Source organism: Amycolatopsis stemonae, from assembly GCF_054781455.1.
In genome coordinates this window covers 1-55,445 of sequence record NZ_BAAGUJ010000024.1, presented here as the reverse complement: position 1 = coordinate 55,445, position 55,445 = coordinate 1, and the positions used below count along the sequence as shown (strand labels likewise).

Below are 55,445 nucleotides of genomic sequence, written 5' to 3'. Positions count from 1 at the left end.
GGCCGCGGCTCGCGAACCGCCCTTTTCGTCGGTGACCGGACCGTGAGCTACGCGGATTTGGCGGCCCTGGCGAACCGCGTCGGCAACGTGCTGCTGGACGCGGGTGTCCGAAAAGGACAGCGGGTGCTGCTGGCCCTGAGCGACGGCGACGAGTTCGTCGCGACCTGGTACGGCGCGCAGAAGATCGGCGCCGTCACCGCCGAGGTCTACCCGTTCCTGCAGCCCAAGGACTACGCGTACTACCTCGGCTACACCGAGGCCGTGGCGGTGATCGCGGACGCCGTCACACTGCCTGCGCTCCGGGAGGCGGGCGCGACCGGGTTGTTCGTCACCGGCGTGCCCGAGGGTGAACTGTTCCCGGGTGAGCGTCCATTCCGGACATTGCTCGACGCGGCGCCGGACACCCTCGAAGCCGCACCGACCACTGTGGACGAAATCGGGATCTGGAAGTTCACCACCGGCAGCACCGGCGCGCCCAAGGCGTGCGTACATCCGTTGCGGAGCGCCAAAGAGAGCTTCGAACGGTACGCCGCGCAGGTGCTCCGACTGCGCGAAGACGACCGTGTGCTCGCCGTGCCCAAGCTGTTCTTCGGGTACGCGCGCGACCTTGTGGCGCTGTTCCCGTTCGGCGTCGGCGCCGCCGGGATCGCGTTCCCCGAGCGCAGCACCGCGGACCTGATGTTCGAGCTGATCGCGAAGCACCGGCCGACCGTCCTGGTCAACGTGCCGACCATGATGAGCGCGATGGTCGCGCACCCGGCCGCGGCGTCACAGGACCTGAGCTGCCTGCGCATGACGACGTCCGCGGGCGAGGCGCTGCCTTCGGAGCTGCACCGGAAGTGGGACGCGACGTTCGGCGTGCCGGTGGTGGACGGCATCGGCTCGTCGGAGGCGTACCACATCTACCTGTCGAACCGGCCCGGCGCCGCGCGGATCGGCACGCTCGGCACCGAGGTGCCCGGCTACCACGCGCAGGTCGTCGACGAGCTCGGAAACCCGTTGCCGGACGGGGAAATCGGGCCGCTGCGGGTGACCGGGCCGACGATCGCGCTGGAGTACCACGGCGACCCGGAGAAGTCCGCGAAGACGTTCGACGGCGACACGCTGACATCCGGCGACCTCTTCAGCCGTGACGAGGGCTTCTTCCGCCACCACGGGCGGGCCGACGCGCTGCTCAAGGTCGGCGGCGTGTTCGTCGCGCCCGGCGAGATCGAGGACTGCCTGCTCGGGCACCCCGCCGTGACGGACTGCGCGGTGCTCGGCCAGGAGGTCGACGGGCTGGTCGTGCCGCGCGCGTACGTCGTGACGCGCGCCCCGGTGACCGCCGAGGAGCTCAAAGAGCATGCGAAAGCCCACCTGGCCAAGCACAAGTACCCCCGCGAAGTGGTGTTCATGACGGAACTTCCCCGGACCGCCAACGGAAAGCTCGACCGGCGCGCACTGGCGGGCCGGTCGTGAGCCGCCTGGTCGTGGTCACCGGCGGGACCCGCGGGATCGGCGCGGCGATCGCGGCGCGGTTCCGCGCCGCCGGCGACACGGTGCTCGCGCCGGGCCGCGCCGAATGCGACGTCACCGACGAAGACGCCGTCACGGCCTATTTCGCCTCGGCCGGGCCGGTCGACGTGCTGGTGAACAACGCCGGGATCTCGTCGAGCGCGCCGACGGCCAAGACCTCGCTCGACGACTGGCGCGGCCAGTTCGAGGTCAACGCGACCGGGGCGTTCCTGTGCACCCGCGCGGTGCTGCCGGGGATGCGCTCGCGGGACCGTGGCCGGATCGTCACGGTGGCGTCGACGGCGTCGCACGCCGGCTACCGCTACACGGCCGGGTACACGGCGTCCAAGCACGCGGCGGTCGGGCTCATGCGGGCGGTCGCGGCGGAGCTGGCGGGCACCGGCGTCACGGCGAACGCGGTCTGCCCGGCGTTCGTCCGCACCGACATGACGGCGACTTCGGTGGCGCGGATCCGGGAGCGCACCGGACGGGCGTCTTCCGAGGCGGAAGCGGCGCTGGCCGCGGCGTCCCCGCTCGGCAGGCTCCTGGAACCTTCCGAGGTGGCGTTCGCCGTCGCCTTCCTGGCGGCGCCCGAAGCCGCCGCGATCAACGGCCAGACCCTCGTACTCGACGGCGGAGGAATCCAGTCATGAGCCCGTTCCGCGCGACCGTACCGCTGACGAAGGAGTGGGAGCACTTCGGCTTCACCGTGGACGACGGCGTCGCGACGGTGACGTTCACCCGGCCCGAGAAGCTGAACGCGCTGACGTTCGACGTCTACGCCGACCTGCGTGACCTGATCACCGAGCTGCCGCAGCACGAGGACGTCCGCGTGCTGGTGATCACCGGGGAGGGCCGCGGGTTCTGTTCGGGCGGCGACGTCGAAGAGATCATCGGCGAGCTGCAGAAGTTCGAGACGGCGGAGCTGCTGGAGTTCACGCGCATGACGGGCGCGGTGGTGAAGGCGCTGCGCGAGTGCCCGCTGCCGGTGATCGCGGCGGTCAACGGCGTCGCGGCGGGCGCGGGCTCGGTGATCGCGCTGGCGAGCGACTTCCGGTTGCTGGCGGAGTCGGCGAAGTTCGCGTTCCTGTTCACGAAGGTGGGCTTGGCGGGCGCGGACATGGGCTCGGCTTATCTCCTGCCGCGCCTGGTGGGCCTGGGCCGCGCGACCGAACTGCTGCTGCTGGGCGACAAGGTCTCCGCGGCGCGCGCGTCGGAAATCGGCTTGGCTTCGCAGGTGGTGCCCGATTCCGCGCTGACCTCGACGGCGTCGGCGTTGGCCCGCCGCCTCGCGGACGGCCCGGCCCTGGCCTACGCGACGACGAAGGTGCTCCTGACCCGCGAGCTGGACATGGACCTGGGCAGCGCGATCGAGCTGGAGGCGATCACCCAGGCCCTCCTGATGACGGCCAAGGACCACAAGGAGTTCTACGCGGCCTGGTCCGCCGGCCGCGAACCCCGCTGGACCGGCCGTTAACGGACCACTTCCCCGAGCCCGATGAGGTTGCCTTCGCTGTCGCGGAACCAGGCCGCCCGTTCACCGGTGCCCTTGCTCGGGTAGTTGCCGCGGATCTCGACGATCCCGCCGTCCTCGAAGACCACGCCACGCTCCTCGAGCGCGGCCACGGTCGCGTCGAGGTCGTCGACGTAGAAGGCCACCTGGGTGAACGTGCCGTTCGACGCACCCGCCGAGGTGTAGAGGCAGAAGACGCCCGAAGCGCCTTCGTACCGCAGGCCCCCTTCACGTTCCTCGGCCGGCTCGAGGCCCAGCTTCTCGCTGTACCACCGACGGGCGCGGTCGAGGTCCTGCGTGGGAAGACGCGATTCGAACCGGAGGTTGGTCAGCATCACCCCATCGTAAGCGCCGCGGCATATCCTGGTCCGATGGTCGACTGGGGCAGCGTTCCGGCCTATTTCGGCGGGCTCGCACTCGTCCTGACGCTCACCGTGATCCAACGCGACCGGCGGGAGAAGGTTCGCGATCAGGCGAACAAGGTCGCGGCCTGGGTCCAGCGATCCCGCGACTACCAAGACCCGCACCGCATCGTGATCAAGAACGCGAGCGACCTGCCGTGCACGAGTCTGCGAATCTGGTGGACGGTCGGGTATCGCAACCCATCCGCTCTTCGATTGTCCAAGACGTTCGGCGCGGACACCGACGGCGGAGGAAAGAAACCGCACTACGAGCACGCCGTGGGCCCCGGCGAAACCATCGTCCTGCTCGAGACGCGCGAGGACTGCGCGGTCCGCAGGTTCGAATTCGTGGACGCCGCCGGGCGCCGATGGCTGCGGGAGGGTGCTCGGCTCGACCGGCTCGGAACGGTCGTCGAACGTGTCTTGCGTCTTGCCCGCCGGATTTTCCGGCGCATGGCGACGCGGCTCCGGCGCGTCAAGGCCTGATGCCTCAGGGAGAGGTCACGGCGACCGCGTTCTCCTCCAGCGAACCGAAGTACAGCTTGCCCTGCCACTCGCGGACGCCCACCAGCATGTGGAAGCCGTCGATCTCCCCGCGCAGCGCATGCTTCACCGTGCCGTCCGGGGCCACGCCCAGCACGCCCACCTCGCGCCCGGGGCTCGGCTGCAGCGACGTCGGCAGTGCGCGGACCCCGGCGCGCACGAAGCCGGGCAGGCGGCGGACCACGTCCAACGCCGCCACGCGCGGGGAGGCCTGGGTGATCCAGATCAGGCCGTCCGTGCCCGTCGAGATGTTGTCCGGGAAGCCCCACAGCCCGTCGACCAGAACGTCGGAACGGCCGTCCGGCCACACCCTCGACACGCTGAACGCACCCGTCTCCGCCACCGCCACGAACGACTCGTCCGGGGCCAGTGCGACGCCGTTCGCGAACTGCAGGCCGTCGAGCAGCAGGTCGATCGAGCCGTCCGGGGAACGCCGCAGCAGGCGGCCGCCCGCGGTCTGCTCGATCAGGTCGTCGCGCCAGTTGTCGATGCCGAAGCGGCGCGACGAGTCCGTGAAGTACACCGTGCCGTCCGAAGCCACCGCCGCGTTGTTGCAGAACACGAAGTCGAGCCCCAGCGCCGAGGTCGCCAGCACCGCGGGCGTGCCGCCGGCCAGCGGCACCACCAGCAGGCCCGCCCGCGCGTCGCAGATCAGCAGCTCGTCCTCGCCGTAGAGCTCCAACCCCAACGGGCGGCCACCGGTGTCGGCGATGACGTCGATGCGGGTGCCGTCCGGCGACAGGCGCAGGATCCGCCCGTCGTCGACGCCGGTGTAGATCCGGCCCTCGCCGTCGACCACGACGTCCTCGGGGCCGTGCCCGTTCACCGGGATGACCGTGACCTCGCCGAACCGCATCGAACGTCTCCTACCGGTAGGTGAGCAACGGGGCCGCGTCCGCTTCGAAGTGCGGGTGTTCGTTGAACGACAGCATCGTGACCCCGCCGCGCCCGGACACCAGCTTCGTGATGCCGCCGTTGACCGTGACGCGGTTGAGCTTGAGCAGCCCGGCTTCGGGCGTCCCCATCAGGAGCCCGCAGAGCGTCGCGATCACGCCGCCGGAGGTGAACACGACCGCGTGCTCCCCCTTTCCCAGCGACGCCACGAGGTCTTCCAGCGCGCCGCGGCAGCGCGCGAGGAACGCGGGCCACGTCTCGGCGCACGGCCCGCCCTCGCCCGCCGTGGTCCACGCCGTCAGGGCCGCGTCCAGAACACCCTGGTACGCGCGGGAATCCTCCTGCGGCGCGCCGCCGGCGTGGTGCCGGGCGATGTCGACGTGGTCGTACTCGTTCCAGCGCGGGTCCTCGACCACCGGGACGTCCGAGCCGAGCACCTTCAGCGCCGTCGCGGCGGTGTCCCGCTGCCGCGCCAGCGTTCCCGAACGGATCTGACTGAAGGACACGTTGCGCCGCAACAGTTCCGCACCGACCACAGTGGACTGTTCGAAACCGCGCGGCGAAAGCGCGTCGTAGTCCTCCGCGCCGAACGACGCCTGCCCGTGCCGGACGAGGTAGATCGCGCCCACTCAGCCCCTCCCCTTCGCGATGATCTCCCGGCAGCGCCAGTCCAGGTACCCGACGAACTGCCAGAAGTCCTTGAACGCCGGGTTGCGCGTGGCGCCGTCCGCGTAGCGCCGGTACAGCTGCTGCAGCACCGCGGCGAGCCGGAACAGGCCGTAGACCTCGTAGAACCGCCAGTCCCCCACGGACAGCCCGGTCTTCTCGGCGTACCGCGCGACGAACTCCTCGCGCGTGAACATGCCGGGCAGGTGCGTCGGCTGGCGGCGGCTCGCCTTCATGACGTCGTCGTCATCGGCCTGCACCCAGTAGGCGAGCATGCTGCCCAGCTCCATCAGCGGGTCGCCGAGCGTGGCCATCTCCCAGTCGAGGACGCCGGTGATGGTCAACGTCGAGGGCCCGTCGAGCACCAGGTTGTCGAGCCGGTAGTCGTTGTGGATCAGGCAGATCTTCACCTCGGGCGGCTGGTTCGAAGCCAGCCACGAGCGGACCTCGGCGAAGTCGCCGACGTTGTCCGTGCGCGCCGCGGTGTACCGGTCCGACCAGCCGCGGATCTGCCGTTCGACGTAGCCGGCGCCCTTGCCCAGGTCGGCCAGCCCGGCCGCCTCGACGTCGACGGCGTGCAGGTCCACCAGCCGGTCGACGACCTTGCCGGACAGCTCGCGGGCCTGCTCCGGGGTCAGCTCGAGCCCGGCGGGCAGGTCGCCGCGCAGGATCAGGCCGTCGAGCTTCTCCATGACGTAGAAGTCGCCGCCGAGCAGGGCCGGGTCGTCGCCGAACGCCAGCATCCGCGGCACGTACGGGAACACCGGCTTGAGCGCGTGCTGCACGCGGTACTCGCGCCGCATGTCGTGCGCGGACGCCGCCTTGTGCCCGGCGGGCGGCCGGCGCAGGATCAGCTCGCGGTCGGGGTAGGTCAGCAGGTACGTCAGGTTCGACGCGCCGCCGGGGAACTGCCGGACGCGCGGCGGCTCGGCGCCGAGGCCCTCGACCCGCGGGGCCAGCCAGGCGTGCACCGCGGCGACGTCGAAGGCGTCTTCCTCCCGCACTTCGATGGTGCTCACGCGAACCTCCTCAGCACCGCGGACGGCACCACGCGCATCACGGCCGACAGCGGCACCCACGGCCACGCCGGGACGTAGGCGCGGCGCGGCTCGGCCTCGATCGCCTTGACCAGCGCCCGCGCCCCGGTCTCGGCTCCGGCGAGCAACGGGTTGCGGCCGATCCGGTCGTTCATCTCGGACTCGATGTAGCCCGGCCGGACGTCGGTGACGGTGATGCCCTTGCGCTTCAGCTCGAGGCGGGCGCCCTCGACGAACGCCGAGATCCCGGCCTTCGAGGCGGCGTACGCGGTGAGGTTGCCCGGCATGGCCCGCAGCGCGCTGAACGACGAGACGACGGCGAGGTGCCCGCTGCCCTGCGCGCGGAAGATTTCGGCGGCGGCTTCGACCTGGGCGGCGGCCGCGACGAAGTTGACTTCGAGGGTCTGGCAGTTGGCGTCGAACCGGCCCTTGCCGACCGGCTGCCCCTTCCCGAGCCCGGCGTTCACGATCACCCGGTCGAGGGACCCCAGCTCGCCCCGGAACTCCGCGAAGACAGCGAACACGCGGTCGTGGTCGGTGACGTCGAGGGTGCGGGTGACCACCCTGATCCCGGGGTGCGCTCCTTCGAGCTCCTTGGCGAGCGCCTCGAGGCGTTCGGTGCGCCGCGCGCACAGTGCCAGGTTGCGCCCCTTCGCCGCGAACTGCCGGGCCATGCCCTCGCCCAGCCCGCTGCTGGCGCCGGTGATCAGGATGTTCTTCCGGAGGGTCATAGCCCGGGATGCTACCCGGAAGTAATAAGACCGGTGGCCCGGCGCTGGGGGCGTCGCCGGGCCACCGGTCATCGCGCGGCCACCCCGGCCGGTCGCACAACGCGGCCGGGTGAGCCGGAGCCGTTGTCCACGGCTTCTCGGCCTGCGCCCGGGTGGGCCGTGAGGGGGAGGCGGGGCCACCGGCGCAGGCAAGTCATAAAAGCGCGTCCGCCCAGGCCGGGGCAATGGTTCACAGTTGCCAGTACTAGCCCGTTCGCCCGAGTGGACGCGTGTCGCGACCGTCGCGAAGACGGCCGCGGACGACCGCGCGAATCCTGCTAACGTGCACCGTGTCGGGGATCGTCGGGGGACGCACGGGGGCGGGTCGGATCGGCAATGGCGGGCAGCACGGCGGGCGGCCGGGACGGTGAGCGCACGGCGTTCGCGGCCCAGCTGCGCGCGGCCATCGCCACCAGCGGGCTCTCCCTCGACCGGATCCAGGCGCGGCTGCGCGCCCGCGGCGTCGTCGTCAGCGTCACCGCCCTGAGTTACTGGCAGTCCGGCAAGCGCCAGCCGGAGCGGCAGAGCTCGCTGTCGGCCGTACGCACGCTCGAAGAGATCCTCGACGTCCCCGCCGGGTCGCTGCTCGGCCTGCTGCCGCCGCCCCGGCCGCGCGGCGGCGCCGGGAAGCGCCACGCCGGCGGCGAGCCCATGACGTTCCCCCGCGAGGTCCTGCAGCCGCTGCTGGACAAGGTCGGCGCGCCGGACGCGCTCGAGCGCCAGCACCCGCTGAAGCTGGTCGGCCTGCACGACCTGTGCGAAATCGCCGCGGACGGCGGCCAGCGCTCGGTCACCGCGCGCGCGGTGTTCCAGTCGGGCGCGGACGGCCAGGACCGCTGGCTGCTCGTCTACACCCAGGACGACCCGGCGGCCGGGCCCCCGCAGCTGCACGCGGTGCGCAACTGCCGCGTCGGCCGCGCCGAAGCCGACGAGGCGCACGGGCTGCTCGTCGCCGAGCTGGTGTTCGACCGGCCGATCGACCGCGGCGAGACGCACCTGATCGAGTACACGCTGACCAACGGCGGGCCGCCGTACCCGGAGTGCCGCAACACCTACTACCGCGAGTTCCGCCGCCCGGTCCGGGAGTACCTGCTGGAGGTCCGGTTCGCCCCGGGCACGGCGCCGGGCCGCTGCTGGCAGTATTCGCGCAACGGCGCGACCGGCAGCCGCGGCCGCCGCCCCCTCAAGCTGGACGGCGGCGACGGCGTGCACGCGGTGGCGCTCGACTTCGGGCCGGGCGTCTTCGGCATCGACTGGGACTGAGCCGACCGGGTTCCCTTCGTTCGCCCTGCTCACGCGGCGCCGCGCAACGGCGTCAGGAAAGTTTGGTGCGCAACACCTTCCCGGTCGCGTTGCGGGGCAGCTCGGCCAGGAACTCGACGTCGCGGGGCACCTTGTAGCGCGCCAGGTTCGCCTTGACGTAGTCGCGGACGCCGTCGGCGTCCAGCTTCGAATCCTCCGTGCGCACGACGAACGCCTTGAGGCGCTGGCCGAACTCCGGGTCCTCGACGCCGATCACCGCCGCCTCGAGCACGTCTTCGCGTTCCACCAGGAGGTTTTCCACCTCGATCGGGAACACGTTCTCACCACCCGAGACGATCATTTCGTCGTCGCGGCCGTCGATGAACAGCAGGCCGTCTTCGTCGAAGTGGCCGACGTCGCCGCTGGACAGCAGGCCGTCGATGATCTCCTTGTGGCGGCCGTCGGTGTAGCCGCCGAAGCTCAGCCCGCTGCCGACGAACACCCGGCCGGTGACGTGCGGCTCGGTGATGCGGCCGCCGTCCGGGTCGTAGAGCGCGACCTTGCAGCCCACCGGCGCGCGACCGACGGTGCCCGGCGCCTTCGCCCAGTCCTCCGGCGTCGCGACCGTCGCCACGGCGACCTCGGTCGAGCCGTAGAGGTTGTGCACGACCGGGCCGAACGCCTCGTTCGCGCGGTTGCCGAGGTCCGGCGACAGCGCCGAGCCCGCGACGAAGATGATCCGCAGCGACGACGTGTCGTACTTCGCCAGGACGTCCTTCGGCAGGTCGACGATGCGCTGCAGCATGGTCGGCACCAGCACGAGCGCGGTGCACTTGTGCTCGGCGACGCCGCGCAGCGCCTCCTCCGGGTTGAACTTGCGGCACAGCACCACCTTCGAGCCGAGCGCGAAGGACAGGATGAACTGCGACAGGCCGGTGCCGTGGAAGATCGGCGCGCCCATGTAGGTGGCTTCGTTGGCGCGCATCGGGATCCGGTCGAGGAACTGGGCGGACGCCAGCGCCGAGGTGTGCGGCCGCGGCGCGCCCTTCGGCGTGCCGGTGGTGCCGCTGGTCAGCAGCACGAAACCGCCCGGCTTGGCCGGCGCGGGCCAGGGCCGGTCGTCGGTGCTGGCGATGATCTCGCTCAGCACCGGCACGTCCCGGCCGGCCAGGTCGCTGTCCGCGTCGACCCACGCGAGGTAGCGGTCGATGCCGGCGGGGATCGCGTCGAGCAGGCCGGTGAACTCCTGGTCGTAGACGATCGCGGTGACGCCTTCGCGCTTGGCGACGTCGGCCAGCTGCGGCTTCGCGAAGCCGGTGTTCATCAGCAGCAGCCGGACGCCGAGCTTGCCCGCGGCGGCCATGGTGACGACCAGGCCGCGGTGGTCGCGGCACAGCGCGGCGACGACCTGGCCGGGCCGGATCCCGCGCTCCGACCAGGCGCGGGCGAGCGCGTTCGACTGGTCGTCGAGCTGCTTGTAGGTGAGCGGGCCGAGCTCGTCGACGAGGCCGACGGCCGTCGGGTCGCGGCGCGCCGAGATGTGGTTGGCGCCGGCGAAAGGCCCGAACTTCCGGATCGCCACCAGGGACCGGAGGCCCTCGTCGACGCGGGGGAACGGGACGAGCCCCGCCCGCCGCATCACGTCCACGCTGCGCGCCGTCTCCGCCACCTTGTCCGCCACTTGCGTGGCGAGCGCGACCAGGCTCATCCAGGCACCTCCGTTGCTGCGGGAAGAGTGCCCACGCCGACGGCACGGACGTACCGGCGGTATGGGGGCTACTGGAGAGTAAACCAACCACGCCGCGAGCGCACCAGACGTGCGCGTGGTCCGGTTTTTGTCGGTGGTGGCCGTCATGATGTCTTCGTGCAGGTGATCGCCGGGCGGGAGGAGGACGGGAGCTTCACCGTGCATTCGCCGTCCTCGACGGCGAAGGGCCTGGACGAAGCGGGTTTCCTGGCGGCGGCGCGGGAGCTGGAGGCGGCGCTCGGGCCGCGGTGGGTGTTCCCGTCGGTGGAGCTGGTGTACCCGGTGCTCGTGGCGGGCGGGCTGCGGGTGCGGCGCTGCTACGACCTCGCGCTGGCCGAGGGGCTGCTGCTGGCGTACGAGGGGCTGGAGGAGCAGTCGCGGAGCCTGCGCGCGGCCTGGGCCAGGGCGAACGGCGAAGAGCCGCCGGAAGACGCGATGGCCGTCGAGTCCGCGCAGCCGACACTGTTCGAGACGCGGACGCCGACGCTGCCCGAGGGCGTGACGGTCGTCACGGCGGTCCGGCGCGTGCTCGCCGAGCAGGAGCGGCGGGTGGCGGCGGCCGAGCACCCGGACCGGCTGCGGCTGCTGCTGGCCGCGGAGTCGGCGAGTGCGCTGGCCGCGGCCGAGATGTCGGCCGACGGCCTGCCGTGGCGGGCCGACCTCCACGAGGAGCTGCTGGTGTCGAAGCTCGGCCCACGGGTGCGCGCCGGAGAGCGGCCGAAGGTGCTGGTGGAGCTGGCGGCGAAGATCAGCGAGGCGTTCGGCGGCCGGCCGGTCAACCCGGACTCGCCGCCGAGCGTGGTCAAGGCCCTCGCGCGGGCGGGGATCGAGGTGCCGGCAGCGCGGAAGTACCTGCTGAAGGGGATCGACCACCCCGCGGTGGGGCCGCTGCTGGAGTACAAGGAGCTGTCCCGGCTGTACGCGGCGAACGGCTGGGCGTGGCTCGACGAGTGGGTCACCGACGGCCGGTTCCGCCCGCACTACGTCGTCGGCGGCGTGGTCTCCGGGCGCTGGGCCAGCCGCGGCGGCGGCGCCCTGCAGATCCCGAAGGTGCTGCGCACGTGCGTCCGCGCGGACCCGGGCTGGAAGCTCGTGGTGGCGGACGCGGCCCAGCTGGAGCCGCGGGTGCTGACGGCGTTGTCGGGCGATCGCCGCCTGGCCGACGTCGCGGCGGCGACGGACCTGTATGCGCGGCTCGGCGAAGCGTTGTTCTCGGGCGCGCGCTGGGTCCCGGCCGCCGACGACGACCGGGACGACCGGGCCCGGGCGAAGATCGCGATGCTGTCGGCGATGTACGGCGGCACGTCCGGCGAGGCGGGACCGCTGCTGGCGTTGCTGCGCCAGCGGTTCCCGGACGCGGTGTCCTATGTGGAGCGGGCCGCGCAGGCCGGCGAACGCGGCGAGCGGGTCCGGTCCCGGCTGGGCCGGACGTCCCCGGCGCCGTCGGCGGCCTGGCGGGCGTTGACCGGTGGCCTGGCCGCCGACGACGCGGCGGAGCTGAAGGCACGCCGGGCGTCCCGCGGCTGGGGCCGGTTCACGCGCAACTTCGTGGTCCAGGCCAGCGCGGCCGACATGACGGCGGTCATGCTGGCCACGCTGCGCACCCGGCTCCCCGCGCCGGCCCACCTGGTGTTCTTCCAGCACGACGAGGTCATCGTGCACACCCCGGCCGAGCTGGCGGCCGAAGTGTCCACGGCGATCACGGACTCGGTCACGGAGGCGGCGCGCATGCTGTTCGGCCCGGCCTGCCCGGTCCGGTTCCCGCTGCACATCGCCCCGGTCGAAACCTACGCCGACGCGAAGTGACGCCGTGCCGGCGCGAACCGGCCGGCACGGCGCCACCGCTACTGGACCAGCGAGAGGCCCTGCGTCACCACGTCCTGGTTCGGCAGGGTCCTGCCCGGGTTGCCGCGGAAGTCGGTCCAGCACGGGTGCAGGCGGAAGTCGGCGCCCACCGCGGCCGCCGTGTAGTCGCCGATGAACACCCCCTGGAGCTCCTTGCCCGTCACCGCGCCCGCCGCCACGAACTGGACCTGCGGGTTCGACGTCTGCGTCGTGATGCGCCGGATCGGCCCGGCGTTGTCGCCCCAGCCGGTCGTGTACGCGTAGTCGAGGCCGATGCCGTTCGGGTCGTAGCCGCGGGTGTAGAACGTGACCGCGACGCGCCCGGCCCGGGCCGCGACGGCCGGGAACACCTCGTCGGCGCCCGTGCCGATCTTCGCCGGCTTCGACCAGCCGTGCCGGCCGTCGGAGCCGCTGAGGAACGCGTCGCCGTTCGTCCTGACCGACTTGCCGCCGGTGTAGGTGCCGTTGCGGTCGTCGGCCCAGGTCACCCACAGGTGGTCGGTGACGCGGTCGTAGGTCAGCTGCGGGAAGCTGTTGACCCGGAAGTTCTCGCCGGTCAGCGCGTTGTTGGCGACGTCTTCGTTCACCGGGAAGTCGAAGTCGAGGCCGACCTCGGCGTGCCGGAACGTCCGGCCGCCGTCGCGCGAAGTCGCCACGACGACGGCGTCGTGGTCGGCGGGCTGGTCGCACGCGGCCGTCGCGCACACCGACGTCTCGTAGGCGATCTGCAGGGTCCCGTCGCGGGTGACGACCGGGTTCGAGCCGCTGCCGAACGGCGTGATCCCGCCGGAGAACCCGGTCAGCGACGGCGAAACCCGGCGCAGCGGCGACCACGTCCGCCCGAAGTCGCCCGACTTCGACAGCACGATCGGCGACTCGACGAAGTTCCCGGCGGCGTCGTAGGTGAACTGCGTCCAGCTGACGTAGACCGTCCCCGTCACCGGGTCGGCGGCGATCCACTCCTTGTCGTTGAAGATGTTCGTGGGCGTCGCCGTACCGGCCGGCGTGACGCCGTCGAGGTGCAGGATCGCCGGGTCGCCGAAGCTGCGGCCGCCGTCGTGGGACACCGACACGGCGATGCCGCTGGCGGGCTGCTGGTCGTCCGGGACCGCCGCCCGGCTGAACACGAGCGTCGCGTAGTAGACGGTGTTGTGCGGCCCGAACGCGAGGGCCGGGTCACCCGCGGCGTCCATGTAGGACAGTGGGGCGCTCGCCCCGGTCGGGAAGTCCAGGTGCGGCAGCTGGACGTTCGCCCAGGTCCGGCCGCCGTCGAACGAGGTGTAGGCGAAGCCGCCGGAGTCGTTGCGGGATTCGCGGGTGTTGTAGAGCCGGTAGTCGTTCGAGCCTGCGACGATGTTGCGCGGGTTCTCCGGGTTGACGGCGATGGTCGTCTCGTTCTGGGCGGTGCTGCAGCCGGTCTGGCTGCCGGTCGGCACGATGGTGTCGCCGTCGATGACGTCGTCGTTCGGGGCGAGCGGCCGGTACGGGTTCGGCTTGCCGATGTAGGTCTGGCAGAGCGCGGACAACGAGGGGTCGTCGCCGTCCTCTTCTTCCCCGTCGGCGAACTGCTCCTTGAGCAGCGGGTTCGGCACGTCGTGGTGCGCTTCGGCGATCTTGTGCTTGCTGTGCGCGGATGCGCCGGGCAGCGGCGGCCCGCCGCCCGCGGCGTGCGCGGCCGGCGCGAGCACGACGGCGAGCGGCAGCACGAGCGCGGTGAGCGTGGCGAAGATTCTTCGCTTGGCGGACGTATCACCCAAGGACATCGGAAGGTCCTTTCCCAGGAGGTCTTCAGCCGTCCCAGGCTTGACGCCCGTGCGGGCAGGGTCAACCGACGGAAGTCCGGATCCGGACATACCGGTTTTCGGTAGCCTGGCACGGTGATCGACTACGGGCTCGACTCGTGACCGAAGGGGACGAACTCGACACCCTCGTTGCGGCGGCGGACGATCGCGCACCTCGCCCGCCCACTGGCCGAAACCGGCCTCACCGCGCTCGGTGTAGGTCGCGCGGGTCTTCCTCTAAGCCAGCGCGTCGTCGATGGCCTTGGTGATCCGCTTCAGCGACACCGGGTGCGCCGTCCCCAGCGTCTGGGCGAAGAACGAGACCCGCAGTTCCTCGATCATCCAGCGGACTTCGTCCAGCGCGGGCGACGACGTGCCCGGTGGCAGGGAACCCAGCGCGTCCTGGTACTCCCCGGTGATCCACGCGATGTCCGCCGTCCGCTGGAGGTCGCGGGTCGGCTCGGTCGGGAGCTTGTCCAGCCGGCGGGAAATCCCCTGCAGGTAGCGCACGACGTTGCGCAGCCGCGGAGCACCGGTCGCCGTCACGAAACCCGGGTACACCAGGGCCGAAAGCTGGGCACGGACGTCGGCCAGCGACTCCGCCGGGCCGCGCGTGGCCGGCAGCTGCACCTCGACGTCGTTCGCCGCGCGGAGGATCTTCTCGACCTCGGTCAGCACGTCCAGCACCGCCGGGTGCAGGCCGGCCCGGACCTTCTCCAGCAGCACCTTGAAGCCGGTCTCGTCCCACACCGGGCCGCCGCCGGCCGCCATCAGGGCGTCCACCGCGCAGTCGACGCAGTCCTCGAGCAGGGCCGCGACGCTGCCGTGCGGGTTGCGGTTGAGCACGAGCTTGGACGAGTTCGACAGCGACCTCGTGATGAACTTCATCGGCGAGTTCAGGTTGAGCCGCAGCATCCGCCGCGTGCCCGCCCACATCGCGTGTTCCTGCTGGCCCGGCGTGTCCAGCAGGCGCACCGCGACCGACGCGCCTTCGTCGACCAGTGCCGGGTACGCCTTGACGTCGTGGCCGCGCTGCGTCGACTCGAACACCTTCGGCAGCGAGCCGAACGCGGGCTTCGTCAGCCCGGCCTTTTCGAGGGTGTTGGCCGCTTGGGAGATCGTCGCGCGGACCTTCGGGGCCAGCCGCCGCTGCAGCCCCTCGACGTCCTTGCCTTCGGCCACCTTCTTGCCGCGCTCGTCGACCACCCGGAACGTCATCTTCAAGTGGTCCGGCACCGAAGCGAGGTCCCAATCCGCGTAGGGCACCGTGATGCCGCGAATCGCCCGCAGCTCGCGCCCGAGCACCTCCAGCAGCGGACCGTCCGAAGGGGACACTCGCGCGAGGACGTCGCGAGCCGTGTCCGGCGCCGGGACGAAGTTCCGCCGCAGCGCCTTCGGCAGCGACTTGATCAGCTGGGTGACCAGCTCCTGGCGCAGCCCCGGCACCTGCCAGTCGAAGCCGTCGGGCGTCACCTGGTTCAGGACCGGCAGCGGGACGTGCACGGTGACGCCGTCCGCGTCCGCGCCCGGCTCGAACTGGTAGGTCAGCTTGAAGACCTGCGTACCCTGCGTCCACGAGTCCGGGTAGTCCGACTCGCGCACGCCGCCCGCGGTCTCGTTGATGAGCATGGACTTCTCGAACGAGAGCAGGTCCGGCTGCTCGTGGCGCGCCTTCTTCCACCAGGTGTCGAAGTGGCGCACCGAGACGACGTCCGCCGGGACGCGGGCGTCGTAGAACTCGTACAGCGTCTGGTCGTCGACCAGGATGTCGCGCCGCCGCGCGCGGTTCTCGAGGTCCTCCACCTCCTCCAGCAGCGCCCGGTTCTCGGCGAAGAAGTGGTGGCGGGTCTGCCAGTCGCCCTCGACCAGCGCGTGCCGGATGAACAGCGCGCGCGACATCTCCGGGTCGATCCGCCCGTAGTTGACGCGGCGGTCGGCGACCAGCGGGACGCCGTACAGAGTCACGCGCTCGGTCGCCATCACCGCGCCCTGCTTGCGTTCCCAGTGCGGTTCGGAGTAGTTCCGCTTGACGACGTGCTGCGCCAGCGGCTCGACCCATTCCGGCTCGATGCGGGCGTTGACGCGCGCCCACAGCCGCGAGGTCTCGACCAGTTCGGCCGACATCACCCACCGCGGCTGCTTCTTGAACAGCGCCGAGCCGGGAAAAACGCCGAACCGGGCGCCGCGCGCGCCGAGGTAGTCGCCCTTCGCCGGGTCCTTGAGCCCGATGTGCGAGAGCAGCCCGGCGATCAGCGACGTGTGCACGCGCTGCGGGTCGACCGGGGTCGTGTTGGTGTTCAAGGAGATGCCGAGCGGCTTGGCCAGCTGACGCAGCTGGCTGAAGATGTCCTGCCACTCGCGCAGGCGCAGGTAGTTCAGGTACTCGGTGCGGCACATCCGCCGGAACTGGTTGCCGGACAACGCCTTCTGCTGCTCGGCGACGTACTCCCAGAGGTTCAGGTACGCGAGGAAGTCCGACGTCGGGTCGGCGAACCGCGCGTGCTGGGCGTCGGCGGCCTGCTGCTTCTCCGCCGGCCGCTCGCGCGGGTCCTGGATGGACAGTGCGGCGGCGATGATCATGACTTCGCGGACACAGCCGTTCTTCGCCGCCTCCAGGACCATCCGGCCCATCCGCGGGTCGACGGGCAGCTGCGCGAGCTTGCGGCCGATGTCGGTGAGACTGCGGTCGGAACCGGTGCTCGAAAAGGCGCCGAGTTCCTGCAGCAGGCCGATGCCGTCGGTGACCTGGCGGCGGTCCGGCGGCTCGACGAACGGGAACGCCGCGATGTCGCCCAGCCCCAGCGACGTCATCTGCAGGATGACCGACGCGAGGTTGGTCCGCAGGATCTCCGGGTCGGTGAACTCGGGACGGCTCTCGAAGTCCTCTTCGGAATAGAGCCGGATGCAGATGCCGTCGGACGTCCGGCCGCAGCGGCCCTTGCGCTGGTTCGCCGACGCCTGCGACACCGGCTCGATCGGCAGCCGCTGGACCTTGGTGCGGTGGCTGTAGCGCGAGATCCGCGCGGTGCCCGGGTCGACGACGTACTTGATGCCCGGCACGGTCAGCGACGTCTCGGCGACGTTCGTCGCGAGCACCACGCGCCGCCCGGTGTGGGACTGGAAGATGCGCTGCTGCTCGGCCGACGACAGCCGCGCGTACAGCGGCAGCACTTCGGTGTTCCGCAGGTTCGCCCGGGTGAGGACGTCCGCGGTGTCGCGGATCTCGCGCTCGCCGGAGAGGAACACCAGGATGTCGCCGGGGCCCTCGGCGCACAGCTCCTCGACGGCGTCGAGGATGCCCTGCGTCTGGTCGCGCTCGTCGTCCTCGGGCCGTTCGGGGTCGACGAGGGGCCGGTAGCGCGTCTCGACCGGGTAGGTCCGGCCGGAGACCTCGACGATCGGCGCGTCGTCGAAGTGCTTCGAGAACCGCTCGGGGTCGATGGTGGCCGAGGTGATGATGACCTTGAGGTCGGGGCGGCGCGGCAGCAGCTGCTTGAGGTAGCCGAGGATGAAGTCGATGTTGAGGCTGCGCTCGTGGGCCTCGTCGATGATCAGGGTGTCGTACTGGCGCAGCGAGCGGTCGGTCTGGATCTCGGCGAGCAGGATGCCGTCGGTCATCAGCTTGACCAGCGTGTCCTGCCCCGACTGGTCGGTGAACCGCACCTTGTAGCCGACGGTGTCGCCGAGCTCGGTCTTCAGCTCGCTCGCGATCCGGTCGGCGACCGTGCGGGCGGCCAGCCGCCGCGGCTGGGTGTGCCCGATCTGGCCGCGGATGCCGCGGCCGAGCTCGAGGCAGATCTTCGGCAGCTGGGTGGTCTTGCCCGAGCCGGTCTCCCCCGCGACGATCACGACCTGGTGCTCGCCGATGGCCGCGGCGATCTCGTCCTTGAGCCTGCTGACCGGCAGCTCTTCGGGGTATTCGATCTTGGGCACGCTTTCGCGGCGCGCCTGGACGCGCAGCTCGGCCGCGTCGACGTCGGCGGCGATCCGCGCCAGGACGGCGTCGCGGTCGCGGGCCTTGCGGGCACCGTCGAGCCGCCGGCGCAACCGCTGCTCGTCGCGCGGCATCAGCTCGGGCAGGCGCGCACGCAGCGCTGCGAAGGGGGATGGCGTGGACATACTTACACCGAGGATAGCCGTGCGTGACCGACCGGGCCTCCGAATATCCCCGCCGCGTGACCGGGCGCACGCGAACGGCCCCGCACCGGGTGGGTGCGGGGCCGTCCGGAACGGGACTCAGCCGGGCTGGCCGGGCTGCTGCGGGTACTGCTGCTGCGCCTGCGGCTGGCCGGCGTAGGGCTGCGGCTGGCCGGGGAACTGGCCACCGGGCGCGGGCTGGGCGAACTGCTGCTGCGGCTTGGGCGCCTTCGCGCGGCTGATCGCCACCGAACCGCCGACCAGCGCGAGGCCGACCAGGCCGAGCACGATGCCGAAGCCGGGCTGCATGTCCGATGCCCAGGCGATGAGCCGGAACTCGTAGTCGAACTGCTCGAGGATCAGCGATCCGAAGCCGAGCACGGCGAACAGGATGCCGATGCGCATCATGATCGAAGACATGGAAAACCCCCAACGGGAAAGGAAAACCGGGAAGCAGGCCGCCCCCGACGACCCGCGATGGGACTCGAACAGTAGCCGCCGGGTTCCCGGTTGTCCCCCGCTTTCCCGTTTCGTTACCTCACGTCCGCCGGAGCGAGTCCGGGCCCAGGTCGGCGAGGGTGCGGTGGCCGGAAAGCCCCATGGTCAGGTCGAAGTCCGCCAGCAGGCTCCGCAGGACGTGCCGGACGCCGTCCTCGCCCGCGTGCGCCAGGCCGTACACCCACGGCCGGCCGACCAGGACCGCCCGCGCGCCCAGCGCGATCGCCTTCAGCACGTCCGCGCCGGTGCGGACGCCCGAGTCGAACAGCACCTCCATGCGGTCGCCGACCGCCGCGACGATCCCGGGCAGCGCCTCCAGGGCCCCGATCGCGCCGTCGACCTGGCGGCCGCCGTGGTTCGACACGACGATGCCGTCCATGCCGGCCTCGGCCGCGCGGCGCGCGTCGGCGACGTGCTGGATGCCCTTGAGGACGATCGGGCCGTCCCAGTGCTCGCGCAGGAACGGCAACTGGTCCCACGTCCGGTCGGTGCCGGTGATCATGCCCAGCCAGGTGAGGATCGCCGTGCCGCGGTCCTCCTCGGGCGTCTTCTCCAGGCGGGAGCGGAACACCGGGTCCGTGAACGGGACGGCGAGCCCTTCGCCCTGCAGGAACGGCAGGTACGACTGGTCCAGATCGGACGGTCGCCAGGCCAGCGTCCACGTGTCGAGCGTGACGACCAGCGCCGTGTAGCCGGCCGCCTTCGCGCGGGCCAGCAGGCTCGCGCAGACGTCCGGGTCGCCGGGCCAGTACAGCTGGAACCAGCGCGGGCCGTCGCCGTTGGCCGCGGCGGCGTCCTCGATGCCGGTCGACGACGCCGAGGAGAGGATGAACGGCAGGCCCACCGAGGCGGCGGCGCGGGCGGTCGCGGACTCGGCGTCCGGGTGGACGATCGACTGGACGCCGACGGGCGCGACGGCGACCGGCGCGGGCAGCCGGGTGCCGAGCACCGTGGTGGCCAGGTCGCGGTCGGTGGCGCCGGTCAGCATCCGCGGCACGACGCGCCAGCGGTCGAACGCCTCGCGGTTGGCGCGGGCCGTCGCGCCGGAGCCGGCCGCGCCCGCGACGTAGGAGAACGGACCGGGCGCCATGACCTCACGGGCCGACGCCTCGAGCTTGGTCGCGTCGGTCGAGCACGGCGGCAGCTGACCCCCGAGTCCCTGCAGGTAGAGCTCGTTTTGGTAGCTGCCGAAGCGTTCGGTCACGTCTGCCTCCTCGCGTTCGAAGGCGCACTGTACTCGCCGGTAACGGCTCAGGACGTGGGGCGGCTCATCGGCTGCATCGGCGGCCCGCCGGGCGGGCGGAACGCGGGCCCGTGGTCGGCGAACCCGAGCCGCCGGTAGAGGCGCGTGCTGGCCGGCGAGCTGGCCTCCAGGTAGGTGGGGACGCCCTCGGCGTCGGCCCGGTCGAGGCCGTGGCGCAGCAGCCGGCCGCCGATGCCCCGGCCCTGCAGGCCCGGCCGGACGCCGATGAACTGCGCGTGCCAGAGCGGGCCGGGCGGCTCGCGCTCGGCCATCAGGCCGAGGAGCACGCCGAGCCGGTCGAGCTCGGCCGCGTCGAGCCCGGCGATCGGGCCGTCGTCGTCCTCGCCGGGAGGCAGCCAGATCACCGCCGCGGTGTGGTCGGCGGTCACGTCGACGTGCCCGGCCGCGAAGCCGGCGTCGAGGAGCGCGCCGAAGAACGCGGGGTGCGAAACGTCGCGGCGCCGCTCGGCGTCCGGGAACACCCAGCCGCTCATCGGGTCGTCCTGGAACGCGGCGACGAGGATCTCCAGCACGGTGTCGCGTTCGGCCGGATCGGCCGCGCGGACGTCGCTCACGGGGACTCGACCAGTTCGTCCTCGCGCAGCGGGCCGCCGATCCCCGCGTAGACGTCGGGCCGGCGCGTGCGCAGCGACTCGGCCCGCAGGAACCCGGCCAGGCCGGCGAGCACCAGCAGGCCCGGCAAACCCCAGCGCAGCACCGGGATCGAGCCCGCCGGGCCGAGCAGGACGTCGAAGTTGACGATGATCAGCACCAGCACCGCGGTCAGCGTCACCGCCGCGAGCGCGGGCGCGCCCAGGCGCCGCCACCACGTCTCCCGGCCCGGGCGGCCGCGGAAGAACCCGATGACCGACAGGGAAACCGCGATCATGATGATCGTGACGCCGGTCGAGGCGGTGACGCCGGTCCACGTGAACAGGTCGGTGAACGGGTCGCGGCCGGCGAGCGCGAACACCGAGACGACGACGAACGCGATCGTGGTCTGGACCAGTGAGCCGCCGATCGGCGCGCCGGTGCGCTTGCTCGTCCGGCTGAAGCCCTCCGGCAGCAGCCCTTCCCGGCCCAGCGCGAAGAAGTACCGCGCGACGGCGTTGTGGAAGCTCAGCAGGGCGGCGCACTGACTGGTCAGGAAGAGCACGTACGCGACGTCGGCGAACGTCGTGCCGACGAACTGCCCGCCGAGGCCGAACAGCAGGCCGGGTCCTTCCGCCGTCGCGCGCTCGACGATGTGGTCCGGACCGGTCGCGACGGCCATCCCGAGCGAAGAAGCGATGTACAGCACCGCGGTCAGGCCGATCGCGATGAACGTCGCGCGGCCCACCGTCCGGCGCGGGTCACGGCATTCTTCGCCGTAGGTGGCGGCGCCCTCGAACCCGGTGAAAACCGCGATGGAAAACGCGAAAACGGCGCCGACGCCCGCGGTGAACAGACTCGACGGCGAAAGCGGCACCAGTGAAACCGAGCCTCCGGCCGGATGGCCGAACATGCCGACGTTCAAGACGACCAGCACCGCGACCTCGAGGCCGAGCGCGACGCCGAGCACCTTCGCGTTGAGGTCGATCCGCAGCACGCCGCCGGCGCCGACGACGAGCACCATCAGCAGGGCGGGCAGCCACCACGGGACGGTCAGCCCGAACATCGTGTCCAGCCACGTGGAGACGGACAACCCGAAGAGGCCGAACACGCCGACCTGGATCGAGCTGTATGCCAGCACTGTCACGTAGGAGACGGCGGTGCCCGCGGACCGCCCGATCCCGTGCGCCACATAGGGGTAGAACGCGCCGGCGTTCGTGATGTACCGGCCCATCGCCGCGTACCCGACGGCGAACAGCGCGAGCACCGGGGCCAGCAACACGAAGGACAACGGGACGCCGATGCTGCCGGTCACCGCGTACGTCGCCGAGACCCCGCCGGCGATCGCGTACAGCGGACCGGCGGCCGCGACGACGAAGAAGACGATCTGCGCGGCACCGAGCCGCTTGCTGCCGAGGCCGCGCCCCGGTGAGTGGGTACCCATGAACCTTCCCCCGCGCCGTGGGTGATCTTGGCGGCGGCGCCCCAGAGTAGGGGGTCGGCCTGCGCGGCGGTACGTCCGTTCGGGGTAAAACGTGATCTCTCCGAGAGCCGGGTGAAGCCGTACCGCTATCTTCGACAGCCTCACCGCGACCGCCCAGGGGGCCTTTTTCCGTCATGCGCCGGCTCACCATGGTCGATTCGTTCTTCTTCCTCGGGCACGACGAGTTCAGCGGCCGTCCCGTCTTGAGCCGGACTTCGCTGGGTATCGGCTTGGCGGGCGCGGTTTTGTGCGATCTGCTCTTCACCGAAAGGATCACCGTCGAGAACCGCAAGATCCGCCCGATCGCGCAGCGGCCGCCCGGAATCGCGGCGGCCGACAGCGTGTTTTCCGAAATTGTTTCGGAAAAGCGGGCGCACAGTGTCCGCGAGTGGGTCGACCACCTCCGCGACGACCTGCCCGAGGTGGTCGCCGAGCACCTCGTCGCCGCGGGCCTCGTCCGGCGGACGCCCGACCGGGTGCTCCTGCGCCGCCGGTTCCGCTACCCGCCGGCGGACCTGCTCGTGTCGACGGCGGCCCGGCACAAGGCGCGGTCCGCGGTGTTCGGCGTCGAGCGGCCCGACCCGCGCGCGACCTGCCTGGCGCTGCTGGCCTGGACCGCGGGCGTCGACGACCTATGCGAGCCGGAGCTCGGCCGGGCGCAGGTGCGGACCTGGATGGAGGACACCCACCACGGGCTGCCGCGGCGGATCGCCGACGTGATCAGCGGTGTCGCGGCCGTGGCGGCGGCTGTTGTGTACACGGGTGACCGCAAGTGATCTCTTCCGGGGGCTCCGGGTGGCGGAGCCCCCGGCCCGGGGCGGAGCCCCGGATGTCACAGTGACTGGCGGGTAACCTGGCCGCGTCCGCCGTCGACGCCCCCTGGAGGAGACATGCGCGCGCACGACGTGGTCCTGTTCGGCGCCACCGGCTTCACCGGCGGCCTCACCGCCGAGTACCTGGCCCGCCACGCGCCCGCGGACCTGCGCTGGGCGCTCGCCGGGCGCAACCGCGGCAAGCTCGAAGCCGTCCGGGCGCGGCTCGCGGAGATCGACGACCGGTTCGCGTCGCTCGACCTGCTGGTCGCCGACTCCGCCGACCCGGCCTCCCTGCGCGCCGTGGCCGAATCGGCGAAAGTGGTGATCACGACCGTCGGCCCGTACCTGACGCAGGGCGAGCCGCTGGTGGCGGCGTGCGCCGAGGCGGGCACCGACTACGTCGACCTGACCGGCGAACCCGAGTTCGTCGACCTCATGTACCTGAAGCACGACCGCCGCGCGCAGGAGACCGGCGCGCGGCTGGTGCATTCGTGCGGGTTCGACTCGATCCCGCACGACCTCGGCGCGTGGTTCACCGTGCGGCAGCTGCCCGAAGGCGTGCCGCTGAAGGTCGACGGCTACGTCCGGGCGAGCGGGATGCCTTCGGGTGGCACGTTCCTCAGCGCGCTGACCATCATGTCCCGGCTCCCGGCCGGCGCCCGCGTCGCCCGCGAACGCGCGGCCGCCGAACCGCGGCCGGACGGCCGGTTCGCCCGCGCGCCGCGCGGCCGGGCGCACCGGGTGCGCGACGCCGGCTGGTGGGCGGTGCCGCTGCCGACGATCGACCCCGAGGTCGTCCGCCGGTCGGCGACGGCGTCCGAGCGGTACGGGCCGGAGTTCACCTACCGGCACTTCGCGGCGGTCAGGCACCTCCCGGTGCTCGCGGGCGGCGTGCTCGGCGCGGGCGCGCTGCTGACGGCGGCGCAGGTCCCGCCCGCGCGGCGCGGGCTGTCCCGGGTGCTGGCTCCCGGGAACGGCCCGAGCCCCGAACGCCGGGCGCGGTCGTGGTTTTCGGTGCGGTTCATCGGCGAAGGCGGCGGCTCCCGGGTCGTGACGGAGGTGTCCGGCGGCGACCCGGGCTACGACGAGACGGCGAAGATGCTCGCGGAGTCGGCCTTGTGCCTGGCCACGGACACGCTCCCGGAGACGGCCGGCCAGGTGACCACCGCGACCGCGATGGGCGACGCGCTGATCGACCGGCTCGTCAAGGCCGGTCTGCGGTTCGAGACGCTGTGACCTGCGCCGAGACCCGCCGGACGTAGGCCGCGCGGCCCGCCGGGTCGAGTTCCTTCAGCGCGCGGTCGTCGCCGATCAAGCCGCGCGCGAAGGTCATGAGCGGCTCCGGGGTGAGCGCGGCGACCAGGTCCCAGCCGGCGAGCCACCGCGGCACGGCCGTCTCCGCGCGGCGGCTGCGCAGCGTGCCGGCGATCGCCTTCGCGACGTCCTCGGGGTCCACTGTGGGCAGTGCCCCGCCGAGCCGGACGCCCGACGCCAGTTCGGTGCGGACCGCACCGGGCAGCACCGCGCTGACGCTGACACCGGTCGCCGCGTACTCGCGCCGGACCGCGGCGGTGAGGCCGACGGCCGCGAACTTGCTGGCGTTGTACACGGCCATGCCGGGCAACGGGATCTTCCCCGCCATCGACGCGACGTTGACGACGTGCCCGCCCCCGCGGGCGACCATCCCCGGCAGCACCGACCGCAGGCCGTGCACCAGTCCCTGGACGTTGACGTCCAGCGTGGTGCGGCCGACCTCGTCCGGTTCCTCGAGGAAGTCGCCCAGCGGCATGACCCCGGCGTTGTTGACCAGCACGTCGATCCGGCCGAAGCGCTCGGTCACCGCGGCGGTGAAGGCGTCGAAGGACGCGCGGACGGTGACGTCCAGCGGAAAGCCGTGAGCGTCGGGGACCCGCTCGGCGAGCGCGGTGTCGAGGTCGCCGACGCAGACGGTCGCCCCGCGGGCGGCGAACTCGGCGGCGGTGGCGCGGCCGATGCCCCGTGCGCCGCCGGTGATCGCGACCACCGCACCCCGCGGACTGATTTCAGCGAACCGCATCGATCCTCCCGAATTCGTAGTCCTGCTCGTCGAACGAGCCGACCTGCGACCGCAGGCGGCCCGTCGAGAACGGCCAGCTGAAACTGTTGCGCCCGTTGACATCCGTGTAGTAGCTGGAGCAGCCGCCCGACTGGTAGACCGTGCCCGGCAGGGCCGCCTGCACGTCCGCGTTGAACGCCGCCTGCGCCTCCGGCCGGACTTCGATCGGCCCGCGGTCCGGCCGGAGGGCGCGCCTCACCGCCGCGACCGTGTGCCGCAGCTGGGCTTCGAGGATCATGAACGCCGACGAGTGCCCCGTGCCGAGACTCGGGCCCAGCAGCAGGAACAGGTTGGGGAACCCGGCCACCGTCGTGCCCTGGTACGCCTGCGGGCTGCCCTTCCAGTGGTCGTCGAGGCTGCGGCCGTCGCCGTCGAACACGCGGGAGGAGACCGGCATGTCGAGGATGTGGAAGCCGGTGCCGAAGATGATGGCGTCGACCTCCGCCGCCGAGCCGTCGGCGCCGAGGACCGTGCGGCCTTCGACGGCGCGGACGGCGGTCGCGTGCACGTCCACATGGGACTCGGTCAGCGACCGGTAGTACGTGTTGGACATCAGCAGGCGCTTGCAGCCGAGGGTGTAGTCCGGGGTCAACGCCCTTCGCAGCACCGGATCCCGCACGCTCAGCCGCAGGTGGGCCAGGCCGATCTTCTGCACCTGCCGCAGCAGCCACGGGTGCCGGAACCCGAAGCCGAGCGCCTCCATCGCGCCGTACTCCGCGCTGCGCAACGCGCGCTGCAGCGCCGGGAACCGCCGCAGGAGGAACCGTTCCAGGCCCGGCACGGGGTGGTCCGGCTTCGGCAGCACCCACTGCGCGGTGCGCTGGAACAGGTGCAGCCGCGCCACCTGCGGCACGATCCGCGGGACGAACTGGACCGCCGACGCGCCGGTGCCGACCACCGCGACCCGCTTGCCCGCCAGGTCGTAGCCGTGGTTCCAGCGCGCGGAGTGGAAGACCTCGCCGGGGAAGCCCGCGAGCCCGGGCAGGCCGGGGATGTTCGGTTCGTGCCACGGCCCGGTGCCGGCGACCAGGATCCGCGCGGTGTACGGGCCCCGGGACGTCTCCAGCTCCCAGCGGGACCCGGCGGGGTTCCACTGCGCGCGCGTCACCTCGACGCCGTAGCGGATCTTCGGCGTGACGCCGTACCGCTCGGCGGTGGCCCGCAGGTAGTCGCGGATTTCGGCCTGGCCGGCGAACGCGCGCGTCCAGCCGGGGTTCGGCGCGAACGAGTACGAGTACAGCGCGGACGGGACGTCGCAGGCGCAGCCCGGGTACGTGTTGTCGCGCCAGGTGCCGCCGAGCGCGTCGGCTTTCTCGAGCACGGCGAGGTCGTCGACCCCGGCCTGGCCCAGGCGGATGGCCGCGCCCAGCCCGGAGGCCCCGGCACCGACGACGAGGACCGCGAAGTGGCGTTGTTCCATTTTCGGAGACTAGCAGTATCTCAATACCAGCGGTACCCCGATTCCGGACCTCGCTAGAGTGGGCCCCATGGCCCGACTCACCCGCGCGGAAAGCCAGGCGCGCACGCGCGAGCAGCTGATCGAGACCGCCCGGCAGCTCTTCCTGCGCGACGGCTACTCCGTGACGTCGCTGGAGAAGGTCGCCGACGAGGCCGGGTACTCGAAGGGCGCGGTCTACTCGAACTTCCGCAACAAGGACGAGCTCTGCCTCGCGGTGCTCGACCGGATCCACGACGAGCAGGTCGCGCTGGTCGCCGGGGCGCTGGTCGGCGCCGAAGGGATGGAAGGGCTGCTGACCGCGCTGCAGGCGTGGGCCGAGCGCAGCATCGGCGACGAGGCGTGGACCGCGCTGGAGGTCGAGTTCGCCACGAACGCCCGGCGCAACCCGCACGTGCGCGCGGAGCTGGCCGCGCGGGACAAGGCCATCCGCGAGTCGATCGCCGGCCTGCTCACCGGCTACGCCGAGCGGTTCGGCATCACGCTCCCGATGTCGGCCGCCGACGCCGCGACGGCCCTGCTGTCCCTCGGCATCGGCCTCGGCGTCCAGCGCGCGATCGACCCGACGATCCCGGTGAACGTGCTGCCGGACGTGATCCGCCTGTTCGCCGGCGCTCGCTGAAATCGTCTGTTTTCCGTTCTCCTTTTACCTATTTCCGCCCCTTGTGGTGATCCTCACCCTTCGCTACCGTGACGCTACGCCGCAGCTTCACCCGAAACGTCCGGAAACGTCCCCGCGGAAAGGGTCTCCTCGAAATGAGCAAGAAGTTGCGGCCGGTCTTCGTCGGCGCGCTCGGCGCCGCCTCCGTGGCCGCCCTCGTGATCACCACCCCCGCGCTCTCCACCGCGGCTCCCGCTCCGCTGGCCGCGAGCAGCGCGACGGCCCGCGCCGTCGGCGACCTCTCCGCGCCGGCGAAGAAGGAGATCGCGATGAAGCTGGTCTCCAGCGCGGAAAACTCCTCCCTGGACTGGAAAGCGCAGTACAAGTACATCGAGGACATCGGTGACGGCCGCGGCTACACCGCGGGCATCATCGGGTTCTGTTCCGGCACCGGCGACATGCTCGAGCTCGTCGAGGCGTACACGAACTCCGTGCCGGACAACCCGCTGGCGAAGTACCTTCCCGCGCTGCGCAAGGTGAACGGCACCGATTCGCACGCCGGCCTCGGCTCGGCGTTCGAAAGCGCGTGGAAGCAGGCCGCGGCCACCTCGGCGTTCCAGACCGCGCAGAACAACGAGCGCGACCGCGTCTACTTCGACCCCGCGGTCAGCCAGGGCAAGTCCGACGGCCTGAGCAACCTCGGCCAGTTCGCCTACTACGACGCCATCGTGATGCACGGCCCCGGCGACAGCTCCGACAGCTTCGGCGGGATCCGCAGCGCCGCGATGAAGAAGGCGAAGACGCCGGCGCAGGGCGGCGACGAAACGGCGTACCTCAAGGCGTTCTTCGCCGCCCGCAAGGTCATCATGAAGCAGGAGGAGGCGCACGCCGACACCTCCCGCGTCGACACCGAGCAGGCGAAGTTCCTCAACGAAGGCAACTTCGACCTGCACACCCCGCTGAAGTGGTCGGTCTACGGCGATCCGTACACGATCAACTGACGCCGGGCCCGCGTGACGCCGGTAAACTCGCCTGCATGCGCAGGAGATCGCTCGGCGTCACGCTGGCCGCGGCCGCCGTGCTCGGCACCGGCGCCGCCACGCCGGTGTCACCGGGTCCGCAGCAGCGGGTCACGGTGGCCGCGGACCCGGCGAGCGCGACCACGGCCGTCCTCACGGCGTGGCAGCGCACCGGAGACGGGTGGACGAAGGCGTACGGCCCGATCACGGCCCTGGTCGGCAAGGACGGCATCGGCCAGGCGAGCGAAGCGACTTCGCGCACCCCGGCCGGCGTCTGGCCGCTGACCGAGGCGTTCGGCACCGAGGCCGCGCGAACCGCGCTGCCCTACCGCGTCGTGACGACGTCGGACTGGTGGGTTTCGGACCCGGAATCCCGTTACTACAACACGCATGTCTCGTGCGCGCCCGGCACCTGCCCGTTCGACGAGGCCGCGGGCGAGAACCTCGGCGAGGCGGGCCCGGCCTACGCCCACGCCGTCGTCATCGACTACAACCGCTCGCCCGTCGTACCGGGTGCCGGGTCGGCGTTCTTCCTGCACGTCACCACCGGAAAACCCACCGCGGGCTGCGTCGCGATCCCCGCCGCCGACCTCGAGGCGCTCCTGCGCTGGCTCGACCCGGCCCAGCACCCGGTCATCGAGATCAGCGGCTGAGCAGCTCGTCGGCCGTGCGGGTGTTGATGATCCGCTCCGGCCCGATGCCCGCCTTGACCGCGCGCTCGCACCCGTAGGGCTGCCAGTCGAGCTGGCCCGGCGCGTGCGCGTCGCTGTCGATGGCGAATTCGCAGCCGATCTCCGCGGCCAGGCGCAGCAGCTTCATCGGCGGGTCGAGCCGTTCCGGGCGCGAGTTGATTTCGACGGCCACGCCGTTTTCGCGGCACGCGGTGAACACCTTTTCGGCGTCGAACTCCGACTCCGGCCGGCCCCGCCCGACGACCAGGCGGCCGGTGCAGTGCCCCAGGACGCGGACGTGCGGGTTCCGGACCGCGGCGAGCATCCGCCGCGTCATGTCGCGGGCCGGCATCCGCAGTTTCGAATGCACGCTCGCGACCACGAAGTCCAGCTCTCCCAGCAGGTCCTCTTCCTGGTCGAGGGACCCGTCGTCGAGGATGTCGACCTCGATGCCCTGCAGCAGCCGGAACGGCGCCATCAGCTCGTTGGCCTTGGCGACGAGCTGCATCTGCGTCCGCAGGCGGTCCGGCGAGAGCCCGTTCGCGACGGTCAGCCGCGGCGAGTGGTCGGTCAGCACCATCCACTCGTGCCCGATTTCCCGGCCCGCGACGGCCATCTCGCCGATCGAGCTGCCGCCGTCCGACCAGTCCGAATGCGTGTGGCAGTCCCCGCGGAGCGCCGAGCGCAGCGGCTCGCCGTCCGGCAGCTTCTTCTCGACGATCTTCGACCGGTACTCCGGGTCGCGGCCGGCCAGCGCGTCCTCGATGACGCCCGCGGTGGCCTTGCCGATCCCGGGCAACGACGTGAGCGTGCCGTTCTCGGCCATCGAAGCCAGCTGCGCGGCATCGGTCTTGTCGACGGTCGCGGCCGCGTTCCGGAACGCGCGCACGCGGTACGTCGGCTCCCCCGCGCGTTCGAGCTGGAACGCGATCTCCCGCAAGGCCCATGCCGGATCCATGGGACCTGTCTACCCCCTCTTGGGCAGTTCGTGCAGCTCGACGTCCTTCAGCACGCCGTCTTCGACCGTCGCCGTCTGGTAGGTGCAGAAGGGCTGGCGACGGCGGTCGGTCGGCGAGCCGGGGTTGAGCAGCCGCAGGCCCGCGGGGGTGGTCGTGTCCCACGGGATGTGGCTGTGCCCGAAGACCAGCACGTCGGTGCCCGGGAACCGCGCGTCGCACCGCTGTTCACGGCCCTGCTTCGCGCCCGTCTCGTGGATCACGGCCAGGCGCAGGCCGCCGAGGTCCGCGCGGGCGATCTCCGGCAGCCGGGCGCGCAGGTCGGCGCCGTCGTTGTTGCCGTAGACCCCGATCAGGCGCTTGCCGCGCCGCTCCAGCTCGTCCAGCAGCGAGACCTCGACCCAGTCGCCGGCGTGCACGACGACGTCCGCGGCCGCCACCTCGGCCCACACCCGGTCCGGCAGCGGGCGGGCGTGGGTGTCCGAGATGAGCAGCAGCTTCATTCGATCGCCTTGAGGACCCGGTCGAGGAACCCGCCGATGTGGTCCTTCAGGAGCGACGCGGCCCCTTCGGCGTCGCCCTTCTTGGCCGCCGCGAGGACCGCCTTGTGCTCGGTCCACTCCTTCTTCCAGCTGGGGTTGGCCTCCCAGCCGACGACGCTGATCAGCGCCGCGCGGTCCTTGAGGTCGTCCAGGATGGAGACCAGCAGCGGGTTGCCGCAGCCGAGGTAGAGGGCGCGGTGGAACCGGCGGTTGAGCAGGCTGAGCGCGGCCTGGTCCTTGTCGGCGATGGCCGCCGACGCCTCCTTCAGCGCTTCGGCCGCGTCGTCGAGCAACGCGCTGTCGTGCTGCTCCACGGTCCGGCGGACGGCCTCGGGTTCGAGGACCATCCGCACGTCGTAGACGGACTTCGCGAGCTCGGCGTCGACCTTGACGACCGAGGCTCCCTTGTACGGGCTGAACGTCACCAGACCGGAGTTGGAGAGGACCTTGAGCGCCTCGCGCACCGGCGTCTTCGACACGCCGAGCTTCGCGGCCAGCTCCGCTTCGACGAGCGGCTGGCCGGGGACCAGCTCGCGGGTGAGGATGCCGCGGCGGATCTCCTCCAGGACCACTTCGGTCCGGGATGCGGGCAGGCTGAACGTCCCGGTCATGATGCGCTCCCTCACTCTCTTCGGAACCATTCAACCAGGCCCCCGAGATCATATATCAGATGCCATACTGAATCCCATGAAAGCACCCGAGGAGCTCCGCAGCCACCGGTGGTTCGGCGGCGACGAACTGCGCACCTTCAGCCACCGCGCCCGCAGCCGCCAGCTGGGCTACAACCCGGAAGAGCACCTCGGCAAACCCGTCATCGGCATCCTGAACACGTGGTCGGACATCAACCCCTGCCACATGCACCTGCGCGAACGCGCGGAGCAGGTCAAACGCGGCGTCTGGCAGGCCGGCGGCTTCCCGCTGGAGTTCCCGGTCGCGACGCTGTCGGAGACCTACCAGAAGCCGACACCGATGCTCTACCGCAACCTCCTGGCGATGGAGACCGAGGAGATCCTGCGGTCCTACCCGATCGACGGCGCGGTCCTGATGGGCGGCTGCGACAAGACGACGCCGGCGTTGCTGATGGGCGCGGCGAGCGCCGGGCTGCCCGCGATCTTCGTCCCGGCCGGCCCGATGCTGCGCGGGCACTGGCGCAACGAGGTGCTGGGCAGCGGCACCGACATGTGGAAGTACTGGGACGACAAGCGCGCCGGGCTGATCGGCGACGCCGAAATGTCCGAACTGGAACGGGGCCTGGCCCGTTCCCCCGGGCACTGCATGACGATGGGGACGGCGTCCACGATGACGTCAGCCGCCGAAGTGCTCGGCGTGACGCTGCCGGGCGCGGCGTCGATCCCGGCCGTCGACTCGGCGCACCACCGGATGGCCGCGGCGAGCGGCGCCCGGATCGTCGGCATGGTCTGGGAAGACCTGACGATCACGCAGGTCCTCGACAAGCGCGCGTACGAAGACGCGATCACGACCGTGCTCGCGCTGGGCGGGTCGACCAACGCCGTGATCCACCTGATCGCGATGGCCGGGCGCAGCGGCATCCCGGTGAGCCTGGCCGACTTCGACGCGCTCGCGCGGCGCGTGCCGGTGCTCGCGAACATCCGCCCCGGCGGCGACTGGCTGATGGAGGACTTCTACTACGCCGGCGGCCTGCCCGGGCTGCTGTCGCGGCTGACCGACCTGCTGCACCCCGAGCGGCTCACCGTCACCGGCCGCACCCTCGGCGAGAACCTCGCGCCGGCGCGGGTGCACAACGACGACGTCATCCGCACGCGGGACAACCCGGTCGCCGCGGAGGGCGGGGTCGCGGTGCTGCACGGCAACCTGGCGCCGTCGGGCGCGGTGATCAAGCACATCGCCGCCGAGCCGCACCTGCTGACGCACACCGGTCCGGCCGTGGTGTTCGAAAACTACCCGGACCTGAAGAAGCGCATCGAAAATCCCGAAATCACCGCGGACTCCGTGCTCGTGCTGCGCGGGTCCGGGCCGCTCGGCGGCCCCGGCATGCCGGAGTACGGGATGCTGCCGATCCCGTCGCACCTGCTGGAGCAGGGCGTCCGGGACATGGTCCGGATTTCCGACGCGCGGATGAGCGGCACCAGCTACGGCGCGTGCGTCCTGCACGTCGCACCCGAGTCGCACGTGGGCGGCCCCCTTGCCTTGGTCCGCGACGGCGACCTGATCACCCTCGACGTTCCCGCGCGCACCCTGCGTCTCGAAGTGTCCGATGCGGAGCTGGAGCGGCGACGTGCCGAGTGGACCGAGCCTGCACCGCGCTTCGAGCGGGGTTACGGTGCGCTCTACAGCGAGCACATCACGCAGGCGGACGAAGGCTGCGACTTCGACTTCCTCGCCCGGGCGGGCCACAACCCGGAACCCGACGCCCGTTGACCGTCCCGTGACCGGTTCCTCCCCCGTTAGGGCGAGTCGTACGGCTTGTCCGGGTGCCCCGTACGCTGACCCCGACACCGGGGCGACCCGGCGCCGCGTTGAAGGGGTGGAGAGTTGCCGTACGAACCGCGTTGGCCCGAGTCACACGGTGAGCAGACGGACGTCCTGCCGGTCGTCCGGCCCGAACCGGAACCCGGCCCCGCGCCCGCCAAGCGTTTCAACGCGCGCAAGGCCGGCTGGATCGCGGGCGGGGTGTTCGGCTTCCTCGTCGTCCTCTACGGCGTCGACCTGCTCGTCAGCCAGGGCAGCGTCCCGCGCGGCGTGACCGTCGCGGGTGTCGACGTCGGCGGCATGGACCGCGACGCCGCCGAGCAGGAACTGCGCGGCAAGATCGAGCCGCGGCTCACCCGTCCGATGGCCGTGACGGCCGGAGACGTCCAGGGCACGCTGTCGCCGACGCTCGCCGGGCTGAGCCTCGACTGGGCCCGGACCCTCGACCAGGCCGGCGAACAGCCGCTGAACCCGTTCACGCGGCTCGCGTCGCTGTTCTCGAGCCGCGAGGTCGGCGTGGTCAGCCACGCCGAGGACGCGAAGCTCACCACCGCGCTGGAGCAGCTGCGCGGCCAGGTCGACCGCGACCCGGTCGAAGGCACCGTGAAGTTCGAGGGCGCGAACCCGGTCGCCGTGCCGCCGAAGCCCGGGCAGAAGCTCGACGTCCCGGCCGCGACGGCCGCGGTCGTCGAGAAGTGGGCGAGCGGCGAGACCCTGGCGCTGCCGGTGACGAGCACGCCGGTCCGGACCACCCCCGAGGGCGTCCAGGCCGCGCTGGACCAGTTCGCGAAGCCGGCCGTGTCGGGCCCGCTGGTCGTCAAGGGCGACGGCAAGGACGCCACGGTGCAGCCCGAGGCGATCGCCGCGGCGCTCACCTTCGAGCCGGCCGACGGGGGCGGGCTGACGCCGAAGATCGACAACGCGAAGATCGCCGAGGCCGCCGGGCCGCAGCTGAAGTCCACCGAGAAGGAGGGCAAGGACGCCACCGTCGTCTTCGACGGCGGCAAGCCCGCGGTGGACCCGTCGGTCGACGGCCGGACCATCGACTGGGACCCGAGCCTCAAGCCGCTGCCGGACGTGCTCAAGAAGACCGGCGGCCGCGAGGTCCCGGCCATCTACAAGAACACCCCGGCGAAGGTGACCACGGACCAGGCGAACCAGCTGGGCGTCAAGGAGGTCGTCGGCGAGTTCACCACCGGCGGCTTCGCACCCGACTCCGGCACGAACATCCGCGTCGTCGCGCAGAAGGTCAACGGCGCGATCGTCAAGCCCGGGGAAACCTTCAGCCTCAACGGGTTCACCGGCCCGCGCGGCAAGCCGCAGGGGTACGTCGAGGCCGGCGTCATCGAGAACGGCGCCCCGGCGCGCGAGGTCGGCGGCGGCATCTCGCAGTTCGCGACCACGCTGTACAACGCGTCGTACTTCGCGGGCATGAAGGACGCGGGGCACAAGGAGCACAGCTACTACATCAGCCGCTACCCCGCCGCGCGCGAGGCGACGGTGTTCCAGAACCCCAACGGCGCCAGCGTGATCGACATCAGGTTCACCAACGACTCGCCGACCGGCATCGCGATCCAGACGATCTGGACGCCGTCGTCGATCACCGTGAAGCTGTGGGGCACCAAGCGGTACACCGTCGAGTCGATCCCCGGCGAGCGCTCCAACCCGACCGATCCGCCGACCAAGCCGGGCCCGGCGGAGAACTGCCACGCGTCCAACGGCGCGCCCGGGTTCACCACGACCGACACCCGAGTGATGAAGGACGCCGCGTCCGGCCGCGAGGTGAGCCGCTCGACCCGGACCGTCCGCTACAACCCGCAGCCGAAAATCACCTGCGGCCCCTCCTAACGGCCGTTCACGCTGAGCGCTCGCGGAGGTACCGTGAGTGCCCATGGCGGCGCGCGCGGTCGGCTTCCGGGACGTCCTCGCGGTGGCCGAGTTCCGGGCGTTGTTCTCGGCGCAGCTGGTCTCGGTCACCGGTGACCAGCTGGCGCGCGTCGCGCTGTCGATCCTGGTCTACGACCGCACGAACTCGCCGGGCTGGGCGGCGCTGACGTACGCGCTGACGTTCCTGCCGGACCTCGTGGGCGGGCCGCTGCTGTCGGGGCTGGCCGACCGGTACCCGCCGCGGCTGGTGATGGTGTCGTGCGACGTCGTGCGCGCGGTGGCCGTGGCGGTGATGGCGTGGCCCGGCTTGCCGCTGCCCGCGGTGGCCGCGCTGCTGGTCGGCGTCCAGCTGTTCAACCCGGTGTGGAACTCCGCGCGGGCGGCGCTGCTGCCGCAGGTGCTGCCGGGCGAGACGTTCGTGCCGGGGATGGGCCTGCTGATGATGCTCGTCCAGGCGGGCCAGGTCGCCGGCTTCGCACTGGGCGGGCTGTTGGTGGCGGCCATCGGCACGGGCGGCGCCCTGCTGGCGGACGCGGCGAGCTTCGCGGTGTCCGCACTGGTCCTGGTCACGGGCGTCCGGACACGGCCACCGCGCGAGTCGTCCGGCGTCCGGTGGTGGCGGCACGTGCGAGCGGGCTGGACGGTGGTGGTCGGCGACCGCCGGCGGCTCGCCCTGGTGGCGTTGGGGTGCGTGTCGGGGATCTACATCGCGGGCGAGGCGATCGCGGCACCGTACGCGGCGGAACTGGGCGGCGGCGCGGTCGTGGTCGGGCTGCTGCTGGGGGCGTACGCGCTGGGGAACGTGCTCGGCATGGCGGCGCTGTCACGGATCCCGCCGGCACGGCGGAGCCGCTTGCTGGGCCCGCTGGCCGTGCTCGCGTGCGCGGCCCTGCTGGGCTGCGCGCTGCGGCCGGACCTGGAGGCCACGCTGGCGTTGCTGACGCTGTCCGGCGTGGCCAGCTCGTACAACCTCATCGCCAACACGACGTTCGTCCAGCTGACGCCGGACGCCCAGCGCGCGCAGGCGTTCGGCTTCGCCTTGACGGCGCTGCGGGTGTCGCAAGGCCTCGGCGTGGTACTGGCCGGGCTCGCGGCCGAGCGCGCCGCACCGCACGCCGTGGTCGCCGGCGCGGGCGCGATCGGCGTGGCGGCCGCAATCGGCGCGGCTTCGCTGTGGCGGCGGGCGCAACCGGAGCCCCGATGACCGGCTTGCAGGTCTCGCGGACCTCGGCGTGGCAGCCGCAATCGGCGCGACCTCCCTGTGGCGGCGGGCGCAACCCGAGCCCCGATGACCGGCTTGCAGGTCTCGCGGACCTCGGCGTGGCAGCCGCAATCGGCGCGGCCTCCCTGTGGCGGCGGGCGCAACCCGAGCCCCGGTGACCGGCTTGCAGGTCTCGCGGACCTCGGCGTGGCAGCCGCAATCGGCGCGACCTCGCTATGGCGGCGGGCGCAACCCGAGCCCCGATGACCGGCTTGCAGGTCTCGCGGACCTCGGCGTGGCAGCCGCAATCGGCGCGACCTCCCTGTGGCGGCGGGCGCAACCGGGGCCCCGGTGACCGGCGCGGGCCGGTCACCGGAGGGTGGTCAGCGCAGCGTCCAGTCGGTCGGGCACTCGGGCAGTGCTGGCGAGACGCCGGGGCGGGCCCAGTCGGTCGGCAACCGGCGGACGGTCCAGTCCGTCGGCAGCTCGCGGGCGGTCCAGTCGGTCGGCAGCTGCCGCGGGGTCCAGTCCGTCGGGATCGCGCGGGTCCAGTCGGTGGGCAGCTGGCGCGTCCAGTCGGTCGGCCGCTGCGCGCGGCGCCGGGACGGGACGATGTTCGCGTTGGGCAGGAAGTGGGACATGGTTTCTCCTGTTCGTAAGGGATCTTGCACGGTGCGTGACCGAACGGTAGCCTGACCGGCCTAGTGACACACCGCGTTCGTTCGATTACAGTGACGATTTCCGCGAAGAGTTCCGTCCTGAGAAGAGGGGCGTTTCGTGGGATTGTCCGGGTCCCAAGGGCGAAAGCCCAGCTCAGAACGTCCACGATCGGGTATCCGTACGTGGGCGATGTGGAAGCTGGCCACTCCGGTGTTCGGCTACGTCCTCGTCGTCGACGTGCTGGCGGTGGTCGCGATCCTCGCGACGGCCGCACTGGTGCCCGTCACCACCCAGTCCTTGGTCTGGTGCGGCCTGATCCTGGCCGGCGAGGTCGTGCACCTCGAAGCGGCACAACGCATCGAACGCATCCGCGAGCTCGCCGCCGACGGCCGGCCGCACATGCACCTGCAGTCGATCTGGATCTTCGCGGGGCTCCTGCTGCTGCCCCCGCCGTTGGCCACGGTGGTCATCGCGGTCAGCTACGGCCACTCGTGGGTGCGGGTCTACAAACGACGCGGCGTGGTTCACCGGAAAGTGTTCTCCGCGGCGACCGTCATCCTGGCGTGCACCGCCGCGGGCTTCGTGCTGTCCGCGGGCACCGGGCACGCGGCGCCGTACGTGCCCTACCTCGACGGCTTCGGCGGCATGACGGCCCTGCTGCTGTCCGGGATCGTCTACTTCGGACTCAACTACGTGCTGGTGATCCTCGCGATCCTGATGAGCAACCCGGGAAAGCCGCCGCGGCAGGCGTTCGGCAACCCGTCGGACGTGCTGATCGTGCTGGCCGCGGTCGGCGTCGGCTGCGGCATCGCGCTGGTGATGACGGTGCGGCCGTGGCTGCTGCCGGTGCTGATGGTGACGCCGGTGGCGTTGCACATCGGCCTGCTGCTGCCGCAGTTCCAGGCCGCGGCGCGCACGGACTCGAAGACGGCGTTGCTGGCGCCGGAGTTCTGGGTCCAGCTGGCCCGCAACGAGCTGGCGCGCGCCGCCGAGCTGTCGTCGACCGCGGGCGTGCTGATGATCGACCTGGACCACTTCAAGGCCATCGACGACGGCAACGGCCACCTGGCGGGCGACGAGGTCCTGCGCGCGATCGCGGCGGCGATCCAGGGCTCGGTCCGCGGCGGCGACTACGTGGGCCGCTTCGGCGGCGACGAGTTCGTGGTCCTGCTCCCGGGCGCGACGAGCGCGGAAATCGTCTCGATCGCGAACCGCATCCGCGCGGCGATCGCCCGCACCGAAGTCCCGGTCCCGGTGGTCCGCCCGGGCAAGCCGGAGGTGATCGACGGCTTGACGGCCTCGATCGGCGCGGCGGTCTACCCGGAAACGGCCACGGACTACACGATCCTGCTGCAGGCCGCGGACGACGCGGTGTTCGCCGCGAAGGCCGCGGGCCGCGACCGCGTCGTCCTCGCGGACGCCCGCACCGAGCTGACCCGCCCGGAGATCCCCGACCTGCGCTGACCTCCGGGCGAGCCGGGCGCTACGGCAGGGTGGCGAGGGACTCTTCGAGGGTGGCCGCGGAGAGCTCGTTGTCCACCATGTCCCCGGCGAGATAGGCGCCGTAGGCCGGCAGGTCCAGGTGGGCGTGGCCGCACAGCGCCGTGAGGATCACCTTCTCCTCACCGGTTTCCTTGCACCGCAACGCTTCCTGGATGCACGCCGCCAGCGCGTGGGTCGGCTCCGGCGCCGGGATGATGCCCTCGGACCGAGCGAACCGGACGCCCGCGGCGAAGCACTCCTGCTGGCCGATCGCGATCGCTTCGATCAGGCCCAGCTCGTAGATGTGCGAGATCAGCGGCGACATCCCGTGGTAGCGCAGGCCGCCCGCGTGGATCGGGTCCGGGATGAACTCGTGGCCGAGCGTGTGCATCTTCAGCAACGGCGTGAGCCCGGCGGTGTCGCCGAAGTCGTAGGCGTACTTGCCGCGCGTCAGCGACGGGCACGCGGCCGGCTCGACCGCTCGGATCACCGGGTCCATCCGGCCAGCCAGCTTCTCGCGCAGGAACGGGAAGGCGAGCCCGCCGAAGTTGGAGCCGCCGCCGGTGCAGCCGACGAGCACGTCGGGGGTGTCTCCGGCCAGCTCGAACTGCTTGAGCGCCTCTTCGCCGATGATCGTCTGGTGCAGCAGCACGTGGTTGAGGACGCTGCCCAGCGCGTACCGCGCATCGGGGTCCTGCGCCGCCTGCTCGACGGCCTCGCTGATCGCGATGCCGAGGCTGCCCGTGGAGTCCGGGTGGTCCTTGAGGATCGCGCGGCCGGACTCGGTCAGCTCGGACGGGCTCGGGTGGACGGTCGCGCCGAACGTCTCCATCATCAGCTTGCGGTAGGGCTTCTGGTCGTAGGACGCCCGCACCTGCCAGACCTCGCACTCCAGCCCGTACTGCGCGCAGGCGAACGCGAGCGCGCTCCCCCACTGGCCGGCGCCGGTTTCGGTCGTCAGCCGCGTGACGCCTTCTTGTGCGTTGTAGAACGCCTGCGGCACCGCGGTGTTCGGCTTGTGCGAGCCGACCGGGCTGACGCCCTCGTACTTGTAGTAGATCCGCGCCGGCGTGCCGAGCGCCTTTTCCAGCCGCCGCGCCCGGAACAGCGGCGACGGCCGCCAGAGCCGGTAGACCTCCCGAACCTCCTCGGGGATGTCGACATAACGATCAGTCGTCACCTCCTGGGCGATGAGCGCCTGCGGGAACAGCGGGGCCAGGTCGTCCGGGCCGACCGGCTCGCGGGTGCCGGGGTGCAGCGGCGGTGGCGGCGGCTCGGGCAGGTCGGGGATGACGTTGTACCACTGGGTCGGGAGATCGGCTTCGTCCAGGATGTACTTGGTGCGTTCGGCCATCGCGCCTCCTTGGTCGGCACCCCAACTTAGGGCCCGATCAGCGGCGGAGCCAGTACGGTGACCGGGTGAAGAAGTTCGTCCTGATCGATGCACCGTCCAACCTGGGCCTGCGGCCGCCGGTCGAAGGCGCGGCGCCCGGCTGCTACAAGACGCCCGGCGTGCTGCGCGACCTCGGCATCCTCGACCGGCTGAAGGCGGCGGACGGCGGTGTCGTGACGCCGGGCCGCTACCTCGGGACGTGGCAGCCGGGCGACGTCGTCCGCAACTCGGCGGCCATCGCGTCCTACACGCGAGCGCTCGCTTCGCGGGTGGCTTCGGTCCGCGACGCGGGCGGGTTCCCGGTGGTGCTGGGCGGCGACTGCTCGATCTCCCTGGGCGCGATGCTGGCGCTGCGCCGCGCCGGCCGGTACGGCATCGTCTACCTGGACGGCCACGACGACTTCCGCCACCTGGGCGTCGCCGGCCACGTCGGCGCGGCGGCGGGCGAGGACCTGGCGATCATGACCGGCCGCGGTGCCGACGACCTGGCCGACATCGACGGGCTGCGGCCGTACGTCCGGGACGAGGACGTGCTGGTGCTGGGCGTGCGGGCCGCGGAGTCGGCCCGGCTCCACGCCGCCGGGATCCGCTACGTCACTTCGGAGGCCCTGATGGCCGGCGAACCGGTGCCGGCGTTGCCGGAGCCGGCCGGCTTCTGGATCCACGTGGACATCGACGTCCTCGACCCGACTCATGTGTCCGCAGTGGACAGTCCCGATCCGGGCGGCCTCGACCCGGACACGCTGGTTTCGGTACTGCGCCGCCTGGTCGCGCTCCCGGGCGCGGCGGGCTTCGAGCTGACCGTGTTCGACCCCGACCTCGACCCGGACGGCTCGCAGGCCGCCCTGGTCGCCGACGTCATCGAGAGGTCCTTGCGGTGAAGAACGTGCTGACGGACCTCCCGGTCTGGCGGCCGCCGTCCGGCCGCGGCCCGGGCCTGGTGCTGGTCCAGGAGATCTTCGGCCTGGACGACTACCTGCGCTCGGTCGCGGCGGACCTCGCGGCGGCGGGGTACGTGGTGGCGGTCCCGGAGCTGTTCTGGCGGACGGCGCCGGGCTGGACGTCGACGCACGACGAAGCGGGCGTGGCGGCGTCGATGGCCGTGGCGGCGTCTTTCGACCCGGAACTGGGACTGGCGGACGTCCTGGCCACGGTGGCGCACCTGCGCGCGCAAGAATCGGTGACGGGCGGCGTGGGTGTACTGGGCTTCTGCCTGGGCGGCTCGCTGGCCTTCGCGGCGGCGGCCGCGGGCGACCCGGACGCGGCCGTGTCGTTCTACGGCTCGACGGTGGCCGCGCGGATCGCCGACCTGACGCGGATCACGTGCCCGGTCCAGTTCCACTTCGGCGGCCAGGACCCGTACATCCCGCGGTCGGACGTGGCGGTCGTGGAGTCCGCGGTGGCCGCGCACCCCGGCGCGGAGATCCACGTCCAGGAGAGCGCGGGCCACGCCTTCCACAACAACGTGGCCCCGATGTTCCACAACCCCGAAGCGGCGGCCCGGGCCTGGGAGCTGACCACGGACTTCCTGCGCCGGACCTTGCCGGCTCACGCCGACGGCTGAGCCGTCAGGCTCCACGCCTCGGCGTCGTCGATGTCGGCCAGCTGGCGCGCGATGCGGTTCACGTCGGCGATCCGGTGCTGGGCGCGGCTCAACGCCAAGGCGCGCACCCACGCCTCGCGCGCCTCGGCGTGCTGGCCCAGTGCGGCGTGGGTCCGGGCCAGGTGGTCCAGGGTGTCCGCCTCGTAGTAGGTGGCGCCGAGGTTCCGGCACAGCTCGAGGGACTCCCGGAAGCAGGCCAGCGCCCGGTCGTGGCGCCCGCAGTGGTGCTCGATGTAGCCGAGGCAGTCCAAGGTGACGGCTTCGCCCTGCCGGTTGCCGTGCCGGACGAACAACGCCAGCGCCTGCCGGCAGGTCGCCCGCGCCTGCCGGAAGTCGCCCAGCAGGGCCTGGTACCAGCCCACCATGCTGAGCGCTTCGCCTTCCCACACCGGGTTGTCCAGCGTCCGGAACAGGCGCAGCGCCAGGTCGGCGTAGTCCAGGGCCAGCCGGTCGTCCAGCTGCCGCCAGACCCCCGTGAGGTCGTGGTAGGTGCGCGCTTCCCCGTGGGTGTCACCGGTTTCCCGGGCCAGGACGAGCGCGCGGTGCAGGTGGCTCGACGCCTCGGCGCGCAGGCCCGCCCGCGCGTACGCCTGGCCGAGCAGGCGGTGCGCGTGCCCTTCCAGCTCGGGATCGTCCAGCTCCTCCGCGGCGGTGAGCGCGGCACCCCACGTCGCCAGCTGCTCGTGCAAGTGCCCGCGCCGCAACAGATATCCGTGCAGCGTCCAGGCGAGCTGCCAGACGAGCTCCGGCCACTCCTGGCGGGCGGCGGCCTGCTGGGCGGCGAGCAGACCCGCGTGTTCGGCGTCGAACCAGGCGAGGACCGCGGCGTCGTCGGCGAAGTCCGGGATGACGAACGGGACCGGCCGGTCGCCGACGTCGATCGGCTTGCGGTGCGGGTACAGGAGCCGTTCGCCGGCGTAGCTGGCGTGCAGGTAGAAGCCGACGAGCCGGCGCAACGCCTGCACCCCGCCCGAGCGCGGTTCGGCGGCCCGCTCGCTCGCGTAGAGCCGGACGAGGTCGTGCATCCGGTAGCGGGACGCCCCGTGGCGCTGCACCAGGTGCGCGTTCTCGAGCTGCCGCACCAGCGTGGTGACCCGGCCGGCGGGCAGCCCGGTGAGGACCGCGATCGCGGGCAGCCCGATGTCCGGGCCCGGTGCCACCCCGAGCAGGCGGAACACGTGCGCGGCCTCGGACTCGAGCGCGTCGTGGGACCAGGACAGAGCGGCACGCAGGTTCGACGTGAGCTCGCCGCCGTCGAGCGCGTCCAGCCGGGCCGACGTCTCCCCGAGCTCGGCGGCCAGCAGCGTGAGCGGGAGGTCCGAGCAGGTCGCCGCGTACGCCGCCACGATGCCCAGCGCGAGCGGCAGGCCGGCGCAGTAGATCACCAGCTCGTCCACCGCGGCCCGGTCGGTTTCGGCCCGGCCGCCGAGGCGCTTCGCGAGCAGTTCCCGGGCTTCCGGGGCGTCCAGCACGTCCAGGGTCAGCGACCGGACGTCGTGCGTGGTCAGGAGGCCGGTCAGCTGGTTGCGGCTGGTGATCACCACGGTGCAGCCCGGGCTGTCGGGCAGCAGCGCCGCCACCTGGCGGCTGTCCCTGGCGTTGTCCAGCACGATCAGCATCCGCCGGTCCGCCACCGTGTCCCGGAACAGCGCCGCCTGGCCTTCGGGGTCGAGCGGGATCGAACCCGAAGGCAGCCGCAACGCGTCGAGGAACCCGCGGATCGCCTCGACCGGTTCCACCGGGGCGCCCGACGGGTCGAAGCCACGCAGGTTCACGTACAGCTGCCCGTCGGGGAACCGGTGGGCGTTGTCGTGGGCCCACTGCAGCGCGAGCCAGGTCTTCCCGATGCCGCCCATGCCGACGATCGCGACGATCGGAGCGGCGTCGTCGGCCGCGGGCACCGACCGCGTGAGCTCGGCCAGCTCCCGGGTCCGCCCGGTGAACGACCGCGGCCGGGCGGGCAGCCGCGGCACGTTCCGCGGCGGCCGAGGCGCGTCGTCGGGCGCGTAGGGGCGGTCGGGCAGGGAGATCCAGGCCCGGACGGCCGTTTCCTTGACCGTGACGTCGGCGTGCCGGTAGGTGGTCGCGTCCTCGATCGGGCTGTGCCGGACCACCTCGTTGAAGAACCAGGACGAGACGATGAGCGCCAGTACCCCCGGCGAATCCGCCAAGGCGGCTTTCAACGGCGGCGCGTCGAGGAGCCGGAACGCCAGGTTGATCGACTTCGCGGTGACCCCGAAGTCGTCGTAGGTGATCTCGCCGGCGTGCAGCGCCATCCGCAGCCGGATCCGTTCCGGGTCCTGGTGCGTGCGGTTGTGCCGGCGCAGTGCGGTGGCCAGGGCCCTCGGCAGCGACTCGACGAAGGCGGCTTTGGGCACCTCCGCCCCGGCCAGGACGAACACGCCGTCGCCGCGGTCCTCGACATCGCAGCTGTCCCAAGGGATCCCGGCCGCTTCGAACGCCACCGCCAGCGCCCGGTACACCCCGCCGCGCACCGCGACCTGGTCCCGGTTCGTCCGCTGCGGGTTCCCGAAGCCCTCGACGTCCACGACGAGGATCGTCCGGTGCACAGCCTGCCGCCGGCCCGCCGACCGGACGGCGTGGACCGGCGAAGGGCCGCCGAAGCCGGCTCCCCGCCGCGGATCCGGCACCCGGCCGGTCTCGACCTCCGACCCGGCCGCGCGGGCCGTGGTCCCGACGATCTCCGGATAACCCTCGAACATGAGCGGTCCTCCTCCCGAGGGGCACTCCCAGGATGAGTCAGCGCGGCGACGCGCGGATAGTGTGATTGCAATATTGCACGGGAACGACCAGGCAAGATGTGCCGTATGATCCCCCGAGGACTACCGCGAAATCCGGCATGCACTACCCCGAGGGGGTCATCCGCCTCATGACGCAGGACGCACCGTCTGCGCGCGAGCGCCAGCTGGCCCGCGAACTCCGGCAGCTGCGCTCGACCGTCGGCCTCACCGGCAAGGACGCCGCGGACCGGCTCGGCTGGTCGACGTCCAAGGTGTCCCGGATCGAGACGGGCCGGATCGGGATCGGCCAGGACGACCTCGAGGCGCTGTTCGTCCTGTACGAAGTCCTCGACGAGAAGGCCGAACACCTGCGCGGGCTGGCCGCGTCGGCCCGGGCGCAGGGCTGGTGGGACGCCTACGCGAACAACCTGTCGTCCGGGTACTCCAGCCTGATCAAGCTGGAGTCGGGTTCGGTCGGCCTCAGGTGCTACTGCGCCCTCGTCCCCCACGCGCTGCTGCAGACGCCGGAGTACTCGCGGCACGTCATCCAGTCGACCCTGCAGGTGCCCTCGCCGGCCGAGATCGACCGGCGCGTCGACATCGCGCGCCGCCGGCAAGCGGTGCTGCGGCGGGAAAGCCCGCCCATGCGGCTGGCCGCCGTGATCGACGAAGCCGCGTTCCGGCGGCCCATCCGGACCCCGGACGGGCGCATCGACACCACCGTCACCCGCGCGCAGTTCCGGCACCTGGCCGAGCTTTCCGCGCGACCGGATGTCACCATTCAGGTCCTGCTCTTCAAGTCCGGGATCCCGCCGGTGACGTCCGGCTCCTTCTCGGTGCTGGAGTCGATGGCCACCCACCGGCCGGACGTCGTCTACCTGGAGAACAAGACCAGGTTCTTCTTCATCGACACGGAGAACGAAGTGCACCAGTACGTGCAGGAGTTCGAACTGCTCAGCTCGATGGCGCTGGACCCGGACGATTCGCGCGCTTACATCGAGCGCGCGGCGAACCGCTGAGGAGACGACCGGTGCACAGACGCGAACTCGGCGAGTCGGGCCTCAAGGTGTCCGCCATCGGACTCGGCTGCATGGGCATGTCGGAGTTCTACGGCCGGGCCGACGAGGCGGCCGGTGTCGACACCATCCGGCGGGCGATCGACCACGGGATCACCCTCATCGACACGGCGCCTTCCTTCGGCGCGGAGCCCTACGGCGAGTCCGCCAACGAACGGCTCGTCGGCCGGGCCCTGCGCGGCCGGCGGGACGCCGTCGTGCTGGCCACGAAGTTCGGGTTCGTCCGCAGCGGGGACGACCGCGTCGTGGACAACTCGCCCGGCTACATCCGGCGCTCGGTCGACGAGTCCCTCGCCCGGCTCGGGACCGACCACATCGACCTGTACTACCTCCACCGGCGGAACCCGCACGTGCCGGTCGAAGAGGTCATCCTGACGATGAAGGACCTGGTCCAGGCCGGCAAGGTGCGCCACCTCGGCCTGTCCGAGGTCAACGCCGAGACGTTGCGCCAGGCCTGCGCGATCCACCCGATCACGGCCCTGCAGAGCGAGTACTCGCTGCTCAGCAGGCACATCGAGGACAAGATCCTGCCCACGGCGCAGGAGCTCGGCGTCAGCGTCGTCGCCTACGCGCCGGTCGGGCGCGGCCTGCTCACCGGTGAACTGACCACACTGGACGGCCTGGAGCCCACCGACCTGCGCCGCCTGCAGCCGCGCTTCCAGGACGGCAACCTCGGCCGCAACCTCGCGCTCGTCGAGCGGGTGCACGCGGTCGCGGAGGAGGTCGGCTGCACCACCGCCCAGCTCGCGCTGGCCTGGCTGCTCGCGAAGGACGACGGGATCGTGCCGATCCCCAGCACGACCAGCTACCGGCACGTCGAGGAGAACGCCGCGGCGGTCGACATCGTGCTTTCGCCCGCTCAGGTGCGGGAGCTCGACGAGGCGATCCGGCCGGGCGACGTCGTCGGCGACCGGAACACGGCGGCGAGCCTCGCCCTGATGGAGCTGTGACCACGGCGGGAGTCGTCTACCTTCGTCACGAGCGCACCCGCTGAAAGGAGCTCACCATGTCCTACGCCGTGGACTTCGCCACCGTGTCGACCACCGGACTGGAGTCGTCGCCGGTCGCGCCCGCGCTCGCCGGCCTGCGGGCGAACGAGGCCCGGTACTTCAAGAACAAGTACGACCACGTCTTCACGGTCGAGCCGGCGAGCGACGCCGCGAAGACCCTCGACTGGGTGAACCGGATCCTCGAGGAGGAGCGCGGCATCGTCATCGCGTCACGCCCGCTCGAGGTGACCGAGTTCGAGGTCGAGGGCATCCGCATGGCGTACGTCTTCTACGAGAGCGGCCTGTCGATCAACGTCATGTACACGCTCGAAGACTCCGGGAAGCGCGCCGTCGGGTTCAAGCTCTCCGACGGCATGGAGATCCCCGACGAGCTCTCCTCGTTCAAGTTCGCCCGGCAGAAGTCGAAGCTGGCCGGCACCATCCGCGGCTCCTACTTCGTCATCAAGAACGCGTACTGACCTACGGCACGAGCACGATCTTGCCGCGCGCGTGGCGGCGCATCAGGTCGCGGTAGGCGTCGCGGACCCGGGCGAGCGGGTAGGTGGCGGCGATCGGGACCTCGAGGTCGCCGGCCGCGACGAGCTTGACGAGCTCGGCCAGCACCTCGGCGTTCGCGGACCCCGTCATGCCCTCGCCCTTGACGCCGGTGCGCGCGACGCCGGCGAAGTCGATGATCGTGTTGATCCGGTCCTTCGCGACACCGAGTTCCAGGGCCAGGTCGACGTAGCCGTCGCCGAAGTTGTCGATGAACGCGTCGACGCCGTCGGGCGCGGCTTCGCGGATCCGGTCGAGCACGCCGTCGCCGTAGGTCACCGGCAGCACGCCGTGCCCGCGCAGCCAGGTGTGGTTGGCCTCGCCCGCGAGCCCGATCACGGTCGCGCCGGCGTGGCGCAGCAGCTGCACCGTCAGCGAGCCGACCCCGCCGGCGGCGCCCGCGACGACGACCGTGTCCCCCGGGCCGGCCCCGACCGCGCGGACGTTCGCGTGCGCGGTGGTCCCGGCGACGAAGAGCGCGCCGCCGGCCTCCCACGGCACCGCGGGATCGCGGGCCACGAGCTGGGCCGCCGGCACCGCGACCAGCTCGGCGTGGCTGGCGCGGGTGTCCACCCAGCCGATCACCTCGTCGCCGGCGGACCAGGTGCGCACCGCCGGGCCGACCTCCGCCACGACACCGGCGAGGTCGCTGCCCTCACCGGACGGGAACGTCGCGGGCCAGCGCTCGTGCAGCGCGCCGGACCGGATCGTGTTCTCCCCCGGGTTGACGCCGGCCGCCCGCACGCGCACCAGCACCTCGTCCGCCGCGGGCACCGGCCGGGGCACGTCCCGCACCTCCAGCACGTCGATGTCGCCGTACTCGTCGAACCGCACTGCCTGGGGCATCTCGCCCCTCCTTCCGGATCCTTGGTCCTGCGGTCCAGCAAACCGGAGCCGGGCGGCATGATCCATGCTGGATTCACGCGAAAAAATATGCGATCGTCTCATGCCGTGGACGTGTTGACAGATCTGCTGCAGCGCTCGCGGGCCCGCGGCGCCGCGTTCTCGCACTCGACGGCGCGCGGCGCGTGGGGCGTCCGGTTCCCGACCGGCGCCAAGCTCGCGATCCACGGCATCCTCGGCGGCGAGGCGTTCGCGTGGACCGACGACCCCGGCCGCGCCCGCCAGGTGCTGCCCGGCGACGTCGTCCTGGTCCGCGGTCCGGTCGAGCAGTTCATGGCGCACACGCCGGGCGCCGGCGTCGTGCCGTTCGCCTACCCGCGCGCGACCGGCCCGGCCCGCGGCGCGCGCCGCCTGGAGTTCGGCGCCGAAGCGGGCGACCCCACGACTTTCTTCTGCGGCGCGTACACCTTCGAGGGCGAACTTTGCGCGGGCCTGCTCGCCGGGCTGCCGGACCTGACGGTGGTCCGCCCGTGCGCGGGCTCGAGCCTGCGCGCGACGCTCGACGTGTTCGCGGCCGAGATCCTCCGCGACGCGCCGGGGCAGCAGGCACTGCTGGACAGCCTGCTCGACGTCGTCCTGGTGCAGGTGCTGCGGGAGCAGCTCGCCACCGAAGGCGAGACCGCGCCGGCGTGGTTCCGCGCGATGGACGACGCGTCGGTCGGCGCGGCCCTGCGCGCGGTGCACGCCGAACCCGCCCGCACCTGGACGGTCGCCGACCTGGCCGGGGAAGCCTCCCTGTCCCGGGCGACGTTCGCCCGCAGGTTCACCCAGCTGCTGGGCGTGGCCCCGCTGACGTACGTCGCCGACTGGCGGATGGCCCTGGCCCGCGAGCAGCTGCGCGACGGCGACGCCGCCCTGGCCGCGGTGGCCCGCTCACTGGGGTACGCGTCGGAGTTCTCGTTCGCCGCGGCGTTCAAGCGCCACCACGGCGTACCACCGGGCCGGTGGCGCTCCGCCGCCGGCACGCCATCCACTGTGGATGGTTGAGATTTCCCTGACAGGGCAGGGAAATCACCCCGTTGAGCGGGTCTCGGGTCCTGTGTCGGCGGAGAACGTCGTCGCCTGTCGCGTGTATCGCTCTTTACCCACCGTGGCCACGCCGCCGCAGACCGATCAGGAATCGAGAAGCGCTGGTCACCGGGCCGCACCTAGCGTTATCGGCATGACGAACATCGACACCATCACCCTCGAAGTCACCGACACCGCGGCCGCCGAGCGCTTCTACTCCGCCGCCTTCGGGATCACCTCGCAGCTGCGCTTCCGGGCCGCCCAGGCGCCGTCCGGCGGGTTCCGCGGCTACACCCTCTCCCTCACCGTCGCGCAGCCCGCCGACGTCGATTCCCTGCTCGGCACCGCCGTCGAAGCCGGGGCCACGGTGCTCAAGCCCGCCACCAAGTCCCTGTGGGGCTACGGCGGCGTCGTCCGGGCGCCCGACGGCGCCATCTGGAAGGTCGCCACCTCCGCGAAGAAGAACACCGGCCCGGCCACCCGCGAGTTCGACGCCGTGGTCCTCCTGCTCGGCGTCGACGACGTGGCCGCCAGCAAGAAGTTCTACGTCGACCACGGCTTCACCGTCGGCAAGAGCTTCGGCCGCATGTACGTCGAATTCGCCGCGGACGGCCCGGTGAAGCTCGCGCTCTACCGCCGCAAGGCGCTCGCCAAGGACGCCGGCGTCGCCCCCGAAGGCACCGGCGCGCACCGGATCGCCGTCACCCACGCGGCCGCGGCGTTCACCGACCCGGACGGGTTCGCCTGGGAAGTCACCACGGCCCAGTCCCTCGGCGCCTGACCGGCGGCGCGCGCGGCACCCGGGCAGACTGGCCGGGTGCCCGAACTGCCCGAAGTGGAACTCGCCCGCCAAGTCCTCGCCGGTGCGCTCGGCCGGAAGATCCGGGACGTCGACGACCACGACGACTGGGTGTGCCGGCCGCACGCGCCCGGGGACATCGCCGCCGCGCTGGCGGGCGGGCGGCTCACCGCGGCGCACCGGCGGGGCAAGACCCTTTGGTGCGAAACGGAAAGCCGCGGCGGGCGGCCCGGGCCGAACCTCGGCATCCACCTCGGGATGGCCGGGCAGCTGCGGTTCGGCGGCGAGAGCGGGCCGCCCGGGCCGAAGCGGTTTCGCGGCCGCGAAGAGAAGCCCGAGTGGTTCCGGTTCGGGATCACTTTCGCCGACGGCGAACAGCTGTGGCTGTTCGACACCCGCCGGCTCGGCCGGGTGCGGCTCGACCCCGATCTCGACGCGCTCGGCCCGGACGCCGGCGAGGTGTCGCGCGGGGAGTTCCGCGAGCGCGTCGGCCGCGGCCGGGCGCCGGTCAAGGCGCGGCTGCTCGACCAGTCCGTGCTGGCCGGGATCGGGAACCTGCTGGCGGACGAAACGCTCTGGCAGGCGGCGGTGCACCCGGCCCGGCCGGTGAACGAGCTGGGCGAAGACGACCTCACGAACCTCCACAAGGCACTCCGGAAGGCGTTGCGCGCCGCGATCCGCCGCGGCGGCGTGCACACCGGGGAGATCATCGGCCACCGCCGGGCCGGCGACCACTGCCCCCGCTGCGGCACCGGAATCACCCACGGCACCGTCGGCGGCCGGTCGACCTGGTGGTGCCCGAAGGAGCAGGCCTAGCCGGGGGCGCCCGACCACGCCGCTGCGCATCCTGGCGGGCGGTTTTTGTCGGTGCCGTTCGGTAGCTTGGCGGACATGGCAACACTGGTCACCTTCCACGCCCACCCGGACGACGAATGCCTGCGCACCGCCGGGGTGATGGCCAAGGCCGTCGCCGAGGGGCACCGCGTCGTGCTCGTCGTCGCCACCAAGGGCGAAGTCGGCGAGGTCCCCGAGGGCTTCCTCGCCGAGGGCGAACAACTGTGGGAGCGGCGCGTGCGGGAGTCGCACGCGGCCGCGGAGATCCTCGGCGTCGCGCGCGTCGAGTTCCTGGGCTACCGCGACTCCGGGATGATGGGCGAGCCGACGAACGACGAACCCACCGCCTTCTGGCAGGCCGACGTCGAGAAGGCGGCCGGGCAGCTGGCGGAGATCCTGCGCGAAGAGGCGGCGGACGTGCTCACCGTCTACGACGACAACGGCGACTACGGCCACCCGGACCACATCCAGGTCCACCGCGTCGGCGTCCGCGCGGCCGAGCTGGCCGGCACCGCGCGCGTCTTCCAGGCCACGTTCAACCGCGAGTTCATGCAGCGCGGCTTCGAATCGGCGGTGGAGCAGGGCCTGATGCCGCCGGAGGCCGCGCCGAAGCCGCCGGAGAACGTGGAGTTCGGCAAGCCGGAGGCGGAGATCACGGCGGCGGTCGACGTGTCGAAGTACGTCGGGCTGAAGCGTGCGGCGATGCGCGCCCACCCCAGTCAGATCAGCGAGGACATGTTCATGCTCGCGATGCCGGACGACGCCTTCGCGTTCGCGTTCGGCACCGAGTGGTTCATCCGCGCGGGGCAGGGCCCGGGGATCACGGAGACGGATCTGATGGCGGGGTTGTAGCGGGCCCGTCCGGCGCGGCGGTCACGTCCAGCTCCACCAGCTGGCCCGGGTAGCCGAGCCGGGCGACGCCCAGCAGCGTGCTCGCCGAGGTGAACGCCGCCCCGATCGCCGACGTCGTCAGCCGGTCCCAGACCGCCGAGAGCGTCTCGCGGGAGTCCGTCACCACGTAGATCACCGTCCGCACCACATCGGACGGCGAGGCGCCCGCGAAGGCCAGCGCCGCGGCGGTGTTGGCCACCACCCGGTCGGTCTGCGCGAGCACGTCGCCGGCCACGACGACGCCGTCGGAGCCGAGCGGGCACTGGCCCGCGAGGTAGACCGTGCGGGGCGAAGAGGCCACCGTCACGTGGTGGTAGCCCGGCGGGGTGTGCAACCCGGGCGGGTTCTGCCGTTCAATGGTCACCACCGCATCATGGCCGGACCCGGGAGGGCACGTGCGCAGGACCATCGACTGGAGCGGCGGCGCCGTCGTCATCATCGACCAGACCGCGCTGCCCGGCGAGGTCCGGCTGCTCGCGCTGCGGACGGTGGACGAGCTGGTCGGCGCCGTCCAGCGGCTGGCCGTGCGCGGGGCGCCCGCGCTCGGCGCCGCCGGCGCGCTCGGGGTCGTGCTCGCCGCCTACGACGGCACGGACGTGCACGCCGACGCCGAACGCATCGCGAACGCGCGCCCCACCGCCGTCAACCTCGCGTGGGGTGTCGAGCGTGCGCTGAAGAAGCTGGACCAGGGTCCGGACGCCGTGCTCGCCGAAGCTCTGGAGCTGCTCGCCGAGGACGAAGAGCTCAACAAGACCGCCTCGGGCCACGCGGCGGAGATCGTGCTCGCCGAGTGCCCGCGCCGGCCGCTCCGGCTGCTGAGCCACTGCAACGCCGGGCGCCTCGCCACCGTCGGCTGGGGCAGCGCGCTCGGCGTCGTCTGGCACCTGCACGAGCGGGGGCTCGTCGAAGAAGTCCTCGTCGACGAGACCCGGCCGCTGCTGCAGGGCGCCCGGCTGACGGCCTGGGAGCTGGCCGAGGCCGACGTCCCCTACCGGGTCCAGCCGGACGGCGCGGCCGCCGCCGCGATGGCGCGCGGGCTGGTCGACTGCGTGCTCGTCGGCGCCGACCGGATCGCCGCGAACGGCGACGTCGCCAACAAGATCGGCACCTACGGCCTGGCCATCGCGGCCCGGCACCACGGCGTGCCGTTCATCGTCGTCGCCCCGTCGTCCACAGTGGACCGCAGGCTCGCGGACGGCGCGGGGATCGCCATCGAGGAACGCGACGCCCGCGAGCTCACCGAGTACGCCGGGGTGCCGATCACGCCGCCGGGCGCGAAGGTCTTCAACCCCGCCTTCGACGTCACGCCGTTCGAGCTCGTCACGGCCGTGGTCACCGAACGCGGCCGGTTCGAGCCCTAGGGACGCGGGCCGATCTCGCGGCCGCCGTCGGTCACCGTGATCGCCATCGCCGGGCAGGAGTCGGCCGCGTCGAGCACGGTCTCGTCGGCGTCGAGGTCGGAGACCGCCGTCTGCGCGACCGCGCCCTCGAGCACGAACACCTCTGGCATCAGCGCGGCGCACATCCCCGAGCCGATGCAGGTGTGTTCGTCGACTTCCACGTGCCAGCTCATGGTCACCATCCGATCGGCATCGACCGCGGTCCGCGGACGAGCATCTGCGTCTTCCACACGATATCGCCGGCCAGGTGGATCCCCGGCATCTCGGTGACGAGCGCGCGCAGCGCCTCCTGCAGTTCGAGCCGGGCCAGCGGTGCGCCCAGGCAGTGGTGGACGCCGTGGCCGAAGCCGAGGTGGTGGTTGTCCTCGCGGTCGAACCGCAACTGGTCGGCGTCGTCGAACTGCAGCCGGTCGCGGTTGGCCGCGCCGACCGCGACCAGCACCGGCTCACCGGCCCGCACGAGCACGTCACCGACTTCGACGTCTTCGGTGGCGTAGCGCGCGAAGCCGGCGCCCGCGCCCAGCGGCACGAACCGCAGCAGCTCCTCGACCGCGGCCGGGATCAGGTCCGGGTCGGCGACGAGCCGCTGCCACTGCCCGGGCTGGTCCAGCAGCGCGTAGACGAAGTTGGGGATCTGGCTCGCGGTGGTCTCGTGCCCGGCGACGAGGATGCCGACGCACAGGTCGACCAGCTCCAGCTCGGTCAGCCGGTCGCGGGTGTCGCGGGCCTCGATCAGCGCTGTCATCAGGTCGTCCTGGGGCTGTTCGCGGTGTTCCGCGATCAGGCCGCGCATGTAGTCGCGCAGTTCTTCGCGGTTGCGCTCGAACTCCTCGGGCGTCAGGCCGCTGGTGGACAGCGCCGCGTCGCTCCAGACGCGGAACTTCGGCCGGTCGCCGACCGGGACGCCGAGCAGCTCGCAGATCACCGCGACCGGGATGGGCAGCGCGTAGCGGTCGACGAGGTCCGCGGGCGGGCCGGCGGCCTTCAGGTCCGCGATCAGCTCCGACGCCAGCGAGGCGACGCGCGGGCGCAGCAGTTCGACGCGGCGCATGGTGAACGCCTTCGCGACCAGCGTCCGCAGCCGCGTGTGGTCCGGCGGGTCCATCTGCAGGATCCCGCCCTCCCGCTGCACGGGCGACCGCCGCGGCGCGTCCTTCTCCTTCTCCATCGCCCGCGAAAACCGGCGGTCGCCGAGCACCAGCCGGGCGTCCGCGTAGCGGGTGGCCAGCCACGCCGGCTCCCCGTAGGTCATCTTGACCCGGACCATGCCCGCTCCCTCGCGGGCGGCCGCGTAGGCCTCGTTGAGGTCGAGCCCCGCCTCCTCGTTGAAGGGGTACGAGAGCGGCTCGGTGTGGGTGACGGTCATGCGAGAACCCCCGTGCTCGGTTGTAAGCAGCTGCTTACAACGCTACACAGTTTCTTCCCACCTGTCACGATCCGCCATTGCCCAGTCACCGAACACTAGGTTACGGTGACCTAGGTGTGGATCGAGATCCTCTTGCTGTCGAGGCTGGACCGCGAGCCGATGCACGGCTACGAGCTGCGCAAGGCCGTCGAAGCCTCGACCGGGCACACCTTGTCCAACAACTCGCTCTACCCGACCCTGCGGCGCTTCGTCGACGCCGGTGCGGTGAGCCGCAGCGCGGAGGAACAGGAGGCCAAACCGCCGCGGCACGTCTACACGATCACCGACGTCGGGCGGGAGCTGCTGCACGACATGCTCGCCGACTTCCCGGCCGAACTGGCCCTGAGCCAGGAGGAGTTCCTCGCGCGCGTCGGCAGCTTCAGCCGGCTGCGCCCGGACGAACGCGCGCGCGTGCTCGACGTGCGAAAACAGGCGCTGACCGCCGAGCACGCCCGGCTCACCGGGCTCGCCACCGGGCAGGCCGATCCGTGGGGCCGCGCCGCGCTGCGGCACGTCCTCGGCAAGTTCGACGCCGAACTGCGCTGGCTCGCCGACCTCGAAACCCAACTGAGGAGAGACGCATGACCACCACCGAAGAGACGCCTCGCCTCCCCTTCGCCCGGGCGAACGCGCTCGCGATCGCGCCCGACTACGAAACCCTGCGCCGCCGGGCCCCGGTCAGCCGGGTGCTCACCCCGGCCGGCGACCCGGCGTGGCTGGTGACGTCGTACGAAGAGGCCAAGGAAGTCTTCCGCGACAAGCGGTTCGGCCGTTCGCACCCGGCGCCGGAACAGGCTTCGCGGATCTCCAACGCCGCGATCCAGGACGGTCCGAGCGGCGACTTCGAGACCGAAGAAGCGGAGCACAAGCGCATGCGGCGGATGCTCGCGCCCGCGTTCTCCGCGCCCCGCATGCGCGCCCTCGGCGACCACATCGCCGAGCTGACCGACCGCTGCCTCGACGACCTGGAGGCCGCGCACGACGCCGACCCGGGTGAGCCGGTCGACCTGACCGACTTCCTCGCGTTCCCCTTGCCGGTGCTGGTGATCTGCGAGCTGCTCGGCGTGCCGTACGCCGACCGCGAGCACTTCCGCGGCCTGTCCGAGCGGATCGCGATGATGGACGGCGGCGAAGACGCGCAGGCCGCGATGACCGAGTTCAAGGCCTACATGGCGAAGCTCGCCGACGCGAAGCGCGCGGAGCCGCAGGAGGACGTCATCTCCGACCTGGTCGCCTACCAGGCCGGGGATCCGACCTTCACCGATGACGACCTCGCGCGGATGGCGACCGGCCTGCTGTTCGCCGGCCACGAGACGACGTCGACGCGCATCGCCATGGGCACGCTGTTCCTGCTCACCGACACCGCACGTCGCGACCGCTTCGCCGCCGACCCCGAGGGCGAGGTGCAGGCGACCGTCGAGGAGATCCTGCGGCTGACCGCGACCAGCGGCACCGGCCTGCTGCGCTACGCCCACGAAGACGTCGAAATCGGCGGTACGCGGATCATGCGCGGCGACGCGGTGCTCGTCTCCAGCGACGCGGCCAACCGGGACGCGTCGGTGTTCGCGGACCCCGACGAGTTCGACCCGGGCCGCACGCCGAACGTCCACCTCGCCTTCGGCACCGGCGCGCACGTCTGCATCGGCGCCAACCTGGCCCGCACCGAGCTGCGGACGGTGTTCCCGAAGCTGTTCCGCCGCTTCCCCGGCCTGCGGCTGGCGGCCGCGATCGACGAGATCCCGGTGCGCGTCAACCGCGTCGCCGGCGGGGTCGACGCCGTCCCGGTGACGTGGTGAGCCCCGTGAAGATCACCGCCGACACCGGCGCCTGCGTGGCGTCCGGGCAGTGTGTGCTGCTCGCGCCGGGCACGTTCGACCAGGACGAGGACCTCGGCACGGTCGTCCTGCTCGCCGACGAGCCCGCGGCGGGCGAAGAGGACGCCGTCCGGCAGGCCGAGCTGACCTGCCCGGCCGCCGCGATCCGCCTCGCCGGGGCCTAGCTGTGATGTCCGGGGACGTTGTCCCGACTTGAGGTGACCGGTGACGGCCTGTCGTGCAGACAGGTGAAGGCCTCCGGTTGTGAAGTGGAGCTGTCGAGGAACCGCTTCACCCACCGGAGGCCTTCGTG

At 72.0% G+C, this 55,445-nt stretch carries 52 protein-coding genes (1 of these 52 running past the window's edge); 28 read left to right on the top strand and 24 right to left on the bottom strand.

Annotation, left to right across the window (positions count from 1 at the left end; all coding sequences use genetic code 11):
• The 3 genes in view from ACYVLJ_RS45035 to ACYVLJ_RS45025 are tightly spaced (each overlapping or abutting the next) and all read left to right on the top strand, a layout consistent with a single transcriptional unit that may run on beyond the window.
• Positions 1-1,458, top strand: the 3' portion of a protein-coding gene (locus ACYVLJ_RS45035; protein ID WP_460443316.1) for an acyl-CoA synthetase family protein. It extends 54 nt beyond the left edge of the window; the window shows 1,458 of its 1,512 coding nt (coding positions 55-1,512); its start codon lies off the left edge, out of view; the stop codon is at positions 1,456-1,458.
• Positions 1,455-2,147, top strand: a complete 693-nt coding sequence (locus ACYVLJ_RS45030) for an SDR family NAD(P)-dependent oxidoreductase (protein ID WP_460443315.1) — start codon at positions 1,455-1,457, stop codon at positions 2,145-2,147. The genes ACYVLJ_RS45035 and ACYVLJ_RS45030 overlap by 4 nt, the downstream gene beginning before the upstream one ends.
• Positions 2,144-2,971, top strand: coding sequence for an enoyl-CoA hydratase family protein (locus tag ACYVLJ_RS45025; protein WP_460443314.1), 828 nt, complete (start codon positions 2,144-2,146; stop codon positions 2,969-2,971). Before ACYVLJ_RS45030 ends, ACYVLJ_RS45025 begins: the two co-directional genes overlap by 4 nt.
• Here the strand turns inward: ACYVLJ_RS45025 and ACYVLJ_RS45020 are convergent.
• Positions 2,968-3,342, bottom strand: a complete 375-nt coding sequence (locus ACYVLJ_RS45020; RefSeq protein WP_460443313.1) for a VOC family protein — start codon at positions 3,340-3,342, stop codon at positions 2,968-2,970. The genes ACYVLJ_RS45025 and ACYVLJ_RS45020 overlap by 4 nt on opposite strands.
• A 36-nt stretch (positions 3,343-3,378) precedes the next feature.
• Here ACYVLJ_RS45020 and ACYVLJ_RS45015 point away from each other — a divergent pair, with 36 nt between their 5' ends.
• Positions 3,379-3,894, top strand: a complete 516-nt coding sequence (locus ACYVLJ_RS45015) for a hypothetical protein (protein WP_460443312.1) — start codon at positions 3,379-3,381, stop codon at positions 3,892-3,894.
• A gap of 4 nt (positions 3,895-3,898) precedes the next feature.
• Here the strand turns inward: ACYVLJ_RS45015 and ACYVLJ_RS45010 are convergent, their stop codons facing one another.
• From ACYVLJ_RS45010 to ACYVLJ_RS44995, 4 genes are read right to left on the bottom strand one after another with little or no spacing between them, the layout of a single operon-like run.
• A complete protein-coding gene (locus tag ACYVLJ_RS45010) occupies positions 3,899-4,807 on the bottom strand; it encodes an SMP-30/gluconolactonase/LRE family protein (RefSeq protein ID WP_460443311.1) in 909 nt (302 codons plus the stop codon).
• A 10-nt stretch (positions 4,808-4,817) separates the two neighbouring features.
• Complete coding sequence (locus ACYVLJ_RS45005; RefSeq protein ID WP_460443310.1) at positions 4,818-5,474, bottom strand: histidine phosphatase family protein; 657 nt, start codon at positions 5,472-5,474, stop codon at positions 4,818-4,820.
• The gene (locus tag ACYVLJ_RS45000) at positions 5,475-6,530 is read right to left on the bottom strand and encodes a phosphotransferase family protein (RefSeq protein WP_460443309.1); all 1,056 of its coding nucleotides are present in this window, start codon (positions 6,528-6,530) and stop codon (positions 5,475-5,477) included.
• Positions 6,527-7,279: an SDR family oxidoreductase gene (locus tag ACYVLJ_RS44995; protein ID WP_460443308.1), complete on the bottom strand. Its 753-nt coding sequence runs from the start codon at positions 7,277-7,279 to the stop codon at positions 6,527-6,529. The genes ACYVLJ_RS45000 and ACYVLJ_RS44995 overlap by 4 nt, the downstream gene beginning before the upstream one ends.
• A 375-nt stretch (positions 7,280-7,654) precedes the next feature.
• Between ACYVLJ_RS44995 and ACYVLJ_RS44990 the strand changes: the two genes are divergently transcribed.
• Positions 7,655-8,581 (top strand): hypothetical protein, encoded by a 927-nt coding sequence (locus ACYVLJ_RS44990; protein ID WP_460443307.1) that lies wholly within the window; start codon positions 7,655-7,657, stop codon positions 8,579-8,581.
• Between the two features lie 52 nt (positions 8,582-8,633).
• Here the strand turns inward: ACYVLJ_RS44990 and ACYVLJ_RS44985 are convergent, their stop codons facing one another.
• The gene (locus tag ACYVLJ_RS44985) at positions 8,634-10,268 is read right to left on the bottom strand and encodes an acyl-CoA synthetase (RefSeq protein ID WP_460443306.1); all 1,635 of its coding nucleotides are present in this window, start codon (positions 10,266-10,268) and stop codon (positions 8,634-8,636) included.
• Positions 10,269-10,424: 156 nt separating this feature from the next.
• Here ACYVLJ_RS44985 and ACYVLJ_RS44980 point away from each other — a divergent pair, with 156 nt between their 5' ends.
• Positions 10,425-12,113 (top strand): bifunctional 3'-5' exonuclease/DNA polymerase, encoded by a 1,689-nt coding sequence (locus tag ACYVLJ_RS44980; protein WP_460443305.1) that lies wholly within the window; start codon positions 10,425-10,427, stop codon positions 12,111-12,113.
• A 38-nt stretch (positions 12,114-12,151) separates the two neighbouring features.
• On the opposite strand, the gene ACYVLJ_RS44975 is transcribed toward ACYVLJ_RS44980, so the two are convergent.
• From ACYVLJ_RS44975 to ACYVLJ_RS44950, 6 genes are all read right to left on the bottom strand, one after another.
• Positions 12,152-13,915 carry a sialidase family protein gene (locus ACYVLJ_RS44975; protein ID WP_460443304.1) on the bottom strand — a complete coding sequence of 588 codons (1,764 nt, stop codon included), beginning with the start codon at positions 13,913-13,915 and terminating at the stop codon, positions 12,152-12,154.
• Between the two features lie 255 nt (positions 13,916-14,170).
• Positions 14,171-18,001 (bottom strand): ATP-dependent RNA helicase HrpA, encoded by a 3,831-nt coding sequence (hrpA, locus tag ACYVLJ_RS44970; RefSeq protein WP_460443359.1) that lies wholly within the window; start codon positions 17,999-18,001, stop codon positions 14,171-14,173.
• Positions 18,002-18,169: 168 nt separating this feature from the next.
• A complete protein-coding gene (locus ACYVLJ_RS44965) occupies positions 18,170-18,490 on the bottom strand; it encodes a hypothetical protein (RefSeq protein WP_451986666.1) in 321 nt (106 codons plus the stop codon).
• Between the two features lie 118 nt (positions 18,491-18,608).
• The gene (locus tag ACYVLJ_RS44960) at positions 18,609-19,772 is read right to left on the bottom strand and encodes a lactate 2-monooxygenase (RefSeq protein ID WP_460443303.1); all 1,164 of its coding nucleotides are present in this window, start codon (positions 19,770-19,772) and stop codon (positions 18,609-18,611) included.
• A gap of 47 nt (positions 19,773-19,819) precedes the next feature.
• Positions 19,820-20,386, bottom strand: a complete 567-nt coding sequence (locus ACYVLJ_RS44955; protein WP_460443302.1) for a GNAT family N-acetyltransferase — start codon at positions 20,384-20,386, stop codon at positions 19,820-19,822.
• Positions 20,383-21,846, bottom strand: a complete 1,464-nt coding sequence (locus ACYVLJ_RS44950) for an APC family permease (protein ID WP_460443301.1) — start codon at positions 21,844-21,846, stop codon at positions 20,383-20,385. The genes ACYVLJ_RS44955 and ACYVLJ_RS44950 overlap by 4 nt, the downstream gene beginning before the upstream one ends.
• Positions 21,847-22,019: 173 nt before the next feature.
• Between ACYVLJ_RS44950 and ACYVLJ_RS44945 the strand changes: the two genes are divergently transcribed.
• Entirely contained in the window at positions 22,020-22,661 is a 642-nt protein-coding gene (locus ACYVLJ_RS44945; protein WP_460443300.1) for a GOLPH3/VPS74 family protein, read from the top strand.
• A 114-nt stretch (positions 22,662-22,775) separates the two neighbouring features.
• A complete protein-coding gene (locus ACYVLJ_RS44940) occupies positions 22,776-23,936 on the top strand; it encodes a saccharopine dehydrogenase family protein (RefSeq protein ID WP_460443299.1) in 1,161 nt (386 codons plus the stop codon).
• Here the strand turns inward: ACYVLJ_RS44940 and ACYVLJ_RS44935 are convergent.
• Both ACYVLJ_RS44935 and ACYVLJ_RS44930 read right to left on the bottom strand, forming a co-directional pair.
• Complete coding sequence (locus tag ACYVLJ_RS44935; RefSeq protein WP_460443298.1) at positions 23,905-24,756, bottom strand: SDR family oxidoreductase; 852 nt, start codon at positions 24,754-24,756, stop codon at positions 23,905-23,907. The genes ACYVLJ_RS44940 and ACYVLJ_RS44935 overlap by 32 nt on opposite strands.
• Complete coding sequence (locus ACYVLJ_RS44930) at positions 24,743-26,215, bottom strand: flavin-containing monooxygenase (protein WP_460443297.1); 1,473 nt, start codon at positions 26,213-26,215, stop codon at positions 24,743-24,745. The genes ACYVLJ_RS44935 and ACYVLJ_RS44930 overlap by 14 nt, the downstream gene beginning before the upstream one ends.
• Positions 26,216-26,282: 67 nt before the next feature.
• Here ACYVLJ_RS44930 and ACYVLJ_RS44925 point away from each other — a divergent pair, with 67 nt between their 5' ends.
• The 3 genes from ACYVLJ_RS44925 (at position 26,283) to ACYVLJ_RS44915 (ending at position 28,524) form a co-directional block, all read left to right on the top strand.
• The gene (locus ACYVLJ_RS44925; RefSeq protein WP_460443296.1) at positions 26,283-26,873 is read left to right on the top strand and encodes a TetR/AcrR family transcriptional regulator; all 591 of its coding nucleotides are present in this window, start codon (positions 26,283-26,285) and stop codon (positions 26,871-26,873) included.
• 134 nt (positions 26,874-27,007) lie between these two features.
• Positions 27,008-27,853, top strand: a complete 846-nt coding sequence (locus tag ACYVLJ_RS44920) for a chitosanase (RefSeq protein ID WP_451986648.1) — start codon at positions 27,008-27,010, stop codon at positions 27,851-27,853.
• A gap of 35 nt (positions 27,854-27,888) precedes the next feature.
• Positions 27,889-28,524: a L,D-transpeptidase family protein gene (locus ACYVLJ_RS44915; protein WP_460443295.1), complete on the top strand. Its 636-nt coding sequence runs from the start codon at positions 27,889-27,891 to the stop codon at positions 28,522-28,524.
• Here ACYVLJ_RS44915 and ACYVLJ_RS44910 read toward each other — a convergent pair.
• From ACYVLJ_RS44910 to ACYVLJ_RS44900, 3 genes are read right to left on the bottom strand one after another with little or no spacing between them, the layout of a single operon-like run.
• Positions 28,514-29,500 carry a PHP domain-containing protein gene (locus ACYVLJ_RS44910; protein WP_451986644.1) on the bottom strand — a complete coding sequence of 329 codons (987 nt, stop codon included), beginning with the start codon at positions 29,498-29,500 and terminating at the stop codon, positions 28,514-28,516. The two genes, ACYVLJ_RS44915 and ACYVLJ_RS44910, sit on opposite strands and share 11 nt — an antisense overlap.
• A gap of 9 nt (positions 29,501-29,509) precedes the next feature.
• Entirely contained in the window at positions 29,510-30,001 is a 492-nt protein-coding gene (locus tag ACYVLJ_RS44905; protein WP_460443294.1) for a metallophosphoesterase family protein, read from the bottom strand.
• On the bottom strand, positions 29,998-30,651 hold the full coding sequence (locus ACYVLJ_RS44900) for a GntR family transcriptional regulator (RefSeq protein ID WP_451986640.1): 654 nt from the start codon (positions 30,649-30,651) through the stop codon (positions 29,998-30,000). Before ACYVLJ_RS44900 ends, ACYVLJ_RS44905 begins: the two co-directional genes overlap by 4 nt.
• 76 nt (positions 30,652-30,727) lie before the next feature.
• Between ACYVLJ_RS44900 and araD the strand changes: the two genes are divergently transcribed.
• The 3 genes from araD (at position 30,728) to ACYVLJ_RS44885 (ending at position 35,582) form a co-directional block, all read left to right on the top strand.
• Positions 30,728-32,440: an IlvD/Edd family dehydratase gene (araD, locus tag ACYVLJ_RS44895; RefSeq protein ID WP_460443293.1), complete on the top strand. Its 1,713-nt coding sequence runs from the start codon at positions 30,728-30,730 to the stop codon at positions 32,438-32,440.
• 114 nt (positions 32,441-32,554) lie between these two features.
• Positions 32,555-34,339 carry a VanW family protein gene (locus ACYVLJ_RS44890; protein ID WP_460443292.1) on the top strand — a complete coding sequence of 595 codons (1,785 nt, stop codon included), beginning with the start codon at positions 32,555-32,557 and terminating at the stop codon, positions 34,337-34,339.
• A 43-nt stretch (positions 34,340-34,382) separates the two neighbouring features.
• Entirely contained in the window at positions 34,383-35,582 is a 1,200-nt protein-coding gene (locus ACYVLJ_RS44885; RefSeq protein ID WP_451986634.1) for an MFS transporter, read from the top strand.
• Between the two features lie 380 nt (positions 35,583-35,962).
• Here the strand turns inward: ACYVLJ_RS44885 and ACYVLJ_RS44880 are convergent, their stop codons facing one another.
• Positions 35,963-36,220 (bottom strand): hypothetical protein, encoded by a 258-nt coding sequence (locus ACYVLJ_RS44880; RefSeq protein ID WP_451986632.1) that lies wholly within the window; start codon positions 36,218-36,220, stop codon positions 35,963-35,965.
• A gap of 208 nt (positions 36,221-36,428) precedes the next feature.
• On the opposite strand from ACYVLJ_RS44880, the gene ACYVLJ_RS44875 reads away from it, so the two are divergent.
• On the top strand, positions 36,429-37,703 hold the full coding sequence (locus ACYVLJ_RS44875; protein ID WP_451986630.1) for a diguanylate cyclase: 1,275 nt from the start codon (positions 36,429-36,431) through the stop codon (positions 37,701-37,703).
• Positions 37,704-37,722: 19 nt separating this feature from the next.
• Here ACYVLJ_RS44875 and ACYVLJ_RS44870 read toward each other — a convergent pair whose 3' ends face one another.
• Complete coding sequence (locus ACYVLJ_RS44870; RefSeq protein WP_451986628.1) at positions 37,723-39,075, bottom strand: TrpB-like pyridoxal phosphate-dependent enzyme; 1,353 nt, start codon at positions 39,073-39,075, stop codon at positions 37,723-37,725.
• A gap of 65 nt (positions 39,076-39,140) precedes the next feature.
• Here ACYVLJ_RS44870 and ACYVLJ_RS44865 point away from each other — a divergent pair, with 65 nt between their 5' ends.
• Both ACYVLJ_RS44865 and ACYVLJ_RS44860 read left to right on the top strand, forming a co-directional pair.
• The gene (locus ACYVLJ_RS44865; protein ID WP_460443291.1) at positions 39,141-39,995 is read left to right on the top strand and encodes an arginase family protein; all 855 of its coding nucleotides are present in this window, start codon (positions 39,141-39,143) and stop codon (positions 39,993-39,995) included.
• The gene (locus ACYVLJ_RS44860; protein WP_451986624.1) at positions 39,992-40,678 is read left to right on the top strand and encodes a dienelactone hydrolase family protein; all 687 of its coding nucleotides are present in this window, start codon (positions 39,992-39,994) and stop codon (positions 40,676-40,678) included. The genes ACYVLJ_RS44865 and ACYVLJ_RS44860 overlap by 4 nt, the downstream gene beginning before the upstream one ends.
• Here the strand turns inward: ACYVLJ_RS44860 and ACYVLJ_RS44855 are convergent.
• Complete coding sequence (locus tag ACYVLJ_RS44855; RefSeq protein ID WP_460443290.1) at positions 40,663-43,440, bottom strand: ATP-binding protein; 2,778 nt, start codon at positions 43,438-43,440, stop codon at positions 40,663-40,665. The two genes, ACYVLJ_RS44860 and ACYVLJ_RS44855, sit on opposite strands and share 16 nt — an antisense overlap.
• Before the next feature lie 137 nt (positions 43,441-43,577).
• On the opposite strand from ACYVLJ_RS44855, the gene ACYVLJ_RS44850 reads away from it, so the two are divergent.
• From ACYVLJ_RS44850 to ACYVLJ_RS44840, 3 genes are read left to right on the top strand one after another with little or no spacing between them, the layout of a single operon-like run.
• Complete coding sequence (locus tag ACYVLJ_RS44850) at positions 43,578-44,477, top strand: helix-turn-helix domain-containing protein (protein WP_460443289.1); 900 nt, start codon at positions 43,578-43,580, stop codon at positions 44,475-44,477.
• Between the two features lie 11 nt (positions 44,478-44,488).
• The gene (locus ACYVLJ_RS44845; protein ID WP_460443288.1) at positions 44,489-45,484 is read left to right on the top strand and encodes an aldo-keto reductase family protein; all 996 of its coding nucleotides are present in this window, start codon (positions 44,489-44,491) and stop codon (positions 45,482-45,484) included.
• A 56-nt stretch (positions 45,485-45,540) separates the two neighbouring features.
• Positions 45,541-46,002, top strand: coding sequence for a phage tail protein (locus ACYVLJ_RS44840; RefSeq protein ID WP_451986616.1), 462 nt, complete (start codon positions 45,541-45,543; stop codon positions 46,000-46,002).
• A gap of 1 nt (position 46,003) precedes the next feature.
• Here the strand turns inward: ACYVLJ_RS44840 and ACYVLJ_RS44835 are convergent, their stop codons facing one another.
• Positions 46,004-46,924: an NADP-dependent oxidoreductase gene (locus tag ACYVLJ_RS44835; RefSeq protein ID WP_460443287.1), complete on the bottom strand. Its 921-nt coding sequence runs from the start codon at positions 46,922-46,924 to the stop codon at positions 46,004-46,006.
• A 105-nt stretch (positions 46,925-47,029) separates the two neighbouring features.
• Between ACYVLJ_RS44835 and ACYVLJ_RS44830 the strand changes: the two genes are divergently transcribed.
• The 4 genes from ACYVLJ_RS44830 to ACYVLJ_RS44815 all read left to right on the top strand — a co-directional run bounded on the left by ACYVLJ_RS44830 (position 47,030) and on the right by ACYVLJ_RS44815 (position 50,474).
• Positions 47,030-47,968 (top strand): AraC family transcriptional regulator, encoded by a 939-nt coding sequence (locus ACYVLJ_RS44830; RefSeq protein WP_460443286.1) that lies wholly within the window; start codon positions 47,030-47,032, stop codon positions 47,966-47,968.
• 175 nt (positions 47,969-48,143) lie between these two features.
• Positions 48,144-48,770, top strand: a complete 627-nt coding sequence (locus ACYVLJ_RS44825; RefSeq protein ID WP_460443285.1) for a glyoxalase — start codon at positions 48,144-48,146, stop codon at positions 48,768-48,770.
• Between the two features lie 36 nt (positions 48,771-48,806).
• Positions 48,807-49,604: an Fpg/Nei family DNA glycosylase gene (locus tag ACYVLJ_RS44820; RefSeq protein ID WP_460443284.1), complete on the top strand. Its 798-nt coding sequence runs from the start codon at positions 48,807-48,809 to the stop codon at positions 49,602-49,604.
• A 75-nt stretch (positions 49,605-49,679) separates the two neighbouring features.
• Entirely contained in the window at positions 49,680-50,474 is a 795-nt protein-coding gene (locus ACYVLJ_RS44815; protein WP_451986606.1) for a PIG-L family deacetylase, read from the top strand.
• Here the strand turns inward: ACYVLJ_RS44815 and ACYVLJ_RS44810 are convergent.
• Entirely contained in the window at positions 50,443-50,877 is a 435-nt protein-coding gene (locus tag ACYVLJ_RS44810; RefSeq protein ID WP_451986604.1) for a RidA family protein, read from the bottom strand. The genes ACYVLJ_RS44815 and ACYVLJ_RS44810 overlap by 32 nt on opposite strands.
• A 31-nt stretch (positions 50,878-50,908) precedes the next feature.
• Between ACYVLJ_RS44810 and mtnA the strand changes: the two genes are divergently transcribed.
• Positions 50,909-51,874 (top strand): S-methyl-5-thioribose-1-phosphate isomerase, encoded by a 966-nt coding sequence (gene mtnA / locus ACYVLJ_RS44805; protein WP_460443283.1) that lies wholly within the window; start codon positions 50,909-50,911, stop codon positions 51,872-51,874.
• Here mtnA and ACYVLJ_RS44800 read toward each other — a convergent pair.
• Together ACYVLJ_RS44800 and ACYVLJ_RS44795 are read right to left on the bottom strand one after the other, a co-directional pair.
• Entirely contained in the window at positions 51,871-52,086 is a 216-nt protein-coding gene (locus ACYVLJ_RS44800; RefSeq protein WP_451986600.1) for a ferredoxin, read from the bottom strand. The two genes, mtnA and ACYVLJ_RS44800, sit on opposite strands and share 4 nt — an antisense overlap.
• A gap of 2 nt (positions 52,087-52,088) precedes the next feature.
• A complete protein-coding gene (locus ACYVLJ_RS44795) occupies positions 52,089-53,279 on the bottom strand; it encodes a cytochrome P450 family protein (protein WP_460443282.1) in 1,191 nt (396 codons plus the stop codon).
• A 114-nt stretch (positions 53,280-53,393) separates the two neighbouring features.
• On the opposite strand from ACYVLJ_RS44795, the gene ACYVLJ_RS44790 reads away from it, so the two are divergent.
• The 3 genes from ACYVLJ_RS44790 to ACYVLJ_RS44780 are packed head-to-tail and all read left to right on the top strand — an operon-like array spanning position 53,394 to position 55,317.
• Positions 53,394-53,903, top strand: coding sequence for a PadR family transcriptional regulator (locus ACYVLJ_RS44790; protein WP_460443281.1), 510 nt, complete (start codon positions 53,394-53,396; stop codon positions 53,901-53,903).
• Positions 53,900-55,114, top strand: coding sequence for a cytochrome P450 (locus ACYVLJ_RS44785; protein ID WP_451986594.1), 1,215 nt, complete (start codon positions 53,900-53,902; stop codon positions 55,112-55,114). The genes ACYVLJ_RS44790 and ACYVLJ_RS44785 overlap by 4 nt, the downstream gene beginning before the upstream one ends.
• 5 nt (positions 55,115-55,119) lie before the next feature.
• Positions 55,120-55,317: a ferredoxin gene (locus ACYVLJ_RS44780; protein ID WP_451986592.1), complete on the top strand. Its 198-nt coding sequence runs from the start codon at positions 55,120-55,122 to the stop codon at positions 55,315-55,317.
• The last annotated feature ends 128 nt before the right edge of the window (positions 55,318-55,445 follow it).

Bases quoted from the DNA above. Each gene is read 5' to 3' on its own strand.
- ACYVLJ_RS44885 (WP_451986634.1), top strand. From the start codon at position 34,383: ATGGCGGCGCGCGCGGTCGGCTTCCGGGACGTCCTCGCGGTGGCCGAG.
- ACYVLJ_RS44785 (WP_451986594.1), top strand. From the start codon at position 53,900: ATGACCACCACCGAAGAGACGCCTCGCCTCCCCTTCGCCCGGGCGAAC.
- ACYVLJ_RS44795 (WP_460443282.1), bottom strand. From the start codon at position 53,279: ATGACCGTCACCCACACCGAGCCGCTCTCGTACCCCTTCAACGAGGAG.
- ACYVLJ_RS44935 (WP_460443298.1), bottom strand. From the start codon at position 24,756: ATGCGGTTCGCTGAAATCAGTCCGCGGGGTGCGGTGGTCGCGATCACC.
- ACYVLJ_RS44930 (WP_460443297.1), bottom strand. From the start codon at position 26,215: ATGGAACAACGCCACTTCGCGGTCCTCGTCGTCGGTGCCGGGGCCTCC.
- ACYVLJ_RS44950 (WP_460443301.1), bottom strand. From the start codon at position 21,846: ATGGGTACCCACTCACCGGGGCGCGGCCTCGGCAGCAAGCGGCTCGGT.
- ACYVLJ_RS44880 (WP_451986632.1), bottom strand. From the start codon at position 36,220: ATGTCCCACTTCCTGCCCAACGCGAACATCGTCCCGTCCCGGCGCCGC.
- ACYVLJ_RS44995 (WP_460443308.1), bottom strand. From the start codon at position 7,279: ATGACCCTCCGGAAGAACATCCTGATCACCGGCGCCAGCAGCGGGCTG.
- ACYVLJ_RS44870 (WP_451986628.1), bottom strand. From the start codon at position 39,075: ATGGCCGAACGCACCAAGTACATCCTGGACGAAGCCGATCTCCCGACC.
- ACYVLJ_RS44965 (WP_451986666.1), bottom strand. From the start codon at position 18,490: ATGTCTTCGATCATGATGCGCATCGGCATCCTGTTCGCCGTGCTCGGC.
- ACYVLJ_RS44945 (WP_460443300.1), top strand. From the start codon at position 22,020: ATGCGCCGGCTCACCATGGTCGATTCGTTCTTCTTCCTCGGGCACGAC.
- ACYVLJ_RS44910 (WP_451986644.1), bottom strand. From the start codon at position 29,500: ATGGATCCGGCATGGGCCTTGCGGGAGATCGCGTTCCAGCTCGAACGC.
- ACYVLJ_RS44985 (WP_460443306.1), bottom strand. From the start codon at position 10,268: ATGAGCCTGGTCGCGCTCGCCACGCAAGTGGCGGACAAGGTGGCGGAG.
- ACYVLJ_RS44855 (WP_460443290.1), bottom strand. From the start codon at position 43,440: ATGTTCGAGGGTTATCCGGAGATCGTCGGGACCACGGCCCGCGCGGCC.
- ACYVLJ_RS44850 (WP_460443289.1), top strand. From the start codon at position 43,578: ATGCACTACCCCGAGGGGGTCATCCGCCTCATGACGCAGGACGCACCG.
- ACYVLJ_RS44900 (WP_451986640.1), bottom strand. From the start codon at position 30,651: ATGACCGGGACGTTCAGCCTGCCCGCATCCCGGACCGAAGTGGTCCTG.
- hrpA (WP_460443359.1), bottom strand. From the start codon at position 18,001: ATGCCGCGCGACGAGCAGCGGTTGCGCCGGCGGCTCGACGGTGCCCGC.
- ACYVLJ_RS44925 (WP_460443296.1), top strand. From the start codon at position 26,283: ATGGCCCGACTCACCCGCGCGGAAAGCCAGGCGCGCACGCGCGAGCAG.
- ACYVLJ_RS44800 (WP_451986600.1), bottom strand. From the start codon at position 52,086: ATGAGCTGGCACGTGGAAGTCGACGAACACACCTGCATCGGCTCGGGG.
- ACYVLJ_RS44825 (WP_460443285.1), top strand. From the start codon at position 48,144: ATGACGAACATCGACACCATCACCCTCGAAGTCACCGACACCGCGGCC.
- ACYVLJ_RS45020 (WP_460443313.1), bottom strand. From the start codon at position 3,342: ATGCTGACCAACCTCCGGTTCGAATCGCGTCTTCCCACGCAGGACCTC.
- ACYVLJ_RS44975 (WP_460443304.1), bottom strand. From the start codon at position 13,915: ATGTCCTTGGGTGATACGTCCGCCAAGCGAAGAATCTTCGCCACGCTC.
- ACYVLJ_RS44990 (WP_460443307.1), top strand. From the start codon at position 7,655: ATGGCGGGCAGCACGGCGGGCGGCCGGGACGGTGAGCGCACGGCGTTC.
- ACYVLJ_RS45010 (WP_460443311.1), bottom strand. From the start codon at position 4,807: ATGCGGTTCGGCGAGGTCACGGTCATCCCGGTGAACGGGCACGGCCCC.
- ACYVLJ_RS44915 (WP_460443295.1), top strand. From the start codon at position 27,889: ATGCGCAGGAGATCGCTCGGCGTCACGCTGGCCGCGGCCGCCGTGCTC.
- ACYVLJ_RS44940 (WP_460443299.1), top strand. From the start codon at position 22,776: ATGCGCGCGCACGACGTGGTCCTGTTCGGCGCCACCGGCTTCACCGGC.
- ACYVLJ_RS44905 (WP_460443294.1), bottom strand. From the start codon at position 30,001: ATGAAGCTGCTGCTCATCTCGGACACCCACGCCCGCCCGCTGCCGGAC.
- ACYVLJ_RS44840 (WP_451986616.1), top strand. From the start codon at position 45,541: ATGTCCTACGCCGTGGACTTCGCCACCGTGTCGACCACCGGACTGGAG.
- ACYVLJ_RS44815 (WP_451986606.1), top strand. From the start codon at position 49,680: ATGGCAACACTGGTCACCTTCCACGCCCACCCGGACGACGAATGCCTG.
- ACYVLJ_RS44920 (WP_451986648.1), top strand. From the start codon at position 27,008: ATGAGCAAGAAGTTGCGGCCGGTCTTCGTCGGCGCGCTCGGCGCCGCC.
- ACYVLJ_RS45025 (WP_460443314.1), top strand. From the start codon at position 2,144: ATGAGCCCGTTCCGCGCGACCGTACCGCTGACGAAGGAGTGGGAGCAC.
- ACYVLJ_RS45015 (WP_460443312.1), top strand. From the start codon at position 3,379: ATGGTCGACTGGGGCAGCGTTCCGGCCTATTTCGGCGGGCTCGCACTC.
- araD (WP_460443293.1), top strand. From the start codon at position 30,728: ATGAAAGCACCCGAGGAGCTCCGCAGCCACCGGTGGTTCGGCGGCGAC.
- ACYVLJ_RS44875 (WP_451986630.1), top strand. From the start codon at position 36,429: ATGTGGAAGCTGGCCACTCCGGTGTTCGGCTACGTCCTCGTCGTCGAC.
- ACYVLJ_RS44835 (WP_460443287.1), bottom strand. From the start codon at position 46,924: ATGCCCCAGGCAGTGCGGTTCGACGAGTACGGCGACATCGACGTGCTG.